The organism is Bacillus halotolerans (genome assembly GCF_001517105.1).
Lineage (GTDB): Bacteria > Bacillota > Bacilli > Bacillales > Bacillaceae > Bacillus > Bacillus halotolerans.
Genome location: NZ_LPVF01000001.1, coordinates 1 through 57671, shown reverse-complemented (window position 1 = coordinate 57671; position 57671 = coordinate 1). Strand labels below are relative to the sequence as shown.

At 42.5% G+C, this 57671-nt stretch carries 51 protein-coding genes, 7 tRNA genes, 2 rRNA genes and 1 pseudogene (1 of these 61 running past the window's edge); 20 read left to right on the top strand and 41 right to left on the bottom strand.

The genetic code is table 11. From position 1 onward, the window contains the following. From AU387_RS00310 to AU387_RS00300, 3 genes are all read right to left on the bottom strand, one after another. Nucleotides 1–982, bottom strand: the 5' portion of a protein-coding gene (locus AU387_RS00310; RefSeq protein WP_063623088.1) for an MFS transporter. 272 nt of this gene lie to the left of the window's left edge; only the first 982 of its 1254 coding nucleotides appear in the window; it begins with the start codon at nt 980–982; its stop codon lies beyond the left edge, outside the window. After that, nucleotides 979–1896: a bifunctional helix-turn-helix transcriptional regulator/GNAT family N-acetyltransferase gene (locus AU387_RS00305; RefSeq protein ID WP_059334399.1), complete on the bottom strand. Its 918-nt coding sequence runs from the start codon at nt 1894–1896 to the stop codon at nt 979–981. Before AU387_RS00305 ends, AU387_RS00310 begins: the two co-directional genes overlap by 4 nt. Before the next feature lie 94 nt (nt 1897–1990). Next, nucleotides 1991–2239, bottom strand: coding sequence for a YbeF family protein (locus AU387_RS00300; RefSeq protein ID WP_059334398.1), 249 nt, complete (start codon nt 2237–2239; stop codon nt 1991–1993). 284 nt (nt 2240–2523) lie between these two features. On the opposite strand from AU387_RS00300, the gene glpT reads away from it, so the two are divergent. Further along, complete coding sequence (gene glpT / locus AU387_RS00295; protein ID WP_044162126.1) at nt 2524–3858, top strand: glycerol-3-phosphate transporter; 1335 nt, start codon at nt 2524–2526, stop codon at nt 3856–3858. A 98-nt stretch (nt 3859–3956) separates the two neighbouring features. Then, nucleotides 3957–4838 carry a glycerophosphodiester phosphodiesterase gene (locus tag AU387_RS00290; RefSeq protein WP_059334397.1) on the top strand — a complete coding sequence of 294 codons (882 nt, stop codon included), beginning with the start codon at nt 3957–3959 and terminating at the stop codon, nt 4836–4838. Nucleotides 4839–4875: 37 nt separating this feature from the next. Here AU387_RS00290 and aimA read toward each other — a convergent pair whose 3' ends face one another. Further along, nucleotides 4876–6495 (bottom strand): glutamate/serine transporter AimA, encoded by a 1620-nt coding sequence (gene aimA, locus AU387_RS00285; protein WP_059292066.1) that lies wholly within the window; start codon nt 6493–6495, stop codon nt 4876–4878. Nucleotides 6496–6763: 268 nt separating this feature from the next. On the opposite strand from aimA, the gene AU387_RS00280 reads away from it, so the two are divergent. Further along, the gene (locus AU387_RS00280) at nt 6764–7024 is read left to right on the top strand and encodes a hypothetical protein (protein ID WP_024120051.1); all 261 of its coding nucleotides are present in this window, start codon (nt 6764–6766) and stop codon (nt 7022–7024) included. A gap of 39 nt (nt 7025–7063) precedes the next feature. Here AU387_RS00280 and cypC read toward each other — a convergent pair whose 3' ends face one another. Continuing rightward, nucleotides 7064–8317, bottom strand: coding sequence for a CYP152 family fatty-acid peroxygenase CypC (gene cypC / locus AU387_RS00275; RefSeq protein WP_059334396.1), 1254 nt, complete (start codon nt 8315–8317; stop codon nt 7064–7066). Between the two features lie 159 nt (nt 8318–8476). Between cypC and blaOXA the strand changes: the two genes are divergently transcribed. Next, on the top strand, nt 8477–9286 hold the full coding sequence (gene blaOXA, locus AU387_RS00270) for a class D beta-lactamase (protein WP_059334395.1): 810 nt from the start codon (nt 8477–8479) through the stop codon (nt 9284–9286). A 31-nt stretch (nt 9287–9317) separates the two neighbouring features. Here blaOXA and AU387_RS00265 read toward each other — a convergent pair whose 3' ends face one another. From AU387_RS00265 to AU387_RS21440, 4 genes are all read right to left on the bottom strand, one after another. After that, nucleotides 9318–9509, bottom strand: coding sequence for a DUF5370 family protein (locus AU387_RS00265; RefSeq protein ID WP_044162226.1), 192 nt, complete (start codon nt 9507–9509; stop codon nt 9318–9320). 17 nt (nt 9510–9526) lie between these two features. Further along, nucleotides 9527–9775, bottom strand: a complete 249-nt coding sequence (locus AU387_RS00260) for a sigma-G-dependent sporulation-specific acid-soluble spore protein CsgA (RefSeq protein WP_010332841.1) — start codon at nt 9773–9775, stop codon at nt 9527–9529. Between the two features lie 111 nt (nt 9776–9886). After that, nucleotides 9887–11275, bottom strand: a complete 1389-nt coding sequence (locus tag AU387_RS00255; RefSeq protein WP_044162131.1) for an amino acid permease — start codon at nt 11273–11275, stop codon at nt 9887–9889. Between the two features lie 355 nt (nt 11276–11630). Further along, nucleotides 11631–11789 carry a hypothetical protein gene (locus AU387_RS21440; protein WP_175422405.1) on the bottom strand — a complete coding sequence of 53 codons (159 nt, stop codon included), beginning with the start codon at nt 11787–11789 and terminating at the stop codon, nt 11631–11633. Nucleotides 11790–12114: 325 nt separating this feature from the next. Here AU387_RS21440 and AU387_RS00250 point away from each other — a divergent pair, with 325 nt between their 5' ends. Continuing rightward, nucleotides 12115–12885 (top strand): serine/threonine-protein kinase, encoded by a 771-nt coding sequence (locus AU387_RS00250; protein WP_059334394.1) that lies wholly within the window; start codon nt 12115–12117, stop codon nt 12883–12885. On the opposite strand, the gene AU387_RS00245 is transcribed toward AU387_RS00250, so the two are convergent. From AU387_RS00245 to AU387_RS00230, 4 genes are read right to left on the bottom strand one after another with little or no spacing between them, the layout of a single operon-like run. Beyond that, nucleotides 12870–13133: a hypothetical protein gene (locus tag AU387_RS00245; protein ID WP_059334393.1), complete on the bottom strand. Its 264-nt coding sequence runs from the start codon at nt 13131–13133 to the stop codon at nt 12870–12872. The genes AU387_RS00250 and AU387_RS00245 overlap by 16 nt on opposite strands. 57 nt (nt 13134–13190) lie before the next feature. Beyond that, complete coding sequence (gene ybdK / locus AU387_RS00240) at nt 13191–14177, bottom strand: two-component system sensor histidine kinase YbdK (RefSeq protein WP_059334392.1); 987 nt, start codon at nt 14175–14177, stop codon at nt 13191–13193. Beyond that, nucleotides 14174–14845, bottom strand: a complete 672-nt coding sequence (gene ybdJ / locus AU387_RS00235) for a two-component system response regulator YbdJ (RefSeq protein WP_059292074.1) — start codon at nt 14843–14845, stop codon at nt 14174–14176. Before ybdJ ends, ybdK begins: the two co-directional genes overlap by 4 nt. Further along, nucleotides 14845–15822, bottom strand: coding sequence for an alpha/beta fold hydrolase (locus tag AU387_RS00230; RefSeq protein WP_059334391.1), 978 nt, complete (start codon nt 15820–15822; stop codon nt 14845–14847). Before AU387_RS00230 ends, ybdJ begins: the two co-directional genes overlap by 1 nt. A gap of 134 nt (nt 15823–15956) precedes the next feature. On the opposite strand from AU387_RS00230, the gene AU387_RS00225 reads away from it, so the two are divergent. Both AU387_RS00225 and AU387_RS00220 read left to right on the top strand, forming a co-directional pair. Further along, a complete protein-coding gene (locus AU387_RS00225) occupies nt 15957–16787 on the top strand; it encodes a MerR family transcriptional regulator (protein ID WP_059334390.1) in 831 nt (276 codons plus the stop codon). Nucleotides 16788–16792: 5 nt separating this feature from the next. After that, complete coding sequence (locus AU387_RS00220; protein WP_059334389.1) at nt 16793–17791, top strand: serine hydrolase domain-containing protein; 999 nt, start codon at nt 16793–16795, stop codon at nt 17789–17791. 145 nt (nt 17792–17936) lie between these two features. On the opposite strand, the gene AU387_RS00215 is transcribed toward AU387_RS00220, so the two are convergent. The 22 genes and pseudogenes from AU387_RS00215 to AU387_RS00105 form a co-directional block, all read right to left on the bottom strand. Then, the gene (locus AU387_RS00215) at nt 17937–18278 is read right to left on the bottom strand and encodes a hypothetical protein (protein WP_059334388.1); all 342 of its coding nucleotides are present in this window, start codon (nt 18276–18278) and stop codon (nt 17937–17939) included. 235 nt (nt 18279–18513) lie between these two features. Then, nucleotides 18514–19686 carry an MFS transporter gene (locus tag AU387_RS00210; RefSeq protein WP_044162141.1) on the bottom strand — a complete coding sequence of 391 codons (1173 nt, stop codon included), beginning with the start codon at nt 19684–19686 and terminating at the stop codon, nt 18514–18516. 131 nt (nt 19687–19817) lie between these two features. Beyond that, on the bottom strand, nt 19818–20120 hold the full coding sequence (locus AU387_RS00205) for an ArsR/SmtB family transcription factor (protein WP_044162143.1): 303 nt from the start codon (nt 20118–20120) through the stop codon (nt 19818–19820). A 216-nt stretch (nt 20121–20336) separates the two neighbouring features. After that, the gene (locus AU387_RS00200) at nt 20337–20699 is read right to left on the bottom strand and encodes a Na-translocating system protein MpsC family protein (protein WP_059334387.1); all 363 of its coding nucleotides are present in this window, start codon (nt 20697–20699) and stop codon (nt 20337–20339) included. Nucleotides 20700–20755: 56 nt separating this feature from the next. Further along, nucleotides 20756–21046, bottom strand: a complete 291-nt coding sequence (locus AU387_RS00195; protein WP_059334386.1) for a DUF6407 family protein — start codon at nt 21044–21046, stop codon at nt 20756–20758. Between the two features lie 63 nt (nt 21047–21109). After that, entirely contained in the window at nt 21110–21631 is a 522-nt protein-coding gene (locus tag AU387_RS00190) for a carbonic anhydrase (RefSeq protein ID WP_059334385.1), read from the bottom strand. Nucleotides 21632–21700: 69 nt separating this feature from the next. Next, complete coding sequence (locus AU387_RS00185; protein ID WP_059334384.1) at nt 21701–24316, bottom strand: DUF2309 domain-containing protein; 2616 nt, start codon at nt 24314–24316, stop codon at nt 21701–21703. Nucleotides 24317–24330: 14 nt separating this feature from the next. Continuing rightward, nucleotides 24331–25848: an NADH dehydrogenase subunit 5 gene (locus tag AU387_RS00180; protein WP_059334383.1), complete on the bottom strand. Its 1518-nt coding sequence runs from the start codon at nt 25846–25848 to the stop codon at nt 24331–24333. 1372 nt (nt 25849–27220) lie between these two features. After that, nucleotides 27221–28087, bottom strand: coding sequence for a hypothetical protein (locus AU387_RS00175; RefSeq protein ID WP_059334382.1), 867 nt, complete (start codon nt 28085–28087; stop codon nt 27221–27223). A 21-nt stretch (nt 28088–28108) separates the two neighbouring features. Then, nucleotides 28109–30373, bottom strand: a complete 2265-nt coding sequence (locus tag AU387_RS00170; RefSeq protein ID WP_059334381.1) for an ATP-binding protein — start codon at nt 30371–30373, stop codon at nt 28109–28111. Nucleotides 30374–30856: 483 nt separating this feature from the next. After that, nucleotides 30857–31351: pseudogene (locus AU387_RS00160) on the bottom strand (TnsD family Tn7-like transposition protein); the annotation flags it as partial. A 402-nt stretch (nt 31352–31753) separates the two neighbouring features. Next, nucleotides 31754–33556 (bottom strand): glutamine--fructose-6-phosphate transaminase (isomerizing), encoded by a 1803-nt coding sequence (glmS, locus tag AU387_RS00155; RefSeq protein ID WP_044162154.1) that lies wholly within the window; start codon nt 33554–33556, stop codon nt 31754–31756. A 429-nt stretch (nt 33557–33985) separates the two neighbouring features. Further along, nucleotides 33986–35332 (bottom strand): phosphoglucosamine mutase, encoded by a 1347-nt coding sequence (gene glmM, locus AU387_RS00150; protein ID WP_059334378.1) that lies wholly within the window; start codon nt 35330–35332, stop codon nt 33986–33988. Between the two features lie 18 nt (nt 35333–35350). After that, on the bottom strand, nt 35351–36805 hold the full coding sequence (gene cdaR / locus AU387_RS00145) for a CdaA regulatory protein CdaR (protein WP_044162158.1): 1455 nt from the start codon (nt 36803–36805) through the stop codon (nt 35351–35353). Further along, nucleotides 36798–37619, bottom strand: coding sequence for a diadenylate cyclase CdaA (cdaA, locus tag AU387_RS00140; protein ID WP_044162160.1), 822 nt, complete (start codon nt 37617–37619; stop codon nt 36798–36800). Before cdaA ends, cdaR begins: the two co-directional genes overlap by 8 nt. 160 nt (nt 37620–37779) lie before the next feature. Then, a complete protein-coding gene (gene rsiW / locus AU387_RS00135; protein WP_044162162.1) occupies nt 37780–38406 on the bottom strand; it encodes an anti-sigma-W factor RsiW in 627 nt (208 codons plus the stop codon). 13 nt (nt 38407–38419) lie between these two features. Continuing rightward, nucleotides 38420–38983 carry an RNA polymerase sigma factor SigW gene (gene sigW, locus AU387_RS00130; RefSeq protein WP_010332813.1) on the bottom strand — a complete coding sequence of 188 codons (564 nt, stop codon included), beginning with the start codon at nt 38981–38983 and terminating at the stop codon, nt 38420–38422. 229 nt (nt 38984–39212) lie between these two features. Beyond that, nucleotides 39213–39284 (bottom strand) — tRNA-Gln (locus AU387_RS00125). 4 nt (nt 39285–39288) lie between these two features. After that, nucleotides 39289–39373, bottom strand: a tRNA-Tyr gene (locus AU387_RS00120). 19 nt (nt 39374–39392) lie between these two features. Beyond that, nucleotides 39393–39465 (bottom strand) — tRNA-Thr (locus tag AU387_RS00115). Between the two features lie 4 nt (nt 39466–39469). Beyond that, nucleotides 39470–39545 (bottom strand) — tRNA-Val (locus tag AU387_RS00110). A gap of 3 nt (nt 39546–39548) precedes the next feature. Further along, a tRNA-Glu gene (locus tag AU387_RS00105) sits at nt 39549–39623 on the bottom strand. Nucleotides 39624–39804: 181 nt separating this feature from the next. Here AU387_RS00105 and AU387_RS00100 point away from each other — a divergent pair. From AU387_RS00100 to AU387_RS00040, 13 genes are all read left to right on the top strand, one after another. Next, on the top strand, nt 39805–40260 hold the full coding sequence (locus tag AU387_RS00100; RefSeq protein ID WP_059334377.1) for a 2-thiouracil desulfurase family protein: 456 nt from the start codon (nt 39805–39807) through the stop codon (nt 40258–40260). Between the two features lie 11 nt (nt 40261–40271). Further along, entirely contained in the window at nt 40272–40754 is a 483-nt protein-coding gene (locus AU387_RS00095; RefSeq protein WP_044162166.1) for a GNAT family N-acetyltransferase, read from the top strand. A 110-nt stretch (nt 40755–40864) separates the two neighbouring features. Continuing rightward, nucleotides 40865–41779, top strand: coding sequence for an N-acetylmuramic acid 6-phosphate etherase (gene murQ / locus AU387_RS00090; RefSeq protein ID WP_059334376.1), 915 nt, complete (start codon nt 40865–40867; stop codon nt 41777–41779). Between the two features lie 15 nt (nt 41780–41794). Further along, a complete protein-coding gene (locus AU387_RS00085) occupies nt 41795–42646 on the top strand; it encodes a MurR/RpiR family transcriptional regulator (protein ID WP_059334375.1) in 852 nt (283 codons plus the stop codon). A gap of 25 nt (nt 42647–42671) precedes the next feature. Continuing rightward, entirely contained in the window at nt 42672–44039 is a 1368-nt protein-coding gene (locus tag AU387_RS00080) for a PTS transporter subunit EIIC (protein ID WP_059334374.1), read from the top strand. 54 nt (nt 44040–44093) lie between these two features. Continuing rightward, nucleotides 44094–45431, top strand: a complete 1338-nt coding sequence (gene pbp4b, locus AU387_RS00075) for a penicillin binding protein PBP4B (protein ID WP_059334373.1) — start codon at nt 44094–44096, stop codon at nt 45429–45431. Between the two features lie 22 nt (nt 45432–45453). After that, nucleotides 45454–47382, top strand: a complete 1929-nt coding sequence (locus AU387_RS00070) for a glycoside hydrolase family 3 protein (RefSeq protein WP_059334372.1) — start codon at nt 45454–45456, stop codon at nt 47380–47382. 13 nt (nt 47383–47395) lie between these two features. After that, on the top strand, nt 47396–48640 hold the full coding sequence (locus AU387_RS00065) for an exo-beta-N-acetylmuramidase NamZ family protein (protein WP_059334371.1): 1245 nt from the start codon (nt 47396–47398) through the stop codon (nt 48638–48640). Nucleotides 48641–48843: 203 nt separating this feature from the next. After that, entirely contained in the window at nt 48844–50424 is a 1581-nt protein-coding gene (btr, locus tag AU387_RS00060) for a bacillibactin transport transcriptional regulator Btr (protein WP_059334370.1), read from the top strand. 90 nt (nt 50425–50514) lie between these two features. Then, nucleotides 50515–51468, top strand: a complete 954-nt coding sequence (feuA, locus tag AU387_RS00055) for an iron ABC transporter substrate-binding protein FeuA (protein WP_059334369.1) — start codon at nt 50515–50517, stop codon at nt 51466–51468. 18 nt (nt 51469–51486) lie between these two features. Further along, nucleotides 51487–52491: a FecCD family ABC transporter permease gene (locus AU387_RS00050; RefSeq protein ID WP_044162184.1), complete on the top strand. Its 1005-nt coding sequence runs from the start codon at nt 51487–51489 to the stop codon at nt 52489–52491. After that, nucleotides 52484–53494: an iron ABC transporter permease FeuC gene (gene feuC / locus AU387_RS00045; RefSeq protein WP_059334368.1), complete on the top strand. Its 1011-nt coding sequence runs from the start codon at nt 52484–52486 to the stop codon at nt 53492–53494. Before AU387_RS00050 ends, feuC begins: the two co-directional genes overlap by 8 nt. Continuing rightward, nucleotides 53491–54243 (top strand): alpha/beta hydrolase, encoded by a 753-nt coding sequence (locus AU387_RS00040; protein WP_059334367.1) that lies wholly within the window; start codon nt 53491–53493, stop codon nt 54241–54243. The genes feuC and AU387_RS00040 overlap by 4 nt, the downstream gene beginning before the upstream one ends. A 9-nt stretch (nt 54244–54252) precedes the next feature. Here AU387_RS00040 and AU387_RS00035 read toward each other — a convergent pair whose 3' ends face one another. From AU387_RS00035 to AU387_RS00005, 6 genes are all read right to left on the bottom strand, one after another. Further along, nucleotides 54253–55173, bottom strand: coding sequence for a bile acid:sodium symporter family protein (locus tag AU387_RS00035; RefSeq protein WP_082687797.1), 921 nt, complete (start codon nt 55171–55173; stop codon nt 54253–54255). A 145-nt stretch (nt 55174–55318) separates the two neighbouring features. Next, on the bottom strand, nt 55319–56752 hold the full coding sequence (locus AU387_RS00030; RefSeq protein ID WP_059334365.1) for a SulP family inorganic anion transporter: 1434 nt from the start codon (nt 56750–56752) through the stop codon (nt 55319–55321). A gap of 381 nt (nt 56753–57133) precedes the next feature. Then, nucleotides 57134–57206 (bottom strand) — tRNA-Thr (locus AU387_RS00020). Between the two features lie 2 nt (nt 57207–57208). Further along, nucleotides 57209–57283, bottom strand: a tRNA-Asn gene (locus AU387_RS00015). 44 nt (nt 57284–57327) lie between these two features. Further along, nucleotides 57328–57443, bottom strand: a 5S ribosomal RNA gene (gene rrf, locus AU387_RS00010). Between the two features lie 53 nt (nt 57444–57496). Beyond that, nucleotides 57497–57671: ribosomal RNA gene (locus tag AU387_RS00005) — 23S ribosomal RNA — on the bottom strand; the annotation flags it as partial.

The window sequence follows — 57671 nt, the reverse complement described above, 5'->3', positions numbered from 1 at the left end:
AGTCCACTAATCCAAACAGAACCGCAAAGCCTAAAAGCAGGTAGGGTTCGTGGCTGTAAATCAGAATCACAATCGACAGCGCGCGCACCGCATATAAAAAACAGAGGATTTTCCGGCTGCTCCACCGATCCGCTATGATTCCGGACAGTAAGATACCAGCAATATTAAAACCGGCCAGCAGACTGACAGCGGCGCTCGTAACAGTCGTAGAAAAACCGTGATCATGAGAAAAGGGAATCAAATGGGTATCCATCAGCCCGACGGTCGTAAAGCCGCAGATTAAAAACGGAAGGACCAACAGCCAAAACTGCCTCATACGAAACATCGCGGTTACTGAGCCTGCTTTGGTTTTTGATCCTGATTCTGACTCCTCCTCAGCAGCCCCGCCGATCGGCTCTTCATTTTTTTCTGAAGGATGATTTCGCAGCAATAAAAGGGCTGCCGGAAGGACAACGACCATTAACAGCAACCCCAATACCACAACCGTCAGCTTCCAGCTAAACCAATGGATCAGCATAAGCGAGCCGGGAACCAGCAGCATTTGTCCCGCTCCAAAGCCCGCTTCCATGATTCCAAAGGCAAGGCCGCGCTTTTTGCTGAACCAATTCACCACCAGCACACTTGTTGCTACATTCGACGCTCCGCCAACTCCGAGTGACACCCCCAACCCGTAAAGCAGAAAAAGCTGCCACGGTGAAGTGATAAAACATGTCGAGAAAATGCTGATCCCGGTCAGTAACGTGCTCCATAATAAAACCGCCCGTGCGCCCCATCTGTCCACAAGCCGCCCGACCACAGGCTGGGATATCCCGTAAACGATAAAGCTCAGTGTTGAAATCAGCGAGATGGTGCCCCTATCCAGCGAAAACTCCCGCTCCCAAGGCTCGACAAACGCACCAAACGACAGGCGCACACCTTGTACGGCCAATAAAATCAAAAAGGTGATAAAAACGATGATCCAGGCATAGTGGAGTCTTTTCATGACAGCTCTAAATCCCATCGTTCTTCTGTCAGATGCTGTCCCCATAATGGCGTTTCTTCTTTCACTTCACTCAGTCTGAATCCAAATTTCTCGTAAAGCGGACGAGCTTCAGCCATACTGCTCACTGTCCAAAGAAAAATCCGTTCAAACTTCATCTCTCTGCTATATGTAACGAGATGCTCAAGCAGTTGCGTGCCCAGCCCTCTGCCTCGAAACGCGGCATCAACCAAGAACCATCTCAGCTGCACCGTCTTTTTATCTTGTTTGACCAATCCCACACAGCCTGCAAATTTTCCGCCGCTTTCCGCGATCCATATCTTTTCAATTTCCGCGTCAAATGTCTCATGGAGATAAGCTAAAAATGTATCATCCCAGCCATGAGTCTCTGCATAAAATTGCCTTTGCTTTTCAATGAGAAGGTGAATATCATCCGAAAGATAATAATCTCTTACTGAAATGCCTGATGACCTGGATGAGAGCGACTGTGACAATATGGCTTCAATCTCCTCCATAGCCGTCGCAAGCTTGTGCTGCTCTTCATCATCGATTTCCTTCAGCATCAGCTCAACCTGTTCATTTGCTTTCTTCTCAAGCTTTTTATAAATGGCTTCCCCCGTTTCCGTCACATATATATAATGATGGCGGGCATCGGCTTTGCTCTTCTCTTTATAAATCAAATCTTCTTTTTCAAACTGTTTCAGCATCCTGCTGACATATCCCCGGTCAAGCCCCAGCTTATCCTGAAGATCTTTCGCCGTACAATTTGGCGTATTGTAAATCTCAAATAAAATCCGTGTCTCCGTTAAGGAAAACGGGCTGTCATAAATGTGTTCGTTAAGGAAGCCAAGAACATTCGTGTAAAACCGATTGAACTTTCTGAATTTTAAGCCTGTTGCTGATTCATTGGTTTTCAAACTTCTCCCCACTTTCTTATATCGTTGATTAAAGCAATTATAATCATATATAGTTGCCATAGTCAACGATATATCAAAAAAGCGGGACGAAATTTCATTTTCCAGATGCCTTCCTCTTTCTCAGCACCATCAATGTAATATACGATAAAATCAGCGAAAACAAGCTATAGACAACGACCCATCCCAAAAAAGATTGATTGAAAACCGTAAACGTAAGCACGAGAGAAATGATCAAACTAACTAACGGCATCATATATACATTTTTACAAATATAAGTCCCGGCGACCGATAACACAATAATTGCTAACGGTAAAATGCCGAATGCGATATCTAATTTATCCACCTGCAACAGCCTCCCCCCCAGATTTTTATGTTACTTGTAAAAAAACATAACTACCAAAAGGATAACATTTACTTTTTTACACAATTTAAAATTACCCGTTTACATTCACTCCAGACTATGATAATTTAAGAAAGCGCTATCATTATAAGTTAATAGCTTGGATGGAGATGAGGAGAGCCAGGAATTCCACCCCTTTTGACAAGGGGGTGTTTTCTGGCTCTTTTTGTTTTTCAGAAAGGAGGGCACGCCACACATCCAACACAAACAGCAAAGGGGATGATTTGATGTTTCACTTATTTAAACCGGCTCCGCACATTGAGAGACTGGATGATTCAAAGACGGATGCGGCTTATAAGCGGCTCAGGCTGCAAGTATTCTTAGGTATTTTTATCGGCTACGCAGGCTATTACCTGCTGCGGAAAAACTTTGCTTTTGCCATTCCTTATCTGCAGGAACAAGGGTTTTCAAAAACCGAGCTTGGATTGGTGCTGGCCGCCGTATCCATTGCGTACGGCTTTAGCAAATTTATTATGGGCATGGTGTCCGACCGCTGTAATCCGAGGTATTTTCTCGCGACAGGCTTATTTCTATCTGCAATTGTAAATATTCTTTTTGTTTCTATGCCCTGGGTAACTTCGAGCGTCACCATCATGTTTATTTTTATGTTTATCAATGGATGGTTCCAAGGAATGGGCTGGCCCCCATGCGGCAGAACGATGGCCCATTGGTTTTCTATTAGTGAACGCGGAACGAAGATGTCGATTTGGAATGTCGCTCACAACATTGGCGGCGGGATCCTGGCTCCGCTTGTCACTCTTGGAATTGCGATGTTTGTCACTTGGAAAAGCGTGTTTTTCTTCCCTGCCATTATTGCGATTCTGATTTCATTTTTAATTGTCCTTTTGGTGCGGGATACCCCTCAATCTTGCGGGCTTCCGCCAATTGAAGAGTACCGGAACGACTATCCAACACACGCTTTCAAAGATCAAGAAAAAGAATTAACGACAAAAGAAATCCTTTTTAAATATGTGCTTAATAATAAGTTTCTTTGGTACATCGCATTTGCAAACGTATTTGTTTACTTTGTGCGGTACGGCGTAGTGGACTGGGCGCCTACTTACTTAACAGAAGCCAAAGGGTTCTCCCCTGAAGACTCCCGGTGGTCGTATTTCCTTTACGAATACGCCGGCATACCGGGAACGATCCTGTGCGGCTGGATCAGCGACCGCTTCTTTAAGAGCCGCCGCGCACCGGCAGGCGTTCTGTTTATGGCAGGTGTTTTCATTGCCGTATTGGTGTACTGGCTGAATCCGGCCGGCCATCCGCTGGTAGACAACATCGCTCTGATCAGCATCGGCTTCTTAATCTATGGACCTGTGATGCTCATCGGTCTGCAAGCCATTGATCTTGCTCCGAAAAAAGCAGCCGGAACTGCAGCTGGTTTGACCGGGTTTTTCGGATACATCGGCGGGTCCGCTTTCGCAAACGCGATTATGGGATTTGTCGTTGACCGATTTGATTGGAACGGCGGCTTCATCATGCTGATCTCATCTTGTATACTGGCCATCGTGTTCTTGGCTTTGACATGGAATACGGGAAAACGGGCGGAGCATGTTTAAGAAAAGATTATAAAAGATTAATATTTTTCCAACATGCCATTTACATCTGTTTTCTAACATAAAAGCTGTTACTGCTTGTTCATAAGGAGGAAGAAAAGATGAGAAAAAATAGATTACTAGCTTTGGTTCTGCTATCTTTTGGTTTGCTGTCGTTTATGGTTACACCAGTTTCAGCAGCCTCAAAAGGAAACCTGCTGTCTCCTGACCGTATCCTGACAGTCGCGCACAGAGGGGCTTCCGGATATGTGCCTGAGCACACGATCCTGTCTTACGAAACCGCTCAGAAAATGAAAGCCGATTATATTGAGTTGGATTTACAGATGACAAAAGACGGGCAACTCATTGTTATGCACGATGAAAAACTGGACCGCACCACAAACGGCACGGGCTGGGTGAAGGATCATACGCTCGCGGAGATTAAGAAACTTGATGCTGGCTCTTGGTTTAATGAAGCTTACCCGGCAAAAGCGAAGCCGCAGTACGCCGGCCTTAAAGTTCCTACATTAGAAGAGGTATTAAACCGTTTTGGCAAACATGCGAACTATTACATTGAAACAAAATCGCCTGACACCTATTCAGGCATGGAGGAAAAACTGATCGCTTCCTTACAGAAGCATAAACTGCTAAGCAAGCATTCAAAGCGCGGCCAAGTGATCATCCAATCGTTCAGCAAAGAAAGCCTGTTAAAAATTCATCAATTACAGCCTAACCTGCCGACTGTTCAATTGATGGAAGCAAAGCAAATAGCTTCAATGACAGATGCTGATTTGGAAGAAATCAAAACCTACGCTGTCGGCGCAGGTCCGGATTATAAAGCGTTGAATGCAGAAAATGTCCGCATGATCCGCAGCCACGGTCTGCTTTTGCATCCTTACACAGTCAATACAGAATCAGATATGCGCCGCCTGCTGGACTGGGGAGTGACAGGAGTGTTCACCAACTATCCTGACCTTTTCCACAAAGTAAAAAAGGGTTATTAAAAGAAAAAACCTTGCGCCCACAGCGCAAGGTTTTCTTTTATTCTTTTCCCGCAGCAGCTTCTGACTGTGAGCTTATCAGCTGGCTATTAATCTCCTTCGCATCTTTCAAATACTCTGTTTTGAATCCGCTCTTCAGCGCCCACACATAGAAACCGAGCGATACAAAGGCAATCAAGGTCATATCCCAGCCATACGTAATGACGTTCAGACCGCCGAATTTGTCACTGCCCAAATAGGAAATCATCATCATGACAAGCAGGTAAAACACCATCCATATGCCACCTTTAACGTTTTGGCCAAATCCTTTCCATTTCGCCTTGGCCTGGTAATAGAAATAAATCGGAAGTCCGATCAAAATAATAAACAGAACCTGCCCTGTTAACGGCCAGCGCGCCCAATACAGCACGAGCGACGCAAAGATAAATCCAAGCGGCGCAATCACGCTTAAGCCTTTTAATCGAAGAGGCCTGTACAAATCCTTCCCTGTCCGTCTCAATGTCATCACTGTAACCGGGCCTGTGATATAAGAAATTAACGTGGCTACAGAAATAATTTCCGCTAACACACCCCATCCTCTGAACAGGAACAAAAAGATAAACGAAACAATCAAGTTAAAAAACATCGCTTGGCGCGGAACTCCGTAAATCGGATGAAGCTTGCCAAACACGCTCGGCATGTATTTGTTCTTCTCCATTCCGTAAATCATGCGGGAAGTCGTCGCCGTATACGTAATACCTGTTCCGGAAGGTGACACAAAAGCATCCGCATATAATACGATGACAAGCCAGTTAATATTTAATGCAATCGCCAAATCAGCAAAAGGAGAATTAAAATTAAGATGGCTCCAGCCGTGAGCGATATCAGACGGATTCACCGCTCCGATGAAAGCAATCTGCAGCAGCACATAAATGACTGTCGCAACTAACAGAGAACCGACAACCGCAATCGGGATCGATTTCCCGGGATTTTTGGCTTCTCCCGCCATATTGATCGGGCTTTGAAATCCGTTAAACGCAAACACGATACCTGAAGTCGCAACCGCAGTCAGAACACTTGCCCAGCCATTCGGTGCAATGCTTTGGCCCGCTGTAAAGTTTTCTCCATGAAATCCGACAAAGAGCAAAGCGCCAATTGTCAGGCCTGGAATAATGATTTTAAAAATCGTAATTAATGAATTCGCTTTCGAAAACAAATTGACTGTCCAGTAGTTCAGCAGAAAATAAATCAGAAGCAAAACAGAAGCGAACACCAATCCTTCTCCTGTCAGCGTTCCGTTTTTCACCAAACCGCTTGTCCATTTCGCCCATTCCCATGGCCACGAACTCATATATTGAACAGAGGCTACAGCTTCAACAGGAATAACGGATACAATTGCAATCCAGTTGGCCCAGCCTGCAATAAATCCGATAAACGAACCGTGCGAATATTGCGTATATTTCACCATTCCTCCTGCCTCAGGGAACATAGAACCTAATTCACTGTAAGAAAGAGCAATAAATAAAATAACAATCATGCCGATAACCCATGAAATAATGGCAGCAGGCCCCGCAATTTGGGCAGCGCGCCACGCCCCAAATAACCAGCCTGACCCGATCATCGACCCGAGCCCGACCATCATAAGGGCAAACGTTCCCATTCTTCGATGTAACTGATTCATATCGTAAACACCTTTCATGTATGATGACATTCTGTTGCTAAGTTATATTATTATTCTGATTACTTTACTTTGTCAATATTTATCGAATGATAGCTAAAATAATAAAAAATTAATGGATCTCGCCTTCCAATATAGGAATTTAGTCACTATCTTCACCCAAAATAGAATTTACTGTAAAACAATTGATAAAATACACAGAGGTTTAGCCTTAAGCAGAACGGGAATGATACAGGAAACATTATTTTTAAAATAGAAAGGAGTTTTTACCATGAAACAAAAGCTGTTACTTTCCGGTCTCGCTGTTTCAACTGTCGGCATCACTTCTTATCTATTAAAAGACCCGTCAAACCGCCAAAAGGCAAGAGAATTCATTCACAGCATGAAAATGAAGATAACAAAACAACCAGATATGGAAACGTTCCCAGTCGATAAAGCCGGTCACCCGCACCCGCATGACATTGAGGACAACAAAATGGTATCCGAAGGCTCCATGTATCCTGTTCAATACTACGATGAAAAAAAGAAGTAATCAAAAAGCTCTCTTCGAAAAAGAAGAGAGCTTTTATATTTATCTTTTCCGTCTAATGCTGCTCATCACAAAACCGCTTTCAGGCAATGACGGCATTCTGGCAAGACTGTAATGCAGCGATTGTGTTGGCACGTCATATTCAACCTGATTCACGAGAAAATCCAGGCTCGCTTTCATCACTTCAATGGTAATCCCTTCCCCCGGACAGCGGTGGCCCTTCTCCGCGTTGCCCCCGCCTTGAGGGATGAAATCAAACGGATTGTCCTCCCGCTCTTTAAATCGCTCAGGCCGGAACTCATCAGGCTTGTCCCACATACGGGGATCATGATTGGTTCCATACACATCAAGCAGCACTGATGAACCTTTTTTAAACTCGCAGTCATTCCATATAAAATCCTTTTTGACAACCGCTCCTAAAAACGGCCCAAAGGGATAAAATCTGCGCACCTCCTGCACAAACATTTCTCTTTCCTGACTGCCTCCAGAACGAAGCCATTCCTTATACTTCGGGTGTTCATGCAGCGCCAACGCTGAAAACGAAATAAAGTAAGCAATTGCTATAATCGGACGCAGCACATTAATGAGCTCGATGGCTGCCATGCGGGCATCAAGCCGGCTCCCATTCTCTTGCGTATAAAAAGCCATTTCATGCAGCGCTGATCCATTTTCTGTTTTCAGCCTGCCGCCGCGCACCTCTTCAATCATTTTTTCAATCCACTCTTCTGTTCGGGGTCTTGCTCTTCTTCCCTTCCAATGCCGCGGTCCCACAGCACCGAACGCGTCTACCATGTCGATGAAATCGTCCGCTCTCTCTTTCACTTCCGTTTCCTTCAGCGGAACACCCGCCCAATAGCAAGCCACCCGGCATAAGATTTCTTTTGCTTCATCAAACAACACAACCTGATCCGCCATTTCCCATCTTGTAACAGCCGCTTCCCACTGCTCTGTCATCAGCTCAGCCAGCCGTTTTTGATGGGGCGGTGTCATTAATGACAGAAAAAGCAGCTTCCGATGAATATGAGCGTCGCCATCCATTGTCTGGATTGCATTGACGCCAAACAGCGATTTCTGCACTCGTTTCGGGAGAGCACCCTGCCGCTGAAATCGTTCTGTATCATAAAAAACCTTCGCAGCCTCCGCGCCGCTCATACAAATAAATATTTTTCCAAGCAAGCGTGCTTGGAACAAATCCGAATGGTAATGCTCTTTTCTATTCTTTATAAACAAATATCCTTCCCGCATCAAAGCCACACTGTTATCGAGGCTTTTGTCATGTGGAATCTGCTCATTCATCCCGCAACCCTGCCTTCCTTTTTTACTTCTGTTTTCACGTTATCTCACGAAGATAAACCCCATTACAGTATTTGCTTCCAAGCATTTTTTCATTACTTTTAAAGGTAGAAAAGCAGAAATGGAGAAAAGATAGATGATCAAAACAAAGGGGAGATCAAAATGAAGAAATGGATATATGTTTTTCTTGTGCTGGTCATTGCCGTGACAGGAGGTTTGTCCGTTCATGCAAAAGCGCCCTCCAATGAAACAAAAAAGCACCTGAATGTCAGCCGGATGAATGTGGATAAGGAGTTCAAGGATACTGACGGAACCTTCATCCTTCATGATTTAGAAAAGGATAAGACATTTGTCTACAACAAGGAACGGGCCAACAAAAGACAAACTCCGCAATCTACCTTTAAAGTGACCAATGCCTTAATCGGCTTGCAGGTAAAAGCCGTCCGGGATGAATACGATGTCAAACGCTGGGATGGCGTCAAACGGGAATTCGAATCATGGAACCGCGACCATACACTTGGCTCAGCCATGCGGGAATCTGCCATCTGGTATTACCAGGCATTAGCGAGGGACATCGGCAAGGAAAGAATGAAAACATGGCTTCATACCCTGTCATACGGAAACGAAGATATCAGCGGCGGAATCGACCAGTTTTGGCTGCAAAGCTCTCTGACAATCTCTCCGTTGGAACAAGAAGCCTTTATGGAGAAGCTTTACAAAGAGAAGCTCCCGTTTGACAAAACGGTCATGAAAACGGTCAAACGCATGATGATTCAAGAAGAAGGAGATCATTATACGCTTTACGGCAAAACCGGAACCCGCCTGACAGACATGGGATTAGGGTGGTTTGTCGGATTCATCAAAACAGAGCACGGCTCCTATACGTTTGTCACCAATGTTGATGACTCCGGTACAACAGCCAAAAACATCACAATTGATATTCTAAAAAAATATGGCCTGATCACTTCATAAATGAATGAGCCCTGCCAAACGTACAGGGCTCTTAAATGTCATGCTCAAAGCAATAATGATTCACAAGCTCTTCAATCAAATCATGATCCGGGTAATCCCCGTTAAACTCAAATTCAATTTCTTCAACAAATTCTCCATGATGATACACGTGGATCGCCCCATTTTGCCGGACGACACTAAACTCCGGCTGAAACGTATAACCGCTTCGTTCAATCGCACCCAATTTCATTCCCGCCTTTCTCAAAGCAGTAATTCATACACCTCATTTAATTCCTTGGCCCGTTTTTGATCCTGTTCGTCTTGGGCATACTTAATTTCCTTTTCCAGCACCTGATTCAAATATGACATCTCATCGTCATCCAAATCCTTTACAAACTCCTCTTCATTGGCATACCGCTTCGCCAGCATCTTCTTGCAAATCCGCAGACAGACTTCGTTTTCAAGATGATTTGAAAGTGACTCGCGCAAATAACCGAGTGTAACATCCATAGTATAAGCACCTTTCCTTTTCGTTCTTTATCCTATAGGTTGCTGAAATGAGAAAAATCCATACGCAAAAAATGAAAAAAGAGACATCAGTCAATGTCTCTTTTTCCTGTATTATTCAGCTGCTTGATTTCTTTTTGTAAGATCCGCCTGCACGCGCTTCCCAATTCCAAAGGCATAATAACTGATGACCACAAGAGCTAAGAAAATAACCCCTACAATTAAAGATATCCGAGTATCATCATTAAACCACATGCCGACAAGAACCATCAGCAAGAAAGCAATCGTCAAATAATTTGTGAAAGGTGCAAACGGCATTTTGAACGGATGTTTATCTAACGCCGCGCCCTTCGCTTTTCTGAATCCGAGGTGGCTGATCAAAATGATAAACCAAGGAATCATCCCCGGCAGCACGCTTGCGCTGTATACATAAACGAAAATCTTCGGCGGCGCAACATAGTTCAGCACAACGCCGACAGCTAATCCGATCAGCACCGCGATTGTGCCATACAGCGGCACACCATTGCGAGAAATCTTCGCAAAGAATTTCGGTGCCTGTCCATTGACACCTAATGTATAAAGCATACGTCCCGCGCTGAAAATCCCGCTGTTGCAGCCTGACATCGCCGCCGTGATAACGACAAAGTTAATAATGCCGGCCGCTGCTGTAATTCCAACTTTAGAAAACGTAGACACAAACGGGCTTCCAAGTGAATTCAGCTCATCCCAAGGATATACCGTCACGATCACAAAAATAGCACCGATATAGAAAATCAAAATACGCCAGATAATGCTTTGAATCGCGTTGCGCAGCGTGTTTTGCGGGTCCTTTGCTTCTCCGGCAGTAATCCCGATCAGCTCAACCCCTTGATAAGCCGCAATAACCAGAGACAATGCAAAGAAAAATCCTGAGAAACCGCCCGCAAAGAAGCCTCCGTGAGACCACAGATTAGATAAACCGATAGCATCTCCGCCGTTGCCAAATCCAAAGAAGATAATTCCGATTCCGGCAATAATCATTAAGATAATCGTCACGATTTTAATCATCGCAAACCAAAACTCAAACTCGCCAAACGACTTAACAGAAATTAAGTTCGCCGCACCGAGAATTGCCATAGCTACGATACCAGGTATCCAAGCAGGCAAATCCGGGAACCAATATTTCATGTAAGAACCGACTGCGATAATTTCTGACATGCCGACGATAATCCACTGGAACCAGTTGCTCCACGCCGTCATATAACCAGCAAGGGGATGAATGTATTGATGGCCGAAGGTTGCAAAAGAACCGGTACTCGGCTCCACATACAGCATTTCACCCATTGCACGCATGATAAAAAAGATAAAAATTCCGCAAATCGCATAAGCCAGAAGGACAGACGGGCCAGTCCATGAAATCGTGCTGGCAGAACCCATAAATAAACCAACACCGATCGTGCCGCCCAAGGCAATCATCTGAATATGACGGGCGCTCAAACCCCTCTTCAATTCTTTATTTTCCACTCCGCTTCCTCCTCTTAAAAACGAATACATGTACAGCTCAACCGAAATAGGATCAAGGCCGACCAGCCTCCAAAACGTTCTTCATTTCATATCAAGCTACAAACATCAGAAAATTCAATCATAAAATTGTTAGATAATCTCCAAAATTACTTATTTCATCATAATAAATTTCTCTGGAAAATACAATTGTTTTTTTCAGGTAAACACTTTCATTCAATGGGTTTGATCTATCACTTTCATTAAAATCTTTTATATGAATATAATGAAATCATGACAATATTGAAAACGATACATGATACAGCTGCTCTCAAGAGATGGGCATAAAAAAATAAGCTGTTCACGATGAACAGCTTACCTAATAATTTACGCCGGTTTGACGTTTTAATGTTTCAAGCCGACTGTATGCCTTTCCCAGCACCTCTGCCGATGTACTCCTGCCTTTATCAGCCGAAACCTTTTTCGTGATATTCTGTGCCATGAGCTGGGTGCGGATATATTGACGATCCAGACGCATTCGATTCCCTCCTGAATAATTCTCTCTTCTCTATTTATCGGCAAATCCATTGTATATATCAACCTCTTAAAACATTTATTTACATCTGAAACTTCATGTATGACGAAAAAAAGGAGGCTTTCTCATGGCTAAAAATGGATCATTCAATTCGCTCTCATGCTGTCAGTTCTATTTACTTGTACTTATTCTGTTTCCGCAGCCGGAATCACTGCCATTACAGGGATTCGGCTCTTTTTTATGCTAAGCTTCCATAGAATAGACTTAGCCCAAGATGCAATTGTTTTGATAAACTATAATCAGTACAATCAAGGGAAGTGCAGCGCGAATGGCATTAAAACAGTTAAAAAAGCTATTATTTGACCGCCCACTGAAGAACGGTGTCCTACTGAACAACCAATACAAAATCGAAGAATGCCACGGCATGGGCGGCTACGGCTTGGTTTATGTGTGCACCGATGTTCATACGCAAACACCGTACGTCTTAAAACAGCTCCGTCCGACAAAAGCCAAAAAACAAAAGGAAAGAGTCCGATTTCAGCAGGAAATTGGTCTGCTCAAAAGCATCAACCACCCGCAAATCCCGGCCTTCATAGAAGACTTCATCATAGACGGACAAGCCTGCTATGTCATGCAGCTGGTCGAGGGAGATAATATAGAGGAATTGTTATTTTTTCAAAAACAGCCGTTTACAGAGCTGATGGCATTACAGCTGATGTCTCAGCTGCTGGACATTGTAGAATACCTGCATGAACGTCTCATTTTTCACACTGACATCAGAACGCCAAACATTATGATGAATCACGGTAACGTATATCTTATCGATTTCGGCCTTGCCAAACAGTTATCTCATGAAGAAGATGAGGAATTAAAGCTCAGAAAACAGGATGACTTCTTCGATCTCGGAGAAACCCTGTTGTTCCTGCTGTACTCTCAATATAAAGGGAAAAAGAAGAAAAACGCCACTTGGCTGGAGGAATTAACGCTGACAAAAGAAGTAACCCTGCTGCTGAAAAAATTATTGGGCATTGATGAAGAGTATCAGCACACGGCTTCCATTCGCGAAGACCTGAAGCGTGCGATTCAATCAGTGACATAAAAAAACCCTTGTCCCAATGCGGAACAAGAACTTTTTTTGCGATTAACTGCTGCTGTAGCTCCGGCGTTTGTAGCGGTGACTGCCGCCATAACGATCATCATGTCTTCTTCTGCCAGAACTGCTGCTGTAGCTGCGGTAATGGCGGCGCCGGCTGCTGCTGTAGTGCCGGTGTCTGTGATGGCGATCACTCGAGCTGCTTGAGAGGGACTTGATCGTTTTGATGATTTTTTTAAACATATGCTGTTCACCCCTTTTCTGCTTCCTATTATATATAATTGTTCGGAAGAAAGAAAAACATAGCCGGATCACTTTTTTGAAAACAAAAACGCAGTCCCATTTTCATTTGTCTGCAGCTCATAGCTAATATGAAGCAACCGGCATATATCCTCAATAATCTTCAACCCAAGCCCGTTACTATCTTGATCTCTATCAAATCCAATGCCATCATCGCGAATCGAAACAGCTCCGTTTTCTATCGTGACTTCCAGCTTTTCAGCTTTCGAATGCTTTAGCGTATTTTGAAAAATGTTATCGAATAACCTTTGGATCCATAAACTGTTGCTCACCCATATCAAACTTTGATCTGACGGCTTAAATTGCAATTCAATGCCATTGATACTGTATAAATAATCCCACTTTTTCACTGTGGTTTCTAATAGAACAGAAATATCGACTTCGTCATTTACAATATAAGAACTCTCTAACGTTTCGGCTGAGTAATGATTGAATTCATTCGTTAATTCCGCAATATATTCAATTTGCTGGTACAAAGATTCAAATGCGGTTTGATCCTGGCACTGGCTCTCCAAATAAAATAACTGCAGCCTGAGGGCTGTTAAAGGTGTATTAATATCATGCCTTAGTTTTTGCAGCAGCTCCTTTTTTATTTCCTCTCGCTGTCTTAGTTCCAGTTCCCGGTACGTTGTCCGTTCAATTAACAAGTTGACAGACTTGATCAATTCGCCAATTTCATCAGCGCGTTTCACTTCTATTTTATCGGGCACCTTTTGATCACTCGCCAGATGCCGAATGGTTTGATTCAATAGATTGATTTTACGCAGCAGAGAATGGATCGATTTTGAAAATAAAAAAGCTAACAATAAAAGTGATAATAAAAATACAGCCAGCATTGCCGGATACGCAAAAGACCTGTGAAAGGGCATGCCATGATTGATCGGTTTAAACACGCTGTCATAAATCACCGACATCAAAATGCTAACCGCCAGCAACAGTACCGGAACACTAATGACGGCCGTACATAATAACAACTGATATTTTGTCTTTAGCTTCATTTCTTCACAACGGTATTCAGCCGATACCCTTCTCCATAGATATTTTCAATGATCTCACCCGCTAAATCATTAATTTTCGCTCTGATTTTTTTAATGTGCACATTCACGATATTCGGATTTCTGTCTTCAAGCTGCCATAGATAATCAAAGAAATGTTCCTTTGTTAAAATATTGTTTCTGTTTTCATACAGATAGAAGAATATTTTCCGCTCAATCGCGGTAAACAGCACTTCATGGTGCAAACTCCCATTGAATACCTTTTTGGTGTCTGCATCAATATACAAATGTTTGATTTGCGTAAAGGTGCCATAATGATGCTCAAGCATATTTTTCATTCTCAGCAGCAGTTCTCTCGGATCAAAAGGCTTTACCATGTAATCCTCGCCGATTTTCAACCCTTGAAGCTTGCTGTCCATGTCATTGCGGGCGGACAGAAAAATAATAGGAAGGTTTAACCCCAAATCTTTTATTTTCTTAGACATTTGATACCCGTCCTCACCCGGCAGCATCACATCCATAATGACCAAATCCGCCTTCTGAATCACCGAAAGCACATCCGCTCCATCTGTTTTCCACATCACATGATATCCCTCACGCTGCAAAATCTTCTGCAGCAGATCACCAATCATGACATCGTCTTCCACGAGTAAAATATGATAACTCTTCATTAGCGAACCTTTCTTATAAACTCCATGGAAAGTTTATATATTTGATCGGGCTGATATAAATAAATACTGTGTGTTCCCCTTAGTTCCTTTATATCGGCTGTATTAAATTGAGCCGCAAACTCTTCATAATCTTTTCGGTTTTGTATGGCATACTTTGAATTTCTATTTTGGTCAGAGACCGCATCTAAAATGAGGACGGGGGTGTCTTTTGGCGCCGGCAAATTCATAGATTTGCTGCCATTTTGATAAGACTGTAAAAGCTCATGCTCCATATCAGCATTAAAAAATTGCTTAAAATTAATGGCTTTATAGATTTCTTTTTCTTCATCAGTTAAAAACGACTGCCGAATCACCTCAGGATTGTATACTGCGGAAGGCATAAATCGATGAAAACCAATCGAAGTTAACAGATGAAATCCTCTCATTTTCAGTCTGTCAATCCCGCTCAATTTATACGTGACATACTGCTGAGGCAATCCAATATCCATCGCAATAATCGCCTTAATTTCTTCAGGATATTTCTGCGCCCAATATATCGCTTCAATCCCAGATATGGAATGAGGCATTAAAATATAAGGAGGCTTATTCCCGCTTTGCAGAAGCGCTTTCCTCGTCTGTTCTAATATTGTATCAATATCCCTGTCATCATCATACACGTCGCTGTAGCCATAGCCCCCACGATCCACTACAGCAATCTTGTTTTCTTTTGAAAACTTACTGTACAACCCTTTCATCTCATAAGCAGGCGCCGCAATCCCCGAACCGGACATAAACACAAACGTATCCTTCCCGCTTCCCTCTTGATACACATTCATCTTTTTACCGTCAACATCGACTAATGTGCCTTTTTCTTTAAGGAGTGCTGCTTCCTTATTTAGCTGGTAATGGTGGTAGATAAAAACCGAGACGGCTGCAAGCAAAATCAAAGCGCCTATGCTGCCAAAAAAGATTTTTACGACTTTCCATAATGTTTTCATATGATGCTCCTTTCCCTGATACGGAAAGGATACGACATGAAAATAAATAACTGATTAACTTTGGAACAGTTTTATTTTCATATTTGACTTTGCCCTTACGGAAAGGTGTACATTTGGAGCATGGAGGTGATCGCTTGCTGTCGATCGGTGAATTTTCAAAGATATGCAAAGTATCAACAAAAACATTGCGATACTACGATGAAATCGGACTCATCCACCCCGAGGACATTAATCCTGAAAATGGATATCGATATTATTCTATCAGGCAGCTCAAAGAAATGCTCTTGATTAACCGTTTAAAGTCGTATCATTTTTCTCTGGAAGAAATCAAAGCCACCCTCGATTTGGAAGAGGATCAGGCTGAAGAAAAGCTTGGTTCTGCCCTTCAGCGAAAAAGAAAAGAAGTACAGGAAAAGATCAATGCTTATGAATATACCCTTACCCAATTGAACCTCGATATTCTGCGTGCAGAGAAAGGCAAACCAATGATGTCATGGCTTGACGATATAGAAGTAGTACTTGCTGAAACCCAGCCAATGAACATCCTGTATTTACGCAAAATGATGAGCAGTCATGACTATGCCCTAGGATACGAAAAATATTTTAGCAGGCTATATGAAAGAATTGCGGTTGATAAACTTACCTTGCTCGGCACGCCCATGACCATTTATCACAGCCCTGAATACAACCCTGCCGGCAATGATACAGAGTTTGCGATTCCAATAGAGGAGATTGCTAGAGCTACAAGAGATTTGCGCGGAGGCCTATGCGCAAAGTCTGTATTAAAGGGCCCCTATTCAGAATTGACATCCGTATACGCTAAGCTGAGGGAATGGGTCGAAGATGAAGGCTATGAATTGGCGCAATCCCCCTATGAAGTGTATGTAACCGATCACCAGCAAGCTGGTGTCCCAGAGGATATTGTAACTGAAGTGTATTTTCCAATAAAGAAAAAAGAGAGGTAACTGCCATGCAAAGAAACGACTGGCCAACTGCAGACCCGGCAGCCTTAGGGATGGACACCGAAAAACTGTCTAAGCTTGACCCTAAAATAAAGTCCGAATACAGCAATATAAACGGTATTGTGGTTGTGAAAAATGGATACATCGCTTTTGAGCGCTATTATCATAGCTATGGACCGAATGATACGCATCATGTAGCATCAGTAACCAAAAGTATCATGTCAGCTCTTATTGGGATTGCGATACATGCAGGATACATAAAAAGTGTCGACCAAAACGTGCTGGACTTTTTCCCAGAATACGTTCCGGATCCTTATAATAAACAAAAACAAGACATCACCATACGCCACATTCTCACGATGACAGCTCCCTATCCATTTGAAGACTGGCATGAACCGCTCGATAAGATGTGCATGCAGCCAGATTGGATTACCTATACGCTCGGTATGCTGGGTCAAGGAGGAACGATCGGCACATTTAAATACTCCACCGCAGGCGCCCACCTGCTGTCAGCCATCATCACCCGCAGAACAGGAAAAAGTGCCCGCGAATTCGCCAACGAGCGCCTGTTTAAACCGATCGGCGTGAAAGAAATCCCGCATTATGGTATGCAATCATTCGGCTTTGACGATCTATTCGGAAAAAACGTGAAGGGATGGGTTAATGATCCGGATGGCAATTCAACCGGAGGATGGGGGCTTACGATGACTCCGCGGGATATGGCACGGTTTGGTTATCTTTATTTGAATCATGGTACTTGGAACAATCAACAAATCATTCCTGAATCATGGATTGACCAATCAACTGCGATGAACGCTAATAACTACGGCTATCTATGGTGGCTGCGTGAAGAGGAAGGTGTTTTCTCATACTCAGCACTTGGGGATGGCGGCAATGTGATTTGCTGTGTTCCGGAGAAAAACCTGGTTGTAGCCATTGCATCGGAGTTCATCATGAATGCTCGTGACAGGTGGCAATTGATTAAGGAGTATTTAGTTTCTCAATGAAATTATGAAAATTGACAAACGAGAATTCCTTATTGGCAGCCTGCTCTAAGGAGCACGATATTGAGAAGGCTGCCATTCTTTCTTATGTCAATTAAACTTTCACAAAACAGAATTCAGCGATATTTATCCATGTAGTAACATAAAATCACCACAAAGCCTTTTTCTCTTCTTCCTGCTCGATAAACAAATGATTTTCAGGACGGCCCAAAACAGAAAAAAGCGCCAAAAGCAACTTCCATCCCCGGATCGGACTTCCGCATCTAAACTTCAACACTTCTCCTTCCGCTAAAGTAAACCTCAAAGTTGGGCTTGTACACCAAGCAATCTTCACTTGAATAACATGCTCACCAGGCGGCAAATCAATTCGCAGCCTCCCTCCATCTTTGATATTTCCCATCTCAGCCCCATCAATTAGCACTGAATACTCTCTCAATTTGTTGATGTACTGCGATGTCCTGCTCATTTCAATGTACGTCTTTTGATTCACGATGACACATCCTCAAAGTAATGATCTTACAGGCGAGAAGCGCTAGAACCCTTCCGCCATACCGTTATTTCCCTTCCTAGTATATTATAACTTGCTGTGCTTCAGCTCTCCGTCGGCAAAAATCCCTTTCAGCTTCAGTGTGCCTTCTAGTTGAGCGCCTATAAAAAAACACCCGCTTGTATTTACGAGCGGATGTTAGATCTTTCGAAATGAACCCATTGAATTTTAAGAAGTATTATTGATTGATATCTTTTAGCGCCTGTTTCGGTTGTGAATGAAAAATCATCAATGATGCAATAATGGCAATCATAACCCCTAATGCACCAATCCAGGTAATCGAGGCCAATGATACGTTTTCTACAAAAACCCCGCCTATACCTGCGCCGACTGCCATGGCGAATTGCATCATTGACTGATTCATGCTAAGCAAAACACCTGACATCCCCGGTTCTATTGTAGCCAGGTGAAATTGCTGTGTCGGACCGGTAGACCATGCGGCAAACGACCATAATATCAGAATCACCAACACTCCGATATGAGAATGGGTGACAAGTGACAGCAGAATCAGTGTGACGATATGCAATGTCATCCCGCCAACGAGTGTAAAGGGCACTCCCCATTTATCGGTGCTATATCCCCCAAACTTTGATCCAACCAAACTGGCAATTCCAAATATAAGCAAAACACCGCTAAGCAGCTTGCCACTTATTCCTGAAATGTTCAAGAGATAAGGTGACAAATAGGTATAAGCAACAGAATATCCCCCGAGCCAGAAGAAAGTGATTGATAATCCCATCGCCACTTTCCGTTTTTTGAAAAGAGCAAGCTGTTGAAGCAAAGGTACAGGTTTATCCCCTTCAGTATGCGGAAGAGTAAAGAATATAACGGCCATTGCGATCAATCCCAACAAAGCAATTGCACCAAATACAGACTTCCAGCCTAATGCTACTGCTATCATTCTTCCAAGCGGAACACCAATGATTAAAGAAGCGGTAAATCCCATAACGACCGTAGCGATGGCACTGCCCTGCTTCCCTTCCGGCGCAATCTTAGCGGCAATCGTTAATGCGGTTACAACAACCACACCCGCTCCCATCGCCATAATGATCCGCGCTGCAATAAACCAACCATAACCAGGCAGAACAAAGGCCAAGATATTGCCGAACACAAACAAACCGAGAGCATAAATCATCAATCTGCGTCTATCCATACTTGCTGTCAACGCCATGAGTACGGGTGTTAAAAGAGCATATACAAGTGAAAAGATCGTAATGAGCTGGCCCGCGGCAGCCAAGGTGATCCCGAGTGTATGAGCAATGCGATCCAAAATACCCGAAATGATGTACTCTGAAGTTCCGACTAAAAAGCTGACAATGGCTAACATATAAATTTTCAAGGTGTTAGACATAAACGTTCACTCCTTAATTTTTTATTATAACAACATATCACGAATTATCGATATGTTAATTTAAAAAATAAACACATCGTAATATGTCGATATGTATGGTGTAAAAATAAACATCTTTTGATGTTTATTTTTTATATCTCTGTTTTAAGAAAGTCCGCAAGTTTCCCAATGGCTTCTTCATCTCTTTTGTAATAAGTGTACTTTCCAATACGCTCCGCCTTAATCAGGCCGGCTCTTAAAAGGATGGTGAGATATTGGGAAGCCGTTGATTGCGTCATTTTCAATTTGTCTGTTATTTGACTGACACATACCCCGATTGTGTTCATATCAATCCCTTCATGGGGTGAAAAATGACGATCAGGTTCCTTCAGCCATTGCAAAATTTGCAGCCTTGATTCATTTGATAAGGCTTTGAATACTTCAATTGGTTCCATATCGTTTATTATATCGTTATATTCCGATATGTCAATTCGTTTTTTCGTTTTTGATGACTGACTTCTTTTTAGACATTAAAAATCTGAAGACTTATTTCAGGCCAGTTGGAGGTATTACAGAACTTAACTTTCGCATATCTACTGTTAGGTTGACCATTAGAAAGCGCTGCTTTATATATACTTTGCTCTCATTCTGCTTTTTTATCTCTCCAAATATTATAGATTTTTCTCCAGATCATTAAATAATTTAAATACCATCACGCGTTCACCTGTCCGAGAGCTTAAATCAGTATGAAAACTTATCACTTTTTCTCCGGTTATCGTTAGGATAATATCCTTTAGACCCTCTATCCCTGATTCAACTAACTCCGAACGAGTTTGTTTGATAGATAACATACCCTCTTTTGATCCACAAACTGCATATTCAGCTGGTGTTAAAATTCCTTTTAAATTAACGATAATCATATCCCGCAGTATATCAGTTTTAACAGATACAGACCCGCGCCCAAGATAATCCTTCTCCCATTGCGTAATGGACTTACTGATCTCTGATTCAATAGAACCTTTCGTTTTTTTCATATATAACACATCTCCTGGCAAAATAATTGGCATATTCTATTCGTTATTTCGTCTCATTAATATTCTCTTACAACATGTCCTTCATATACACCTTCAATATCCAAATCAGTTGTGCCGTTTCTTGTGACCGCTACAATTTTGGATAACATATTTTCTTCCATCATAGAGTGTACATGCAAAAATCGAACGCTCCCTAAATGGGTTTCCTCAACTTCTTCATAAGATTTTAAATGATAAAAATGAATTGCTTTTCTTATTACTTTTTTCATACATTCCATATTTTCTCGATCAAACAGAGTCATTTCCTCTATTGTTTTCGTGACAAAATCAGTTATACTAGCACCCATTACATCCTCCTTAAAACTGCTTTCTCCCCATATATGAGTGTAGAAGCTGACCACTTCACTCCATCATGACAAGCAATGATCAGGTAAGGCTTGACCTGTTTTAGTAGAAGGAACCTCCACAATTGAGGATTCCCCATCCTTATGATCAACGATTAAACCTCTTACTTTAACATATGACGGCACCAGTGGATGTTGACGAATGATATCAACACTTTTTTCAACAGCGCCACTGCTATCTACATTTAGCCACTCATCGACCGTATCGCCTAAAAATTCAGGCTTGCAATTTTGAAAGAGATAATCCAATGTTTGTATTTTATCTTTCATTGTTTCAAGTTGAGTTAGCATATGATCTGTTGAAGTCCGCTTATCTTTTGTTCCTACTACAAAGACCTCCTCAACATCTTCCTGGTAAATCGCAAAAATAACAGATCTCATGATTTCTCCATAAGGATGTGAGATAGCGGCACCATAGCTTTGGATAGTCAGCATATTTTCTGCTGGAGTGTTCGTCACTTCTTGTAAAACAGGCTCCAAACCGTTTTCAATGTCCGTCAAAAATAATACTTTTTTATTTACATACATATAACACACCTCTTCCTTATGTTTATCATTTTTATATTGAGTAACAAATCCATTTGTTTAGTTTCATGGTTACCAGCTTTCCCAACATCCTTCTTGATCAATACTAGCCAGTCGAACCCATCCATTTTGAACTTTCTGCAGAAATACTGGGTCATTATTTAATAACCGTTCTACATGTTGTCTAGGCGCTTGGATGACAATCAACAAACGAAGAGGAGAATGATAAGCCTCATGATCTGATTGCATGACGGATTGCCAAGGCAGTCCGGCTAACAAGTCGCTTGCATTCCCCTGCATCACTCCGAGACCTGCAGTAACGGTTTGTGTTGCTTTATTTCCGCTGCCATAATAATGAGGTGCTACTGTTGATGCGTAATATTGTAAATTAATCCATTGGGCCACAGTTCCAGGTCCTGCAATAATATTTGCTAGGATTTCACCGCTTTCATCCTGCTTCCAATCATAATTATGGAGAAAGGCTCTTCCTTCCAAATCACAATCCTGGGTTAATTCACGTTGGCCGATAATAAAAGCGGCATTACGAGCCAGTCCCCATTCCGGACGTATCTCACTCCAATCCTCCGCAAATCGGTCTGCCTCAGCCTTCGGATTTTTAAGTTTTGATTGGACATTCGGTAATTGGGCCAGTCGTTCTGCGTTTACACGATGTCTCACTTTCGGCATAGCAGCTTCAATTTGCTCAAATGCTTCTTGTGCAGCTTCGGAAAGCTCTGGTACATAAAGCCAATGTAATTCATCCACCGTTGTATTATGTTCAGCTGCTGCAAAAACCGTATCCTCAGGGATTTTCATTCCTTCAGTTAAGAGAGCTTCTCTTACCTCTGAAAGATTACATAAAGCAGCTAAAACTCTTGCATTGAATCCGCCGGCCGCTCCACCGCAGGCACCACAATCAAGAGCCGCGGCATAAGGATTATTGGTGCTTTGACTGCCATGTCCGCAAATCACGACTAAGGGTGCAAAATTCTCTGTTAATCCCATCATTTTTAGTGCTTGCCGAGCATAGTTCACTTTTTCTTCATCAGTAAAACCCAAAGGTATTTCTGCCTCTGTAGCATCATAATGAAGCGAGAGTTTTGTATCAGGTTTGCGCAGCCAAGCCTCACGGAGATTACGAATGAAACGACCCGCCTTTCTTGGCACAAAGCTACGGGCTGCCATTTGTAGAGTAAGCCAAGGTCCGCTTAGCTCAGGCAGTAGTAAGCTCGAAAGCACATTCTGCTTCATCGTTTTAAATGTATGGCTTAAAGAATGAACCGCTTGCGTTCGTTGGTTGTATTTTTCGAGTACATCTTCATCTGCGAACTCTTTAACTTTATGTTGTGGTTTTTGTATGATCGGCAAGGAGGCATGACTGTGTTGACTGCCAAGTTCACAAGTTGCAATCGGCACCCCGAAGAAACCAGCAACACCAATCGTTTCAAACGGGCCTGCTTTTTCTAGTTGACGACGAAAAGGCTCTGACCGTACATCGATGCAGAATGCTAATTGAGCTAATGCAGATTTTTTACCGTCGGTTTCACGTTGTTTCGAGATGATCTTCTGGCTTAATCGATCAGTGTATGTTTGTTCCCAAGCTTCTAACCAAAGTTTCCTGCGAAGTTTCTCATCAAAGCTGTAGGCAAATGATAAATATTCGTTTTGTTCATCAGCCGGCATCTGTGACCATTCCTCTAATGTAAGCCCCCCCCAATGTATCCAAGCTGCTATAAGGGGAGTAATTGAAATTTTATTCTCAAATCGTTCATTATTAATAGGTAAATATGGCTTTATAAGAGCCCATTCCATGGATATTCGAACTGCTAAATATTCTGTTAGAAGTGCATGTTCATGGCTCGATTGTTGGGAGCGCCAAAGCATCATCCCTGCCCATCCGGGTAAGGAAAGTAAATGGCCTTCAAGATAACGCTGTATTTCTGATTCAGGGATTTCTAGTGCGAATAACGCTTCTTGTAAAGCCAAATGTGCCTCTTGCGGCCAACCTTTTAATCTTTCACGCTGCTTCTTACTAAGTGCCGGATCATACTGAATGAGATGCTGCCAGGCACGATAGAAACCTTCCTCACGGTTGGGCATTGTCCAACCTGCCTGAGAGTCATCAAGATATAATTTACTCCACTTAATGACATGATGGTCTAGTATGTTGACTACCTTTTCACCATCCTGATTCTCTATATACGAACTGATTGGCTGCATAAAAACATTCTCGATATGATCCAGTCCACTGCATTCATTCACCAATTTCTCCAGCTTATGTGATGATAAAAGGTCGGAAGGCAGTGGTTCTAATTGTAATCCAGCATGACAAAATCGCTCTGCCACATCCCTTAGGATATGAAAGGAATGTGAATCAAGCCAATGCTGCAGCCCCATTTCTACAAAATCTTCATCAATCTCACCTTTATTCTTTGCTGATCGGATCATAGATGCACTAGGGTATATATCAACATCACGAGTATGTTTCAGCCAACTTGCAACCTGATCAAAAGGTTGGTTTTCAAGTCCCATCCACGGGTTACGTGCAGCAAATGTTGAAATAGGCCAAAGCGGTGCAATGACTCGGCTGGCAGATTCAATTAAAACGTTAATATCTCTTTCTTGAACATCAATATCTGTCTCTTTCTTTTTTACACTTTCTTTCGTTAATACGGATGTAATGCCCAACGCTTATTACCTCCTTATGATAAATATTGTTTAAGGTAGTCTGGATGACTCTCTACTGTCTTGGGTTTTGCTTCACCTAATCGTACTAACCAAAGATAGAGTACTGCGAAGAAATCTGAAGAACGATGACGAGCAACCCAAGTACCTAAAGCACTGCCAAATAGCAAGAGACATACGACAATCATGACAGCTGACATTGGAGGTTGAACACTTTGAAAAATGGTTGTATGCAGCCACTTATAGAAAAGGTTATGAATGATAAAATATACGAGGGCTGCTCCTCCTAAAACAGTGAAGCCGGCAATTCGGCCAATTCGGCCCTCTCCAAAAGCGACAAGCTGAGTCCAAGAAACGGACAATGACCACCCTAAGATCAGCGCACTAATGAATTGATATCCCTCTCCAGGAGCAGCGAGCCAAAAAGCAACGCCTATAACTAAGGATAAAATCCGACCAGCCATGACCCATAAATAGGATGTTCTTTCATTAGTACGAGCCGATACTTCATGACGCCCTACTGCCGAACCAGCCTGTAAAAACAACGTAGCTTTGAATAAACCATGTAAAATAAGATGAATAATGGCTGCGATATAAGCCCCTAGTGCACACTGAATGAGCATAAACCCCATTTGTGCAATCGTGGAGCCTACTAGCTGGCGTTTATAGTCAACCTGGACCAAACTAATACCCGTTCCTATCAATACAGAAATGCTAGCAAGCAGAAGTAAAATAACTGAAGCGATACCACCGTTAAATAGAGGTGAAAATCGAGTGAGTATAATACCGCCTGCATTTACTAAACCTGCGTGCATAATCGCAGAAACAGGAGTTGGAGCAACAATAGACTCAATTAACCATCTTTGAAATGGCCATTGAGCCGCAGGAATGATCACTGCTAATACAATCAATAGATTAATCCCTGTTCTCTCCCATGCCCCCAGTTGAGCTAAGCTATCATTTGTTAAAACCAATGATAGCTGCCATTGACCTGTGACTTGAAAAAGCCAAACTATCGCGAGAAACAAAGAAAGCCAGCTTAACAAAAATAATCGGCCAGTAACCTTGGCTGCTTCACCAGCGACTTGCCAAGCACTGTTTAACCTGATAAGCAGGGTTAAACCGACAAGAGTTGCTCCCCAAGAAATAACCATCAGGCGGAGATCACCACTTAACCACGCAATTGAAGCAGCACCTGTAGTGAAAGTAAAAAGCGTAAAATATTTTCGATAAGATCGATCACCCATTAAGTAACGTACAGAAAAACGCTGAATGATTAAACCAATTGTCAGAACAAAGAAAGTCATTAACCAAGCTAAGGAATCGAAGTGCCAAGGGCCAACATTCCCATTCACACTCCTATTGGCAAGAATTACTAAGGAAACCAACGGCGGTAAAGCCAAGATACCAATATGAATGCGAACAAAACCCAAGGATACGCGAGGATGTAAAAACAATAGTCCACTTATCCCAGAAGCAATAAGCGTAATAAAAAATAATGTTAATAATGATGACAAACTCAGCGAAACTAACATTTCAAAATTCTCCCTTTTTTTAAAACTCATTATTGGTCAAAAGACCTTTCAATCAGATCATATTTGTCTATTATTTATTTCAATTTTTATTTATCTCTATTTTTTTCCAACAAAAAAGCCGACAACTTCAAAATTTCAATGATTATGTTAGATCATTGAATCCTGAAAATTGTCGGCTTCACTTCAACTAACTTCTGGGAAGTTTTTTGAAGAGCTACCTTATTATTGGTCATTTTACTATATGCTATGTTTTAACTTCCTTCTAAAGGAATGAAATCATCGCTACATTTTAATATAGTGCTTAATTATTAAATAAAATCGACTTATGCTTCTCTTCGATTTAAATTAGGATACTTTTTCATCCTGTCAAGATGAGTTGAAAGAATGCTAAAGACCTAATAATGTAACAAACGAAAATAAACATCTGCGCCGATTATTAAGTTACGTATAAGATATGCTAAATTTTAAACATTGTCAACTAAAACTACTATTCTAATTCAGTGGGATTCAGATTTTGGTGTTCGTTTAAGTTGGTACCTTACCAAGTTCATTTCAAGTCTCCATCAAACCTTTTCAACTGTAAACTCTTCCCCCTCTTTTAACTTTTTTTCAGTTTTATTAAGTTCTTCCCTCAAACGGCCATCTTACCTCGATTTTCCTTTCTTTTTTCGTGTTTGATTTATACAGAATACTCTTTCTATTCAAAAAGAATTTTCCCTGAAAGAGAAAGAAATAAGAAAAAACACGGGAAGAGAAACAGAATTCTTCTCTTTTCTCATGGTTTATTTTCTTCTTTTCCTGTTCTTCAGAACTGTATAGGGAACATCATTGGGAAAAGCAGGACACAGTATGGGCAGGGGTTGGGGCATATGGACACATAGAAAAAGACTGGACTGCAATGGATCCAGCCTGAATTTTTATTAATTTGATATTGATATTACTGCCTGATTCACAATGGTAATGGTCCATACATAGTGTTGTGGCTACCGGTTATCCCCCGACTCCCTGCTAGTCGGGAACCGACTATCTGACAGTGGGTACCAACTTTGTAGCGTTTGGAAGAGGAAAGTTACAACTACATATAAAGGCTCATCATTTCTGCCATAAATTATATATACACCCGAACAAGGAGGAAATTTTTTAGCTTCCCATATGTAATAGTCTTTTATAACAGAAATATTTAGTGTTGCTGATATATTGCAGTATCTAAAATTAATAGTATCGTTTCCTTTTTTCTTTCACCTTGATAATTGCAACAGAATATGATATAATTATTCATTTTTGTATTATATATTTAAATTTACCTACTTCATTATTACAGCAATCACAGGTTCCGTTTTGAGTAATAAAAGAGATATTATGATTCTCACGTTCATTTTTTAATCACTTTGTATTCTTTTAAGTATTCATTTGGAGAATATATTTTCATAATATTACTGAATGGTACAGAAACATTTGGTTTCAACTCACAATAAATTTCATCAGTTTGTCTACTATAAAAAACCCCCTCATTTATTATTGATAATGATTTTTCGATAATCCATTTTCTATTCATCAAATTAATTTCTGTTTCCTCAAGATTTTCTGTGTAAATCCTATTATAAAAATTTTTAATATTACTAATAGGTGCCTCGAACTTAATTACGTAGCATTTTTTGTTGTTGTCATTCACCCAATCATATTGTATTTTTCCATCTTTCAGAAGTTGTGCTAAATTATATAGAAACTCGGGACTTTCATTCACGTTTCCTCCATAATTTAATACATTTTCACTGAAAAAGAATGAATTAATTTGATAATCCTCAAATAATTTAAAACTCACCCATTCGGCTGAATCTCGTCCTGAAAGGCCTCGATAATCCTTGGCTATATCGTAAATTCCCCCTTTATAATGAACTTGTTTCTTTGCTAAATCTATTTGGACACCATTATTTTGTAAGTATTTATTTAATGGAGTGTCTAACAATATAGCTTGTTGTAAATTAATTAGCCCGTATTTTTTTATACTCGAACAACCATCATTATTAGTGGTAACATGGAGAGAGGACATTATAAGCTCACTTGATAACAATTGTTCATCGGTTATTTGAAATAATTCAATGAACTCATCACAATCATAATTATCCTTATTATTAGCGATATATTTACTAATTTCTCTTTCTGTTATACTCAAGTATTTACCGAGTGATTGTATTGTACCTTCGAAGGTTGTAAGGTCGTAATGGATAGCTTTTGACATCAAGGTTCCCCTCCTTGTAATTTATTCTTTACCAACAGCAACTTGTGTTAATGCCTCTTGTATTTCCTTTTCAGCCTCATCGTTTGCTTCGTTCTTCTCCACTTCATTAACAATGTTCCCTATCATCATGTTGAAATGAGATTCATGATTAGAATTTATAAAAATCTTTCTAAATACCTCAAAATAGATTGTATTTTGTTCTTGGCTACTATCTACATATAGATCATCATTCACATGATGTGACCCATCATTAGCCCAAGAAAGTAAAGAATTACAAACCACCTTATCATCATCTAGGAACCCTTCAACAATTTCATTAATATCAACGTTTCCGAAGAACTTGAAGTAGTTTTCTAATATCCTTCTCATAATATTAGGAGTTGTTATTGAATTAGAATTTTCACGTAATTCTTTCCAAAGTAGTTCATATGAATTCTTAATGGGGTTTTCTTCATATCGACTAATGTAAGATATATTACCTGTCTTCCTGATAATCCAAAATATTTCATCAGGTTGCTTTTTATTGCTCCTACCTTTGTTGTAAGAAATCTCCTTGTGAAAATAAACATTATGTGTCAAAATAATTAATTGTTTGAAGTTAGACTCATTACTCCTTACCTTTTTCTTCAAATTATTTATGAGGTTGCTCACCATAAATAGTATATTGCTGTCCAAGCTAGAAATAGGGTCATCAACCACAACTACTCTTGCTGTATTTACTTTGTCCTGATCATTACTGCCATTAATGAGCTGATAGAAATACAGGAAGGTAATAAAGGTTTTCTCTCCTTCACTTAATGTTTCATTTGCATCTTCACCATTTCGCCTTACAATTTTGTAATTACCCTGTTCAGCAGATTCTGCCAACTGAAAATTTGTGAAACTAAAGGATTTAAGCAGCATATTGATTTCATGAATAGAAGGTAATACACTCGTAAGTTGATTCTGTAACTCAATCGCTTCATCTTCTAGTCTCTTTTTGTGAGTTTTTTGCTCTTCCTTACCCCTTTTCATTCCCACTAAAGCGCTATTCTCTCTTGTAAAATTACTCATGTAATTTTCATAATGACTCTTATTCTCTTCCACAATAAATCGCCATATTTCTTTTGTTAACACTTCTCTTTCTTCTTTAATATTATCAATTACCCTATTTAATTCAATTATTTGTATATTAGCACGGTCGACCTCTGAATTTATTTGCTCAAGGTAACTTATTATTGAACTTAACTCAATGCTCCTACTTGGCTCATGTCTCTTTCTTTCAAGCAGCTGAGTGTTTTCTTTATACGTTAAATTAATTATTTCAAATAGAGATGTTATTTTTTCTTTATTAATATAAGGTATGTCTTCAGTCATAAGAAAATTGTACTTTTCAAAAAAGCCAAATGTATCTCTTTTATATTTTTCTATGGATGAATTAAGATTTTGTATTTGTTCAGTGTATGTTTCATCAAAATATTCATCCAACTTTTCCTTAAAACTCTCGGGTAACTCTTGTTGACAAAATGGGCACACACCATTTGAATCTTCCATATGTCTATGCCCTCTCTGTACCCAGTCACTTATATTTAGTTCAGATATTAATCTAGCAATATCTATATCCTTTTTACCTATTATTTTCGTTTGAAATATTGATTGTTTCTCTAAAGAGCTATCGTAGTGTACTTCTGGAATTACCCTAACTTTTTCTCGGGAATTTTTATAGACCGAATCAACTCTGTTCTTTAATTCTTCATATGTATATAAATCACTGTTGTTATTTGTAGCTTCATCCGAACATCTTTCCATAAATCTCTTTTTATTATTGCGAAGACCTGTAAAAGCCTCTTCAAAAACTTCATCATAATTCTGCTTTAATTCCCAGCATTGATCAACAAATTCTGATTGTAAGGTTTCTAATTTCCCTTCTTTTTCTTCTATATTCTTTTCTAAATTTCCAATTCGTTCTTGATGTCTCTGTGCACCCTTCAATTTTTCGTCTATTAAGGTCAATATTTCAGTAGACTCTTTACCTAAAGTAAAAATCCCTTTTATTTCATTCCTGATATTAAAGTTGTCTTGGACAAAATTTCTATTGTAAACAAACAAATCGAAGGCAGAACTCCCTTGTTTCCGTTCTATATTGCAAGAAGAATACTTTTGATTGTCGCTATTTCTTAGAAATTCAGAAATAGTTGTCTTTCCGGTACCATTGCTTCCGTAAATGTAATTGATCTTACTCAAATTAACTTCAATTCCCCTTGAATCATAGGATGCAACTTCCTTAATACTAATCTTTTCTATCAAACTACTCCCTCCCAACTTTTCCTACTCCCGATATAATTTTCCTGATGTTAATTTCTATTTTACAGGAAAAGTTTAACATGTATAAGAGGAGTTCCAAAATTCCAATAATTTTTTCCCGATTTCTGTATTTGGTTGCAAACAATAAGCAGCAATTAATGGAACAACTATGACCTCACCTCAATGTAAAAATGCTTACATTTTTATTTCATTATAGCCTCTCATTTTTGACTTTTATTAATAATAAAAAGGTATCCCTAATATAGGACACCTATTATATGTTACTTTGAGTTTATACCAATTATAATGTTTAAGAAACTCAATAATCTCCTCATAAAACTTCTTTTTAATACCTGCTTTCCTCAGAACCTCCCATCCTTTAATCACTTCTCCCTCCTCTTTCATTTCTCTAATTACGTACTTTACCCTTTTCAGACGGAAATCCTTCTCTGATTCCAAAACTTGTTAAATAAACACCTTCGTTTCCTACAACTTATCCAAATGATTTTCCAACAAGGCCCTCTCTTCAATGCGGTCTCCAAGTGACTTTACTGTAATTCTTATGGGCTTCCCGCTTATATTATTTACACCCACAACCACCTCATGGACCTTCTTTAATACTTCCGGGTCTCTTTTCAACCAATTAACACGGTTATTTATTGTTTCAACCTTTTGCCGTTTTGGTGAATTTACGTTGAGCCAATTTCTATCGTTCTTAAATAAGAAAGCATATACCACTGGACTTTTCCTTCGACTTTTCCTTCTTAATTGGGTTTTCGTAAGGTTGGGGTAGTCCTTTTGAAGCAGCATCCATTCACTTCGGTTCTCATTTACCAAATCATTACCTTTATGAAATTCCTTTCTTGAACTACTTTTGGTATCTATAAATTTTTCATATTTAATTACGGTATTGGTATCCACACCTAGTTTCCGAGCAATCTCCCTATACAACTGCCTGTCATTCAACAAAAATTGCAACTTTTTCTTCCAAAGTGTTCTTCAGAACTGTATAGGGAACATCATTGGGAAAAGCAGGATACAGTATGAGTCCTTACAGGACAAGGGGCTGGGAGCATATGGACAGACTGGACCGCAATGGATCCAGCCTGAATTATTATTGATTTGATATTGATATTACTGCTTGATTCACAGTGGAATAATAGTCCATACATAGTGTTGTGGCTACCGGTTATCCACCGATTCCCTGTTGGTCGGGTACCGACTATCTAACATCGGGTACCAACTTTGCAGCGTTGAGAAGAGGAAAGTTACAACTACATAGTTGGAATACCGAGAATGCAAAATAAAACGATCCGTTCACTTATAAACGACGGATGGACAAAAAACCCCTTTGGCTAAATAACCAAAGGGGTTAAACATTTATTATTCCACAGTAACACTCTTCGCAAGGTTACGCGGTTTATCAACATCACAGCCGCGATGCAGTGCAGCATAGTAAGCGATCAGCTGCAATGGAACAACAGATACCAATGGAGCAAGCGCTGGGTTTACTTCCGGCAGTACGAATCTGTCATCCGCATCGTCTAGGCCTTTCAGTGAGATGATGCATGTGTTGGCTCCGCGAGCGGCAACTTCTTTGACGTTTCCGCGGATGCTTAGATTTACGTGCTCTTGTGTTGCCAGTGCGAATACTGGTGTTCCTTGTTCGATCAAGGCGATGGTGCCGTGCTTCAGTTCGCCGCCGGCAAAGCCTTCTGCCTGGATGTAAGAAATCTCTTTCAGCTTCAGTGCGCCTTCGACACATACGAAGTAGTCGAGGCCGCGTCCGATGAAGAAAGCGTTTCTGGATACAGTCAGGTATTCACGAGCGATCATTTCCATTTCGTCTTTCTGGTCGCAAAGGGCTTCCATTGCGTTTGCTGCGATACCGAGTTCTTTGACGAGGTCAAATCCGATAGCGATGCCGTTTTTGTCAGCAGCCACAGAAGCAAGAACCGCAAGAACTGCGATTTGTGCAGTGTATGCTTTGGTTGACGCAACAGCGATCTCAGGGCCTGCATGAAGCAGCAATGTATAGTCAGCTTCACGGGAAAGCGTTGATCCAGGTACGTTTGTGATTGTCAGGGCTTTGTGTCCGAGCGCTTTGACTTGAACGAGAACCGCGCGGCTGTCTGCTGTTTCTCCGCTTTGAGAAAGGAAAATGAAGAGCGGTTTCTTAGACAGAAGCGGCATGTTGTAGGAGAATTCACTCGCTACATGCACTTCAACCGGCACGTTTGCCCACATTTCAATATATTGTTTACCGACAAGTCCTGCATGGTAGCTTGTTCCGCAGCCAATGATATAGATGCGGTCCGCTTCCGCTACAGCGGCAGCGATATCGCCAGGCACAGACAGCTTGCCGTTTTCATCTTGATACGTTTGGATGATTTTGCGCATCACAACTGGCTGCTCATCCGTTTCTTTCAACATGTAGTGAGGGTACGTGCCTTTTTCGATATCACTGGCATCCAGCTCAGCGATATAAGAAGCACGTGAAATCACGTCGCCATCAAGGTTTTTGATAACAACTTGATCATCAGTCACGATGACCATTTCTTTATCCATTAGCTCTACATATTCGTTTGTAACTTGAAGCATTGCCATCGCGTCAGACGCCACGACGTTGAATGTATCTCCAAGACCTACTAATAGAGGGCTTTTGTTTTTCGCTACAAAAATCGTTTCTCTGTTGTCGTTATCGAATAAAGCAATTGCATAAGAGCCTTTTAACAGTGTAAGTGTTTTGCGGAACGCTTCTTCTGTCTCAAGTCCTCCATTGACGAATTGCTCGATTACTTGAACGACTACTTCTGTATCGGTGTCACTTTTGAGCTCTACATCTTGCAAATACTCTTGCTTCAGCTGAACATAGTTCTCGATCACGCCGTTATGGACAAGTGTAAAGCGGCCCAGTGCGCTTTGATGCGGGTGAGCGTTCAGATAGCTTGGTTCGCCGTGTGTAGCCCAGCGAGTATGACCAATTCCGGCTTTCGCTTCTACATTGGCATCCACAACTTCACGAAGATCTGCAATGCGTCCTTTTTCTTTGAACACATGGATTCCCTGTTCGTTGGCAACTGCGATACCCGCAGAGTCATAGCCGCGGTACTCAAGCTTCTCCAATCCTTTTAACAAAATTTCCTTCGCATCAAGCTGACCGATATAACCTACGATTCCACACATAATTTCTTCCTCCTAAGATTGTAAAAGGAGACGAAGAAAGTCATTTTTCAAGGGGACTTTCAATCGTCCCCTCCTACATGTTTTATGGAAGATCATGTGATTTCCCTTTGTTCAAGGAGTCGCCTCCTTGGTTTGAAGAAATCCTTACGGCTGTGATCTGCATACTCAGCCGGGAGGCATCCGCCGAAAAATCGATAACCTCCATCCTCGTCAACTAAGCCTTTTTTCGGGCGCTTAGTTCGGGCGCTATAATTATAAGTAAAACAAAATCCCGTCTTTCCTGCCTCTAGAAAACAAGAACAAGACAAGCTTGATTTTACAGCATGTGCCAAGAATGGTCAATTGTTTTTTAAACAACTTTGCCGCCTGTCTCACAATTATTATATGTGAGTCGCACTTGTCTTGTTCGCTCTCTGTTTATAGATTTCGTTACTCTAATCCCATTTCTGACCGGACGACTTCAACAATGCGATTAACATATTCATCGCACAGTTCTTTCGTCTTCGCTTCAGCCATCACACGAACGAGCGGTTCAGTGCCAGATGGGCGCACTAAAATCCGGCCGTCGCCGTTCATTTCTTTTTCAACCTCAGAAATAACGGCTTTTACTTTTTCATTTTCTTCGACTTTATATTTATCAGTTACTCTCACATTGACTAAAAGCTGCGGAAACTTCTGCATTTCAGCCGCAAGCTCTGACAGCGGCTTGCCTGTCGCTTTTAATGTATTCATCAGCATAATGGCGGACAATAATCCGTCACCTGTTGTGTTGTAATCAAGGAAAATTAAGTGGCCGGACTGTTCTCCGCCGACATTGTAGCCGTCTTTTTTCATCGCCTCTACCACGTAGCGGTCGCCGACAGCCGCCTGCACGCTCTTTATCCCTTCTTTTTCAAGCGCTTTATAGAAACCGAGGTTGCTCATGACTGTGGAAACAACCGTATCATCCTTTAAGCGGCCCTCTGATTTCAGGTATTTTGAGCATATGTACATAATTTGGTCGCCGTCAACGATATTTCCTTTTTCGTCGACTGCGATCAGGCGGTCGCCGTCACCATCGAACGCAAGGCCGATATCAGCATTTTTCTCTTTTACAAACGCACTAAGCGCTTCAGGATGAGTAGATCCGACTCCGTCATTGATGTTTAATCCGTTCGGAGAAGTTCCCATTGTCGACACGTCTGCGTCTAAATCGGCAAACAAGTGTGTCGCAAGCGATGACGTCGCTCCGTGTGCGCAATCAAGCGCAACATGAATGCCTGTAAAATCTTCGTCGGCAGTCTGTTTTAAGAATTGCAGGTACTTTTGGCCGCCTTCAAAATAGTCGTTTACAAGTCCCAGGTCAGCTCCAACCGGTCTTGGCAGCTTATCCTCCGGTTCATCCATCAGACGCTCAATTTCAGCCTCCTGTTCATCAGAAAGCTTAAATCCGTCTCCTCCAAAGAACTTGATTCCGTTATCCTGCACTGGGTTATGAGAAGCAGAAATCATGACGCCCGCCTCTGCATCCATCGCTTTTGTTAAATAGGAAACACCAGGTGTAGAAATGACTCCCAGACGCATGACTTCTGCGCCAATTGATAAAAGTCCGGCGACAAGGGCTCCCTCCAGCATATGGCCGGAGATGCGTGTATCGCGGCCTATCAGCACTTTTGGACGTTGTTTGTCTTTGGTCAGCACATACCCGCCGAAACGTCCGACTTTAAAGGCCAGCTCAGGCGTAAGCTCGCTGTTGGCAACACCTCTTACACCATCTGTTCCAAAATACTTGCCCATTTTATAATCGCTCCTTTTTTATTCTGATGAAGATTGTGAACCTGTATTTGATTCATCTTCATCCTGATCCTGATTTTGATCTTGGTTTTCGTCTTGATTTTGATCATCATTGTTTTTATCACTGTTCGTTGTATCTTCTCGCTGATTATTCTCTTTGTCATTCGTCTTGTCATCAGTGTCATCCTGGTTCCCTGACGTCGTATTGCTGTTATCTTTTGTTGTCGTATTCGTTTTTTTAGACGTAAGCTTGATTTTTGCGTTTTTCTGCCCCAAGGACCAGGTTACATTTTGAGGCCCGTTTACTTCAAGCTTCACACTATGCTCTCCGTCATCTAAATCAGATACGTTCACATACAATTCTATGTCTGATTTCTGCAGTTTTTTTATGTTGCCGGGAGAGCCTTTGGCCGTAACATCTATCGTTTGTGATTCCGGATCCAGAAATTCAATGTTCTGTGAGCTGCTCAGCCCTACAGTCTTAATAGGGACATTCTCAAACGTCTGATCCGCTTCACTATCTACTTCTATATGCAACGTCACCTTTGACGGCGAGATTTTTTTGACGCCGTCAGGAAGCGGAATATCTGCCTCGATATCAGAATCCTTTTTGATTTTGCTTAAATCTAAGCTGACACCGTCTATAAATTCAAGAGAATCCAAGACATCCTGCGAGCCGTAAACCGTCACCTCACTGGGACTTGATTCGATATTCGCTATGCTGACACCGTCAGGAAGGCTTCCTGTCCGCTCAATTTTAAAGGGCACTTTTTTACTCGGACTTGTCACCGGAACGGTAATTTTGATGACCGAGGGCTCCACATCGACAGGAAGCGCGTTTCCGTCTTTATCATAGACAGTCACTTTCGCTTCCTTTTCAATCGTTTCATCTGCATTTTCCAGGTTTACCGAAGCTTTCACAAGAGAAATATTATCAATCACGTCTTTAGAACCTGTAATCTGTACATTTTTAGGACTGACAATCGGCTGCTCCGGAGAATAGCCTTTTTTCATTTTGCTTTTGTTGTAATACTCCACTTCAACAGGAAAGCTTTCTGTCGTGCGTTCTTGAATGGTGACGGTCGTCACGGACGGATTAATGGATATCGTCAGCCCATCCGACACGTTTTTGGCCTTAAGCTCGACCTTATGTGTGCCGGTTTTCAGCTTCTCCATATCCGCGTATATCTCAAAATTCTTTGTCTGTCTCGCCTTCTTCACGGCGCTTGTCGGACCTTTTATCGTGACATTCACCGTTTGCGGAACGCCCGTCACGACATAATTTTCATCATCGTAATATGCTTTAACCGGTATATCAGTCAGTGTTGCCTCATCAGTTGTAGATGTCGGAAAAAATGATTCACCTGGTTTTTTCGGAGTTGGTGCTTGGTTGCTGTTAACCGCTACATAAAGCAAGAGCGCGAAAAGCAGCGCAATGACTTTCACAGCCCAGCGGTTGTTTAAGAATTTATCCATTTTTCTTGCCCCTCCAATACCAACGGTTAGAAGAAGTCTCTCTGGTGTTCTTCTTAAACTCTGCTTCAAGCATTTCTTTCAGCGCTTCTTCCGTCAGCTCTCTGTGAAGGTCGCCATTCCTCGCCACACTGACGCCGCCGGTCTCTTCAGACACGATAATCGTCAAACTGTCTGTAACTTCACTGATTCCGACAGCCGCTCTGTGCCGCGTGCCCAGTTCTTTTGAAATGAACGGGCTTTCAGAAAGCGGCAAATAACAGGCGGCAGCGGCAATTTCATTATTTTTCATAATGACCGCTCCGTCATGAAGCGGTGTATTCGGGATAAAAATATTGATCAAGAGCTCAGAGCTGACCTTTGCATTCAAAGGAATGCCCGTTTCAATATAATCCCCCATACCCGTATCCCGCTCAATGGTTAAAAGGGCGCCGATCCGGCGTTTCGCCATATAATTGATCGCTTTCGTTATAGCATCAATTGTTTTCTGCTGCGCTTCCTCAACCGGCGTGCCGCTCCTCGAGAAGAAACGGCCCCGTCCAAGCTGTTCAAGCGCTCTTCTCAGCTCAGGCTGAAAGATAATAATAATTGCTAAAAATCCCCATGTTATCGCTTGGTCCATCAGCCACTGAAGCGTGCCGAGGCCCAAATATTGACTGGCCATACGGACTAGCACGATCACAACGATTCCTTTTAAGAGCTGAACCGCCTTCGTGCCGCGTATCACCATAATCAGTTTATATATCACATACCAAACAAGGAGAATATCAACGGCATTGCCGAGGTACTGCAAAAAAGGGATATCCTCAAAAGCCATTTCCTCGTCCTCCAAGAATTCAGTCATTTCGTATTTTGAAGTTTAATGTGTTACGCATATGTACTTTACATAGCGAGCCCATTATACCACATTTCGTTTTGGCAAGTGAAATATGCCAGCCGTTTGAGAACCTAAAAAAGAGTAAAGCGCACCACACGCTTTACTCTTCTCCGTTCGGGTCTAATGCATTGAATACACTTTTCCCCGCAGACTTCATTTTATACCATGTCCAGTCGAATAATTGATTAATCTCCTCAATTTGACCGGTGACTTGTCCAGCAGAGGCCATATACTTTTCTCCGTTTACAACGGTGACATCCCCGTCTATTTTCCCTTTAATAATCAGCTTGCCGTTTTTGACGGTGACATCACCTTTGACCGTCTCACCTTCAGGCACGATCACAGTATTGTTTTGCACGACCAGATTCGGCTGCTTCGACACGCTGAAGTTGTGGTCATTGTGCCAGCTGTTTAACAATCCTCCGCCCATCAAAATGATGAATACCGCAGCAGCCGCGATAACCGGATGTGATCTGAACCATCTTTTCACAGAAGCTCTTTTCTTCTCCTTAGGCAATTTTGCCATGACGTTAGCGGTAAAATCGGCGGGGGCTTCGACATGCGATGTGCTCCGGACGAGCGCAATGGATTTTTCCATCTCATAAAAATGCTTTCTGCAATCCTCGCATGCCTCCAGATGTTCTTTTAATACTTGTTCATCTTTCGGAAGGATATCTCCATCAAGATGCATATGCATAAGCTGCACAATTTGTTCAGGACAGCTCATTTCATCACCCCACTTAAAGATCCCTTAATTGTTTTCTAAGAGCCTCTCTGCCTCTGTGAATCCGCGTTTTTACAGTCCCCACAGGAATGTTCAGAATCTCGCCGATTTCAATTAATGAGAGTTCATCAATATACTTTAATACAATGACAGTTCTGTATTTGTCAGGAAGCTTTAATATTTTCTGCTGAATTGTGTGTGAAAGCTCCAGCGATACGACTGCATCTTCAGGCAAAACTCCATCTGCGGCGATTTGGGAATACATCGTCAAGCCTTCTGTACCCGCCACTTCTGCATCGAGGTAATAATCCGGCTTCTTTTTGCGAATGCGGTCAATGGTCAAGTTGGTCGCAATTCGATAAAGCCAAGTTGAAAATTTCCGGTTGATATCAAAACTGTCGATATTGACGTACGCTCTGATGAAAGCCTCTTGTGCGATATCTTCCGCCTCATGCACATTGCCAAGCATACGGTAGCAAAGCTGATAAATTTTATCCTTGTAAATATCTACGATGTCCGCAAATGCATTTTGATCGCCTTTTTTGACTTGCTTAATTCTCTTTTTAATCATCATTTCCATATTTATCTAACCTCTGCCTTCACCGGTCTGTATGTATACGAGCTTCGTTTCTAAAGGTTTCAATTTTTTTATAAAATAAGTTTAACAAATTTTTGGCAGGGTGTAGATGGCAATTTGTGAATAAACTACCTTAACATATTTTTAAAATTATTATACAGACTGAACAGTTAGAAGTTAGAATGATTTTTCAAAAAGAAAAAAGACACCTTTTGATCAAAGGTGTCTGTGACTGGGCTAGCTGGATTCGAACCAACGCATGACGGAGTCAAAGTCCGTTGCCTTACCGCTTGGCTATAGCCCAATGATGGTGGAGGGGGGCAGATTCGAACTGCCGAACCCTGAGGGAGCGGATTTACAGTCCGCCGCGTTTAGCCACTTCGCTACCCCTCCATATTTTCAAGAAAAACAGTGCCGGCAAGAGGACTTGAACCCCCAACCTACTGATTACAAGTCAGTTGCTCTACCAATTGAGCTACACCGGCAAGATGGTGGAGGATGACGGGCTCGAACCGCCGACCCTCTGCTTGTAAGGCAGATGCTCTCCCAGCTGAGCTAATCCTCCAAATGGTGACCCGTACGGGATTCGAACCCGTGTTACCGCCGTGAAAGGGCGGTGTCTTAACCGCTTGACCAACGGGCCGTTTGTGTTCTCGTCGAGCTGACAAAAGTTATTATATACAGGTTCCCCCCCTTTTGTAAAGAGGAAATTTAAATTTTTTATTTTCAAACTTTTTAACCTCTTTTTTAACTGAAAAAGGCTCCTACCATTTATCATTTATTTTAAGATAGATATAGATCGAATCAAGAGAGGAGAAACCAATATGATACTAGTCAGCTCTTGCCTCGGCGGCATTGAATGCAGATACAACGGTTCGCATGCCGCATCAGAGAAAATCCGAAAACTGATTGAAGAAAAACAAGCAGTGATGGCTTGCCCTGAACTTCTCGGCGGCTTCTCCACTCCCCGGGAACCAGCAGAAATCATCGGAGGCACTGGTGAGGATGTTCTTAATGGAACCGCGAAAATCATAACGTCTTCAGGAGAAGATGTAACAGATTTATATATGAAGGGCGCGGCCCAAACATTGGCCTATGCAAAAGAAATCAACGCCTCTGCCGTCATATTGAAAGAAAATAGCCCATCATGCGGAAGCAATTTCATCTATAATGGCTCATTTTCAGGCAAAAAAATTGCTGGAAACGGAGTAACCGCCGCGCTATTAAAACAAGCGGGGTACCGTGTAATTTCTGAAAACCAGTTAGACGACATATTATAAGGAGGCTCATCATGACGCAAGATATCTCTTTATCCTTCTATAAGCCTGAGCACTTGCCGGAGCTTTACGCCTTTACTTTACACAATGATGACAAACGCTTTACGGCTCTCCCTAAAGAGGTACTGACTCAGGCTCTAAGCATACAGGAGCGCTATCCTGTTGTTATCTTAAAAGGTGATCTGCCAATAGGCTTTTTCATTCTGCATACGTCAAAAGAAACCATTGCTCCCTATTCCAACAATCCATTTGCTTTATTGCTCAGTTCCTTATCATTAAACTCTGCCCACCACGGACAAGGCTATGCGAAAAAAGCCATGCTTCAGCTCCCCTCTTTTGTTAACGGGTATTTCCCATGGTGCGATGAAATCATTTTAGCCGTCAACCACCTGAACACCCGTGCAAAGCAGCTTTATATGAAAACCGGATTTCTTGATAAAGGACGCCGAAAAATCGGGCCGCTTGGCGAACAGCTGATACTTCATTATTTCTTATAGCCTCTTTTGAAATAAAGTTTCAAAAGTTAAAAATGATAGTTGAAATATCATAACAGAAATGAATATACTGAATATTGAGATATATTTATTTTTACACAGGGGGCATCCTCATGTCAGAACAATTGAATCTTCACAGCCTTACAACTGAATCACGCAATAGCCAAACATTGGAAATACACAAAGCTAATACCCTCGATATCTTAAAAATGATTAACAATGAAGATATCAAAGTCGCTGCCGCCGTTCAGCGTGTCCTTCCCGATATCAAAGCAGCCGTCGAATGCGCGTATGAATCCTTTCAAAATGGCGGACGGCTCATTTACGCAGGTGCAGGCACTAGCGGCCGACTCGGTGTGATGGACGCAGTTGAATGTCCTCCGACCTACAGCGTCACTCCTGATCAGGTAATCGGGTTAATGGCCGGCGGTCCCAACGCATTTTTGCAGGCGGCAGAGGGGATTGAAGATCATGAAGAAGCAGGGGCCGAGGATTTACGAGCCATCCATCTTACCTCAGCCGATACAGTGATCGCGATTGCAGCAAGCGGCCGTACGCCTTATGCAGCGGGTGCGCTGAAATACGCCCGCACAATCGGAGCAAACACCGTCTCCCTTACCTGTAACAGTCAATCTGCCATCAGCAAACACGCTGATCACAGCATTGAGGTCGTCGTCGGGCCAGAAGTCATTACAGGCTCGACACGTATGAAAGCCGCAACCGCTCATAAAATGATTCTAAACATGATATCCACCGCTGTAATGGTCAAAATCGGCAAGGTCTACGAAAACTTGATGGTGGATGTCAATGTCAGCAACAAAAAACTAAAAGAACGCGCCATCAGCATCATTCAAAGCCTCACAGACGTTTCTTATGAGAAAGCGCAATACACACTTGAACAAGCGAATCTTCATGTCAAAACAGCAATTGTTATGCTCAAAACCAGCACAGATCAAAATAAAGCGAAGACATTGCTTGATGAAGCGAACGGTTTTATAGACAAAGCAATTGAAAACTACCATTCATGATAAGGAGAGACAGTAATGGCGACAGGCGGTTTAGCTATCATTCAATCAATGAAACACAAGCTGCCACAATCAGAGCGTAAGCTTGCGGACTACATATTAGCCCATCCCCACAAAGCGATAGAAAGCACAGTCAGCGAAATCAGCGCCTTAGCTAATTCAAGTGACGCTGCCGTCATCAGGCTCTGCAAGTCACTGGGACTAAAGGGATTTCAGGATTTAAAAATGAGGGTAGCGGGCGATCTGGCAAAACCTGCTGTTCAAGGCTACCGGGACATCGCTCCTCATGAATCGCTGCCTTCCATCTCTGAAAAAGCAGCCGGCAATGCCATTCAAGCAATTCAAGACACCTCAGATCTCATGGATTTTCAAGAGCTTGAGCGCGCTGTTTCTCTGCTGCTTCAAGCGAACACTGTACATTTTTTCGGTCTGGGCGCCTCGGGAATTGTCGCCAAGGATGCCCAGCAAAAATGGCTTCGAATTCATAAACAGGCGACTGCTTTCACGGACACTCATCTTGTGGCATCTTTAATCGCAAATGCAGATAAGAAAGACATTGTATTTGCCATTTCATTTTCAGGTGAGACACAGGAAATCATCGAGCTGCTTTCGATGGCAAAGGAAAAAGGCGTCACAATCATCAGCCTTACGCAATTCAGCCAAACCTCCGTCTCTGCATTATCCGACGTTTCATTATATACAGCCCATTCCAACGAGGCCCTGATTCGAAGCGCAGCCACTTCCTCCCGTCTCGCCCAGCTTTTTATAATTGATGTTTTGTTTTTAAGCATGGCGGCCGAGCAGTATGAAGAAACAGTCGGCTACATTGATAAAACGCGAGAAGCAATCAAATCTATGAGAAAGACATAAGGCATCTTGAAAGGGAGGGGTTTGTATGAGCAAAGAAAAACACTACAATACTCTGGCGGAAAAAATCCTTGAGCTATGCGGGGGGAAATCCAATATTTCTTCCTATACGCATTGCATGACCCGCTTGCGCATTACGCCTTACGATGTCAGTAAAACGGATAGTAAGGCGTTAAGGGAACTTGATGGCGTCCTTGGAGTCGTCGAAGCTGAAACCCTGCAGATTATCCTCGGCACTGGTGTCGTTAATCATGTCACCGCCGCTTTTTCGAAGCTGGTATCATCAGAAAAAGATTTTAATCTAAAAGAGGCCGCCGCCAAAAAGAAATCCGATATCAATCGTAAGAACGCCACTCCATTTAAGCTTTTTTTACGTAAAATAGCCAGCATCTTCATACCTCTCATTCCCGCACTCGTCGCTTCAGGCTTAATTACCGGGATTACCAAAGCGATAATCCAAGCCGGCTGGCTCTCTGCAGAATCACAAACGGCTATTGTCCTCACAGTCATCGGATCAGGCCTGTTCACTTATCTCGGCATTCTCGTCGGCATTAACGCGTCAAAAGAATTTGGCGGGACGCCCGCTCTCGGCGCTCTGGCAGGGATTCTGATCATTAACCCGGAAATCGCAAAGATCAGCTTATTCGGAGAACAGCTTCTTCCCGGCAGGGGAGGGCTCATCGGCGTTCTATTCGCAGCTATATTCATTGCTTACACAGAACAATTCATCCGCCGCTTTATTCCTCAATCACTCGATATTATCGTAACTCCAACAGTTTCACTTTTGATCACTGGAATATTGACGTACGTCGTTTTCATGCCTTTAGGCGGGTTCATTTCAGATGTCATCACATCCGGTCTTCTGGCCATCTTAGACATCGGCGGAATCGCTGCAGGCTTTATTCTGGGCGCGACCTTCCTCCCTCTCGTTGTCACCGGGTTACATCAAGGCCTGACGCCGGTGCACATGGAACTCATCAATTCGATCGGTGATGACCCGCTTCTCCCTATCCTTGCCATGGGAGGCGCGGGACAAGTGGGCGCAGCCTTCGCCATCTTCGTTAAAACAAAGAAAAAAACGCTGAGAAAAGCGATCACAGGGGGTCTTCCTTCAGGACTGCTCGGCATCGGTGAACCGCTCATATTCGGTGTCACGCTGCCGCTTGGCCGTCCGTTTTTGACAGCATGCTTAGGGGCGGGGATCGGCGGAGCTTTTCAAGCTTATTTTCAGGTTGCCACAGTTGCGCTCGGCGTCTCCGGATTGCCGCTCTCCTTTCTGGTTCTGCCTTCACAAATCATCTTATATATCATCGGTCTCTTTATTTCCTATGCGGCCGGCTTTTTATTGACCTACGCTTTCGGATATAAAGATGAAATGGCTGCCCAGTTCGATTAAATGATGACGTTTAAGGAATAGTAACGGCATAGAAACACGGAAAGGAGCAAGCTTGTGAGAACGAAGACATTAGCATTACTCAGCGCTATTTTAACCGTGTCCATTCTGACGCCGAACGAAGCCTTCGCACAAACCGCCCTTCATCAAGCAGACAACCAGGTTGAGCCGAAAACAATAAATTCAGAAACTGCACAGTTTTCGTCGAAGAAACTAAGGAAGGTTGATCAGATGATTGAACGGGACATTGCAGCAGGATTCCCCGGCGCCGTTCTGGTCGTCGTGAAGGACGGCCGTATGATCAAAAAAGAAGCATACGGCTACAGTAAAAAATATGACGGGGCTGAACTGTTGCGCCGTCCGGCAAAAATGAAAACCCGCACGATGTTTGACTTGGCATCAAATACAAAAATGTATGCGGCTAATTTTGCTTTACAGCGCTTAGTAAGCCAAGGCAAACTCGACGTTTATGAAAAGGTATCTGCTTATTTGCCTGATTTCAAGGATCAGCCTGCAGATCGCTTCAAAGGGAAAGATAACATTCGTGTCATTGATGTCCTGCAGCACCAATCAGGGCTTCCATCCAGCTTCTACTTTTACAGCCCGGAAAAAGCCGGAATGTATTATTCTCAGGAGCGGGAGAAAACCATTGAATACTTGATGAAAATCCCGCTGGATTATGAAACAGGAACAAAACACGTATACAGTGACATTGGATACATGCTTCTCGGCTGTATTGTCGAAAAACTCACCGGCAAACCGCTTGATGTCTATACGGAACAAGAGCTCTACAAACCGCTGAAGCTGAAACATACGTTGTACAATCCGCTGCAAAAGGGCTTTAAAGCAAAACAGTTCGCAGCCACTGAACGTATGGGCAATACACGAGACGGTGTTATCCATTTCCCTCATATCCGCACAGACACGCTGCAAGGAGAAGTACATGACGAAAAAGCATTCTATTCGATGGAAGGCGTTTCAGGCCACGCCGGACTGTTTTCAAACGCTGATGATATGGCGATTCTGCTTCAAGTCATGTTAAACAAAGGAACGTACCGTAACGTTTCATTATTCGATCAGAAAACAGCTGACCTATTTACGGCGCCATCAGCAACAGATCCGACGTTTGGCCTTGGATGGCGGCGAAACGGCAGTAAAAGCATGGAATGGATGTTTGGCCCTTATGCAAGCGAAAATGCGTACGGACATACTGGCTGGACAGGAACGGTTACCATCATTGATCCGGCATACAATTTAGGCATCGCTTTGTTAACAAATAAAAAGCATTCACCCGTCGCTGATCCAGCGGAAAATCCGAACGTGTTTGAGGGTGACCAATTTTCAACAGGCAGTTACGGAAGCGTCATCACCGCGATTTATGAAGCAATGAAATAATTGACGATAGGAGGAAGTTGTTATGAAACCTGTCATTTCGCTTATCCTTTCCACCGTCCTTTTTCTTTCATGTTTTCTCGGCGTCAGTCAGACAGCTGAAGCAAAACCCCGCAGCTCAGATGATGCCAAACAGATCGTTGATCGTATGACGTTAGATGAAAAAATTGGCCAGATGCTGATGCCGGATTTCAGAAACTGGAAAAAAGAAGGTGAGTCTTCTCCGCAAGCCTTCACAAAAATGAATGAGGAAGTCGCTGGCCTCATCAAGAAATATCAATTCGGCGGCGTCATACTATTTGCAGAAAATGTAAAAACAACTGAGCAAACGGTACGGCTGACAGACGCATATCAAAAGGCCAGCCCCAAGATTCCGCTCTTACTCAGCATTGATCAAGAAGGCGGGATCGTGACGAGATTAGGGGAGGGCACTAATTTCCCAGGCAATATGGCGCTTGGCGCAACAAGAAGCAGAATCAATGCATATCAGACCGGCAGCATGATTGGAAAAGAGCTTTCTGTCTTAGGCATCAATACAGATTTCAGCCCAGTCTTGGACATTAATAATAACCCTGATAATCCCGTGATCGGTGTGAGATCATTCAGTTCTGATCGTGAACTGACAGCACGACTCGGTTTATATTCTATGAAAGGTTTGCAACGGCAAAATATTGCCTCTGCTCTTAAACATTTCCCGGGACATGGAGACACTGACGTTGACAGCCATTATGGACTGCCGCTCGTTTCTCATAACCAGGAACGGCTTCGTGAGGTTGAACTCTATCCTTTTCAAAAAGCGATTGATGCCGGAGCAGATATGGTGATGACAGCTCATGTTCAATTCCCAGCCTTTGACGACACCACATATAAAAGCAAGCTTGATGGATCAGATATTATGGTTCCCGCTACACTTTCAAAGAAAGTAATGACCGGGCTGCTTCGGGAGGAAATGGAATTTGGCGGTGTAATCGTCACTGATGCTCTCAATATGAAAGCCATAGCAGATCATTTCGGTCAGGAAGAGGCGGTCGTCATGGCCATAAAGGCCGGTGTTGATATCGCGCTAATGCCTGCCTCAGTTACATCTTTGAAAGATGAACAAAAATTGGCAAGCGTAATTGACTCCTTAAAAGAAGCTGTTAAAAATGGAGACATTCCCTTACAGCAAATCAACAAATCGGTGGAAAGAATCATTTCCCTGAAAATAAAGCGCGGTATTTACCCCGCTCAGCATGACAGCAGCATAGATAAAAAGGTGAAGAAAGCGCTCAAAACAGTGGGAAGCAAACACCATACAAAGACAGAGCAAAAAATCGCTGAAAAGGCAGTGACAGTATTAAAAAATGATCAGCATACCTTGCCGTTCAAACCCAAAAAAGGCAGCCGAATTTTAATTGCCGCACCTTACGAGGAACAAACAGCATCCATTGAAAAAACCATTCACGATTTAATGCAGCGGAAAAAAATCAAATCTGTTTCTCTCAACAAAATGAACTTTGCAGAAAAGGTATTTAATGCTGAGCATGAAAAACAAGTAAAAGAAGCTGATTATATTATTACAGGCTCTTACGTTGTAAAAAATGACCCTGTCGTCAACGACGGTGTCATCGACGACACGGTAACAGATTCAAGCAAATGGGCCACCGCTTTTCCGAGAGCTGTCATGAATGCCGCACTGCAGCACAAAAAGCAGTTTGTCTTAATGAGTCTGCGCAATCCATATGATGCCGCCAATTTCGAAGAAGCAAGAGCTTTGATTGCCGTCTATGGTTTTAAAGGGTATGCAAACGGGCGTTATCTCCAGCCGAATATTCCGGCCGGCGTTAAAGCAATCTTCGGACAATCAAAGCCAAAGGGCACGCTGCCAGTCGACATTCCATCCGTCACAAAACCGGGAGACATCCTTTATCCATTTGGCTATGGAGTAAACATCAAAACGGGAAAACCGCTTTAATAAGGAGGAGCATATGAAGAAAACGGTATGGGTTCTTCTCGCAGGACTTATGATGTTCGGAACAATGACGGCTGCCTCAGCTTCGCCTGATTCAGAAAAACAAACAGCAAAAAAACCTAAAGTCCAGACCGGTATTGATATCCTCTTGTCACAACACAAAAAGCAGCTAAAGGGAAAAAGAGTTGGGCTGATTACAAATCCAACAGGTGTGAGTGCATCCCTTAAAAGCAGTGTAGATATTCTTTACGAAGACTCCGATATACAGCTGACAGCTTTATTCGGGCCTGAGCATGGCGTTCGCGGCGACGCTCAGGCAGGAGATGAAGTAGGCTCTTACATTGACGAAAAAACCGGGGTTCCCGTATACAGCCTTTACGGAAAAACGAAAAAACCCACTCCTGATATGCTGAAAAATGTCGATGTTCTTCTATTTGACATCCAGGACGTCGGGACTCGTTACTATACGTACATTTATACAATGGCTTATGCAATGGAAGCCGCTAAAGAAAACGGAATTCCTTTTATCGTGCTGGACCGCCCAAATCCCCAAGGCGGAAAAAAGGTTGAAGGACCAGTGCTGGAGCCCGAGTACGCATCCTTTGTCGGACTCTATCCCATTCCGTTAAAGCACGGGATGACCATTGGAGAATTGGCTTTACTATTCAACAAGGAATTTAATATTAATGCTGATGTGTCAGTCGTAAAAATGAAGCACTGGAAACGCTCTATGGATTTTGACGAAACCAGACTGCCATTCGTCCTCCCTTCACCAAATATGCCAACCGCAGAGAGCACATTTGTGTACCCTGCAACAGGGTTAATTGAAGGAACGAATGTATCTGAAGGACGGGGAACGACTAAGCCATTCGAGTTGATCGGGGCTCCCTTTATCAAAAGCACAGAGCTTGCAGAAAAAATGAACAGTCTTGATCTGCCTGGCGTTACCTTCAGAGCTTCCTCCTTCACTCCAACGTTCTCTAAACATCAAGGAACACTTTGCCACGGCGTACAACTCTATATCACGGACAGAGAAAAATTTGAAGCGGTGAAAACAGGACTGTCGCTTATTAAAATGATACATGACCTCTATCCTAATGATTTTCAGTTCCTAGCGTCTGGCTCATTTGATAAATTGGCAGGCAATGGCTGGATCAGAACAAAAATCGAGAACGGTGCTTCAATTGATGAAATCATTGACACCTATCAAAAACAGCTAAAGCAATTCAATAAAACCAGAAAACAATATCTCCTTTATTAAGACTTAAGAATGGTATGTTACACGTGTAACATTTTCTTACCAAACAAAAGCATGATCATTTTCCCTTGCCCGCACATTTGCGGCAAGGGTTTTTAAATCCAAAAACAACACGCTTTATATAGGAAAACTTTCATTTATTTGGTACAATTTTATTGAAAATGATTATCATTTAAGCGAGCGTTTCTGAAAAGGTGGTCTTCTCCTTGCAAAACTCAATGATTTATCATCCGGTACAAATTGAATATATGAAGAAAACGAGTGATCTCTTCTCAGAACAGCAATTGGCCGACTCATTCGTGCTGATCTTTCATTTAAAAGGAGATGGACATATTTCTATCGGAACGAGAACCGCTCCTCTCCAAAAAAAGACACTGTATGTTTGTCCGCCTCATGAGACATTCGGCATTACATTTGCAGAAGAGAGAAACATAGATGTGTGTCTGATCAGACTTCACTGCTATACAGCGGAAGCCCGGCAAGATCTCTTAAAACCATGCACTGAAACTGATTTATCCAGTCTAAACCTTGTGAATGTTTCACATATCGAAAACCTTTCAGCCCGGCTTCAAGAACTTGCTGAAATATGGACAGAAGCAGCTCAGCTTTCTCAATTAAAATGTGTGATAGAGGTTCAGAGCCTGATTTATGATCTATTCACAGCTCATGTATCCGATCAAAACGATACACAATCTGCGATTGAAAAAACAAAACATTACATTGAAACTCATGCCGATACAAAAATTACACTTGCCCAGCTCTCAAGAATGGCAGGAATCAGCGCCAAGCATTACAGCGAAACCTTTAAAAAATGGACAGGCCAGAGCGTAACAGAATTCATTACAAAAACTCGGATTACCCGAGCAAAGCGGCTTATGGCAAGATCCAACTGTAAACTGAAAGAAATCGCCCATCAAACTGGCTATCAAGATGAATTTTATTTCAGCAGAATCTTTAAAAAGCACACAGGCTCTTCACCTACAAGCTATATGAAAAAACGCAGGCAAAAACTAGCCGCCTATGGAAAGGGAACAATGGGTCAGCTCATTCCTCTGCATCACATACCGTTTGCAGCCGCACTCCATCCAAAATGGACGGCTTACTATTATCAGCATTATTCAGCAGATATTCCAGTACAGCTCAGCGCATATCGGTTTAATGAAAAGTGGGAGGAAAACCTGCAGACGTTGTCCCAAGCTGAACCCGATATCATTTTCAGCATGGATTCTGTTTCTTTAGAAGAACAAAAGCGTCTGAACAGCATTGCAGAAGTATGTTACCTTCCTGCAGAAGAAAACTGGAGAGCTCACTTTCTGCACACCGCCTCGTTTTTAAAGGAAGAATCGGAGGCTGAAAAGTGGCTCGCAGCCTATGACAAGCAAATTTCTGCCGCTAAAATGACATTGCTGCACGCTCAAGAGTTTCGTTATCTCTTTCTTCGTCTGCATAAGCAGCGCTTTTATATGGCACATAATCGCAGCGTCCGCGAGGTTTTCTTTGAAGATTTAGGATTCAAACCGGCTGACACGCCTTCAGAACAAGCGATTTCATTAGAAGACATCACAAATTGCCAAGCTGACTGTATCATGCTCTTTCTTTTTAAAGAGCCGGAAACCATTGCTTATTATCAGCAATTAAAACAGTCGGAAATATGGCAAAACCTAAGCGCAGTACGGAATGGACGTGTGTATCACCTCTCTTCAGACCCATGGAATGAGTACTCGGCTTGCGGGCACGAGCGGATTGTTCAGCAAACCATTTCTATGCTATCCGGTGATAGTCCATGATAAATACGGAATTTGTCCATGGTGTTATGTCTGTTCATTCTCTATAATTCCAATTGATAATAGTTATCAATTGAACAGGAGGCACTATAGATGAAAAAGCTATCTCTTACCTTATTAATCTTGCTTCTCGCACTCACGGCGGCAGCTTGCGGCAGCAAGGAAGAATCCTCTGCGAGCAAAGCGAACGGCACAAAGTCCGAGAAAAAGAAAATCGAGTATTTGGATAAAACGTACGAAGTAAACGTACCGACAGATAAAATTGCCATTACGGGAAGCGTTGAATCCATGGAAGACGCTAAACTGCTGGACGTTCATCCGCAGGGTGCAATCTCATTCTCCGGAAAATTCCCTGAAATGTTCAAGGACATCACAGATAAAGCAACACCTACAGGGGAAAAAATGGAACCAAACATTGAAAAAATTCTTGAGATGCAGCCAGACGTGATCCTGGCATCTACAAAGTTCCCTGAAAAAACCCTGCAAAAAATAAGTACGGCTGGCACTACCATTCCGGTTTCACACATCTCATCAAACTGGAAGGAAAATATGATGCTGCTTGCCCAGCTGACTGGAAAAGAGAAAAAAGCGAAAAAAATCATTGCAGACTATGAACAGGATCTAAAAGAAACGAAAACAAAAATCAGTAAACAAGCAAAAGATTCAAAAACGCTTGTCATCAGAATCAGACAAGGAAATATTTACATTTATCCTGAACAAGTGTACTTCAACTCAACTCTTTATGGCGACTTAGGCCTTAAAGCGCCGAATGAAGTCAAAGCCGCAAAAGCGCAAGAGCTGATTTCATTAGAAAAACTCAGTGAAATGAACCCTGACCACATTTTCGTCCAATTTTCTGATGATGAAAATGCGGATAAACCTGATGCATTAAAAGATTTAGAGAAAAATCCAATCTGGAAAAGCCTCACAGCAGTCAAAGAAGATCATGTATACGTCAATTCAGTTGATCCTCTTGCACAAGGCGGTACGGCTTGGAGCAAAGTCCGCTTCCTGAAAGCGGCATCTGAAAAATTAACACAAGACTAAATTAGAGTAGGTTTTTGTATGTATTCAAAACAGTGGACACGTATCATTTTGATTACTTCTCCATTTGCTATTGCATTATCATTGCTGCTTTCCGTCCTCTATGGCGCAAAGCAGCTTAATGCTGATATTGTCTTTGCATCACTTTTTCATTTTGATCCGGGAAACACAGACCATCAAATCATATGGCATTCCCGGATTCCAAGGGCTGCCGGCGCTCTGCTCATTGGGGCAGCCCTTGCTGTATCTGGAGCGCTCATGCAAGGCATCACACGCAATTATTTGGCATCGCCCTCAATTATGGGTGTTTCAGATGGTTCCGCGTTTATCATCACGCTTTGTATGGTTCTGCTCCCGCAATCAACTTCGCTCGAAATGATCATTTACTCTTTTATCGGCTCCGCATTTGGGGCTGCATTGGTATTCGGCCTGGCAACAATGCTGCCTAACGGGTTTACGCCCGTACAGCTAGCCATCATTGGCACAGTCACAAGCATGCTGCTTAATAGTTTAGCGGCTGCCATATCGATCTATTTTCAAATTTCACAGGATCTGAGTTTCTGGTACAGCGCCAGACTTCATCAAATGAGCCCCGACTTTCTAAAGCTTGCCGTTCCGTTTTTCCTGGCGGGTATCGTCATAGCTGTTTCTCTCAGCAAAAAGGTGACCGCTGTATCACTAGGCGACGATATTTCTAAGAGTTTGGGCCAAAAGAAAAAAACGATCAAAATCATGGCAATGATCTCTGTCATCATTTTAACCGGAAGTGCTGTAGCGCTTGCCGGAAAAATTGCGTTTGTCGGTTTAGTCGTTCCGCATATCACAAGATTTCTCGTCGGCTCAGATTATAACAGACTGATCCCTTGTTCCTGCATCTTGGGCGGCGTCTTTTTAACGCTGTGCGATCTCGCCAGCAGATTTATCAATTATCCATTTGAAACACCGATTGAGGTTGTGACTTCTATTATCGGCGTTCCTTTCTTCCTTTATTTGATCAAACGAAAAGGAGGAGAGCAAAATGGCTAAAAAATATGCAGTGTTAATCGTATTGATTCTCCTCGTCAGCTATTTCAGCATGACCAGCGGATCATTTTCTGTTCGTCCGACAGAGCTGCTCTCCACTCTTTTTCAGATCAATCCCAATCCGCAGTATGAAGTTTTGCTGTTTGACTTAAGACTGCCGCGGATTGTCATGGCAGCCATTATCGGACTTGGACTTGGCATAGCAGGAGCTGTCATTCAGGCCATCACACGAAACGGCCTTGCAGACCCGGGAATATTGGGAATCAATGCCGGAGCAGGGGCAGGTATTGTGGCGTTTATGCTGTTGTTCCAAGGCCAGAAAGAAATAACTTCGATTGTCGCGGCAATGGGAATGCCGTTTTTCGGCCTGATCGGCGGACTGGCTGCCGCAGTCATGATTTACATATTCGCTTGGAACAGAGGCAATTTAGATTCAGGCAGAATTATTCTGGTAGGAATCGCGATTAATTCAGGCTTCAGCGCTTTGTCTTTGTTTCTATCATTAAAAATGGACCCGCAAGATTATGAAATGGCCATGGTATGGAAAAACGGCAGCATCTGGTCTGCGAACTGGACATATATCACAGCCGTTCTTCCGTGGATGCTGCTGTTTATTCCTATTCTTCTGGCCAAATCTCGTTTGCTCGATACCATCCGCTTTGACGAAGACACGGTCAGAAGTCTTGGCATTTCGTCAAATAAAGAAAAAACCATTCTGCTCGTCGCTTGTGTCGCCATCATTAGCGCCTGTGTCTCTGTGGCGGGAAGCATGGCATTTGTCGGCTTAATCGCGCCTCATATTTCCCGGAGATTGGCCGGTGTCGAACACCGCTATATTTTGCCTTTGAGCGGCTTGATCGGCATGCTGCTTGTATTGAGCGCTGATTTTGCCGGGAAACTGTTTTTCCAGCCCGCAGAAGTGCCAGCCGGCATTATTTTAGCGATACTCGGTGTTCCGTATTTCTTATACCTGCTTTTCAAGCAAAAAAAGGGGGAGAATGTTTGAACGGATCTTTATCAGAGCATAAGGCGGGCGACAGGAAGTTAAAGCTGTATCTTCCTCCTTCCTACAGTACGGACAGCAGGGCATTTCCTTCTGTTTACGTACACGATGGCGGTTCTTTGTTTCAAGATCAACTAGAACGGATAGAAAACAGGTTTCATCAAAACAGCGTGCCTGAGCTTGTGCTGATCGGCATAGAGCCTAAAAACCGGCTCGACGAGTACACTCCTTGGCCCGCCGCATCACTCAGTGATCAGTTTCCAGACTTCGGCGGTAAGGGGGCTGACTATCTTTCTGAAATAACAAACCGGCTCATTCCGTTTGTGGAAGAAAATTGGAATGTCTCCAGAAGGGCACAATCCAGAGGTATGATCGGCGCCTCATTAGGCGGCCTCATCTCAATATTCGCCTTTCTGAGACATTCATCATTATTTGGAAAAATAGGATCTCTCTCAAGCTCATACTGGTACGAGAACGCAGCAGAAACGATCTATACTTCCTCTGTAAGACCGGGTTCAACGCGTATTTTTATGTCTGTCGGCAGTGAAGAAGGCGCCGGAAAACAATCGATTCAGCAGACGATGCTGCAAAAAACAAAAAACGTGCACGAGAGCCTAAAAGAAAAAGGATTCACTCAAGATCAGCTGTGCCTCGTCATTGAAAAAGGGGCGGTGCACCACCGCAAGCATTTCTGCAAACAATTTATCAATGCGCTGGAATGGCTATACGGAAAAAACCGCTCCAACATATGAGCGGTTTTTTCATACCTTCTGCAAGACGGGTTTTAATTCGAAACGGTTCAGCATATAGCCGAACAAGGCAGCCAGGATTTGCTGAAACAGCATGCCAATCACAACCGGAACAGCCACCTGAGACGGAAAGAAAGTGACGGCAAGAACAGCGCCGGCACTGATATTCCTCATGCCTCCCGTAAAAATAAGAGAGACAATTTCCTCCTGCCGCCTTTTCATCATTTTTCCGATAAGCCACGCCGCAGCATACCCGGTTAACGCGATACAAAAAACAGTGACAGCAATCCCTAAAAATCTTAAATCAATCGCTTTGAAATAAGGAGCTATCGCAGAGCTGTTAATCGCAATCACGGCCATCAGGCACAGCTTTGAAAAGGGAGACAGCGTACTGCTCAACGCCGCGGTTCTTTCTGGAGATGACATCTGATTAAACAGCATGCCCAGGAATGAAGGAATCACTACCATCACAATCAGACCCTTCATCATTCCCCAGATATCCATGTGAACCTGGGCACCGGCCAGCACAGAAAGACTCAGCGGAACGATTAACGGCGACAGCACGGTATCAATCAATATGATAGAAAGCGTCAAACCAACATTTCCTTTGTACATTGCAGCCCAAATCAAGCTCGTAATTCCTGTAGGGATGACAACAGCTAATGTCAAACCCGTGATCGTTAATGGATCACCTTGAAATATGAGATGTCCGCTGCCCCAGGCGAAAAGCGGCATAAAAATATGAAGAACAAATAATGCAAGAATCATAGGAAGAGGATGCGCCAAGGCGTGTCTTAAAGACTGAAAGTTCGCGCTCAAGCTGCCCGCAAACGTAATAAACGCAAATATCCAAGGCACTGCGCTTTCATATCCATTTAAAAACTGAGACAGCAGCACGCCAAGCACAACGCTAGTGGGTGTCAAAAGCGGCATGACTTTCCCCAATACACGGTTCAGCTTCTGAAGCATCATATACAAGTCCCCTATTAAAAATTTCTTTCTCTCTATTATATCAATGCAGTTCAACCATATGTTATATAAAAAAGCCCAGATCTCATCAATCTGGACTTTTATACTTTTATGCCATCTGTTTCATAAGGGCTTTACTTGCATTATTCAGCCCCTTTAATTCAGCTTCAATTCCTTGCTCTTTAAACTTCGCAACAATTTTATCAAGCGCAGCCGCTCCTGAATCATCCCATACGTGAGCATCGGTCAAGTCAATGACAACTCGCTCGATATCCTCTTGATAGATAAACGCATTCGTAAGATCAGTTACTGACGCAAAAAAGATCTGTCCCTTCACTTGATACGTTCTCAGCTTTTGATCTTCTGCATGAGAAACGATCTTCAGCTTCGAGATTTTGGCTACGAAGAATACAGCACTTAACAGAACACCGACGAATACGCCTTTCGATAAGTCATCCGTCACGACTACCGTAATCACCGTCACAACCATTACAATTGAATCTGTAATCGGCGCTTTTTTCAAGCCTTTTAAAGAAGACCAATCAAATGTGCCGACAGATACCATAACCATAACAGCCACTAACGCAGCCATCGGAATGTTTACAACAACATGACTCAAAACGGCAATTAAAAACATAAGAAAAGCACCGGCAACAAAGGCTGATAACCGTCCGCGGCCGCCTGCTTTTGTATTAATAACAGATTGTCCGATCATAGCGCAGCCCGCCATACCGCCAAAAAATCCAGTGACGATATTCGCGATTCCCTGCCCGCGGCTCTCTTTATTTTTATCACTGTCCGTATCCGTCATTTCATCAATAATCTGTGCTGTCAGCAAAGATTCAAGCAAACCGACAAACGCCAAAGCAATGGAATAAGGAAAAATAATCTTGAGCGTTTCGAAGGTAAACGGAACATCAGGTATTAAAAAATGAGGCAATGAACTAGAGATATTGCCCATATCTCCAACCGTGCGCACATCCACATGGAATGTAACCGCAATAATTGTCATCACAATAATTGCGACAAGCGGAGATGGCACCGCAGTCGTAAACCTCGGCAGTACATAAATAATAACCAATGATCCGGCAAGCATCGCATACATGCTCCAAGATGCAGCTTCAAATTGAGGCAGCTGCGCAGAAAAAATAAGAATCGCCAGCGCATTCACAAACCCGATCATCACAGAACGAGGAATGAATTTCATTAATCTCGCAATTTTACTGATGCCTAAGATCACCTGAATAACACCTGTCAAAATGGTGGCCGCAAATAAATACTGAAGCCCGTAATCGGCAACCAGCGACACCATCACAACCGCCATCGAGCCAGTCGCAGCCGAAATCATCCCCGGTCTTCCGCCAAAAATAGAAATAATAATGGCAATACAAAATGAAGCATAAAGACCAACCATTGGATCAACGCCAGCAATAATAGAAAAACCAATCGCTTCAGGTATTAAGGCTAACGCCACCAAAATACCAGCAAGAATATCTTTTCGGATATTACCGAACCACTGCTGTTTTAATGTAAAACTATTCAAATATAACGACTCCTTTTTAAAAATAAATCCGCACCGTTTCTGTTGTATTGGGAGCTTAATTATTTTACGGAAGAAAATGAAAAGAAAAACTTACGGAGAAAAAGGGGAAACGTTGAGTATAGTGTATTGAGGTAAGGAGTTATTATACAAAGAGTATCATAATAAATTTTAATCCAATGTGCAAGGACAAATGCTGAAGAAAAAGTGGCTCAACATATTTAAGCCATTTGCCATGATACATCATATCAGGATCAGAAACAAGAATCGTTTTGACTGCTTGAACATTGATGCCGGGTCTATGCTCATCCGTTAAATCCTGCGGGTGATAACATAATCGGATAACCTTTGAGAAACCTTGGTAAGAGTAATACATTTAAATAAAGCTTCCAAGCGGGCTCGAACCGCTGACCTCTTCCTTACCATGGAAGTGCTCTACCTGCTGAGCTATGGAAGCAATGGCTCCGCAGGTAGGATTCGAACCTACGACCGATCGGTTAACAGCCGATAGCTCTACCACTGAGCTACTGCGGAATGATATAAGCTTCATAAACAAACATGGTAGAAATAGATAAACTGCTTGGCGGCGTCCTACTCTCACAGGGGGAAACCCCCGACTACCATCGGCGCTGAAGAGCTTAACTTCCGTGTTCGGCATGGGAACGGGTGTGACCTCTTCGCTATCGCCACCAAACAATTGAGAGTGTTCTCTCAAAACTAGATAACAGGTGTGACATCATTAGACATTAGGTTAAGTCCTCGATCGATTAGTATCTGTCAGCTCCATGTGTCGCCACACTTCCACCTCAGACCTATCAACCTGATCATCTTTCAGGGATCTTACTTCCTTGCGGAATGGGAAATCTCATCTTGAGGGGGGCTTCATGCTTAGATGCTTTCAGCACTTATCCCGTCCGCACAT

Bases quoted from the DNA above. Each gene is read 5' to 3' on its own strand.
- AU387_RS00205 (WP_044162143.1), bottom strand. From the start codon at position 20,120: ATGGAACCAATTGAAGTATTCAAAGCCTTATCAAATGAATCAAGGCTG.
- feuC (WP_059334368.1), top strand. From the start codon at position 52,484: ATGGCTAAAAAATATGCAGTGTTAATCGTATTGATTCTCCTCGTCAGC.
- AU387_RS00100 (WP_059334377.1), top strand. From the start codon at position 39,805: ATGATACTAGTCAGCTCTTGCCTCGGCGGCATTGAATGCAGATACAAC.
- AU387_RS00290 (WP_059334397.1), top strand. From the start codon at position 3,957: ATGAGAAAAAATAGATTACTAGCTTTGGTTCTGCTATCTTTTGGTTTG.
- AU387_RS00175 (WP_059334382.1), bottom strand. From the start codon at position 28,087: ATGTCAAAAGCTATCCATTACGACCTTACAACCTTCGAAGGTACAATA.
- AU387_RS00280 (WP_024120051.1), top strand. From the start codon at position 6,764: ATGAAACAAAAGCTGTTACTTTCCGGTCTCGCTGTTTCAACTGTCGGC.
- murQ (WP_059334376.1), top strand. From the start codon at position 40,865: ATGTCAGAACAATTGAATCTTCACAGCCTTACAACTGAATCACGCAAT.
- AU387_RS00095 (WP_044162166.1), top strand. From the start codon at position 40,272: ATGACGCAAGATATCTCTTTATCCTTCTATAAGCCTGAGCACTTGCCG.
- cdaR (WP_044162158.1), bottom strand. From the start codon at position 36,805: ATGGATAAATTCTTAAACAACCGCTGGGCTGTGAAAGTCATTGCGCTG.
- AU387_RS00220 (WP_059334389.1), top strand. From the start codon at position 16,793: ATGCAAAGAAACGACTGGCCAACTGCAGACCCGGCAGCCTTAGGGATG.
- AU387_RS00200 (WP_059334387.1), bottom strand. From the start codon at position 20,699: ATGAAAAAAACGAAAGGTTCTATTGAATCAGAGATCAGTAAGTCCATT.
- feuA (WP_059334369.1), top strand. From the start codon at position 50,515: ATGAAAAAGCTATCTCTTACCTTATTAATCTTGCTTCTCGCACTCACG.
- AU387_RS00210 (WP_044162141.1), bottom strand. From the start codon at position 19,686: ATGTCTAACACCTTGAAAATTTATATGTTAGCCATTGTCAGCTTTTTA.
- AU387_RS00195 (WP_059334386.1), bottom strand. From the start codon at position 21,046: ATGGGTGCTAGTATAACTGATTTTGTCACGAAAACAATAGAGGAAATG.
- AU387_RS00250 (WP_059334394.1), top strand. From the start codon at position 12,115: ATGGCATTAAAACAGTTAAAAAAGCTATTATTTGACCGCCCACTGAAG.
- glmM (WP_059334378.1), bottom strand. From the start codon at position 35,332: ATGGGCAAGTATTTTGGAACAGATGGTGTAAGAGGTGTTGCCAACAGC.
- AU387_RS00260 (WP_010332841.1), bottom strand. From the start codon at position 9,775: ATGGATGTTACACTCGGTTATTTGCGCGAGTCACTTTCAAATCATCTT.
- ybdJ (WP_059292074.1), bottom strand. From the start codon at position 14,845: ATGAAGAGTTATCATATTTTACTCGTGGAAGACGATGTCATGATTGGT.
- cdaA (WP_044162160.1), bottom strand. From the start codon at position 37,619: ATGGCTTTTGAGGATATCCCTTTTTTGCAGTACCTCGGCAATGCCGTT.
- AU387_RS00065 (WP_059334371.1), top strand. From the start codon at position 47,396: ATGAAGAAAACGGTATGGGTTCTTCTCGCAGGACTTATGATGTTCGGA.
- rsiW (WP_044162162.1), bottom strand. From the start codon at position 38,406: ATGAGCTGTCCTGAACAAATTGTGCAGCTTATGCATATGCATCTTGAT.
- AU387_RS00050 (WP_044162184.1), top strand. From the start codon at position 51,487: ATGTATTCAAAACAGTGGACACGTATCATTTTGATTACTTCTCCATTT.
- AU387_RS00230 (WP_059334391.1), bottom strand. From the start codon at position 15,822: ATGAAAACATTATGGAAAGTCGTAAAAATCTTTTTTGGCAGCATAGGC.
- AU387_RS00070 (WP_059334372.1), top strand. From the start codon at position 45,454: ATGAAACCTGTCATTTCGCTTATCCTTTCCACCGTCCTTTTTCTTTCA.
- sigW (WP_010332813.1), bottom strand. From the start codon at position 38,983: ATGGAAATGATGATTAAAAAGAGAATTAAGCAAGTCAAAAAAGGCGAT.
- cypC (WP_059334396.1), bottom strand. From the start codon at position 8,317: ATGAATGAGCAGATTCCACATGACAAAAGCCTCGATAACAGTGTGGCT.
- AU387_RS00085 (WP_059334375.1), top strand. From the start codon at position 41,795: ATGGCGACAGGCGGTTTAGCTATCATTCAATCAATGAAACACAAGCTG.
- aimA (WP_059292066.1), bottom strand. From the start codon at position 6,495: ATGAATCAGTTACATCGAAGAATGGGAACGTTTGCCCTTATGATGGTC.
- glpT (WP_044162126.1), top strand. From the start codon at position 2,524: ATGTTTCACTTATTTAAACCGGCTCCGCACATTGAGAGACTGGATGAT.
- AU387_RS21440 (WP_175422405.1), bottom strand. From the start codon at position 11,789: ATGCGTCTGGATCGTCAATATATCCGCACCCAGCTCATGGCACAGAAT.
- AU387_RS00035 (WP_082687797.1), bottom strand. From the start codon at position 55,173: ATGCCGCTTTTGACACCCACTAGCGTTGTGCTTGGCGTGCTGCTGTCT.
- blaOXA (WP_059334395.1), top strand. From the start codon at position 8,477: ATGAAGAAATGGATATATGTTTTTCTTGTGCTGGTCATTGCCGTGACA.
- AU387_RS00190 (WP_059334385.1), bottom strand. From the start codon at position 21,631: ATGTATGTAAATAAAAAAGTATTATTTTTGACGGACATTGAAAACGGT.
- AU387_RS00080 (WP_059334374.1), top strand. From the start codon at position 42,672: ATGAGCAAAGAAAAACACTACAATACTCTGGCGGAAAAAATCCTTGAG.
- ybdK (WP_059334392.1), bottom strand. From the start codon at position 14,177: ATGAAGCTAAAGACAAAATATCAGTTGTTATTATGTACGGCCGTCATT.
- glmS (WP_044162154.1), bottom strand. From the start codon at position 33,556: ATGTGTGGAATCGTAGGTTATATCGGTCAGCTTGATGCGAAGGAAATT.
- AU387_RS00180 (WP_059334383.1), bottom strand. From the start codon at position 25,848: ATGTTAGTTTCGCTGAGTTTGTCATCATTATTAACATTATTTTTTATT.